The 57,671-nt window shown below is 61.0% G+C and carries 35 protein-coding genes, 1 tRNA gene and 4 pseudogenes (2 of these 40 only partly in view); 18 read left to right on the top strand and 22 right to left on the bottom strand.

Annotated features, from left to right (window positions below):
* The 7 genes from AB4O12_RS08990 to AB4O12_RS08960 form a co-directional block, all read left to right on the top strand.
* A protein-coding gene (locus tag AB4O12_RS08990; RefSeq protein WP_236169041.1) for a type I secretion system permease/ATPase crosses the window boundary here: on the top strand, positions 1-435 show its final stretch. 1,338 nt of this gene lie to the left of the window's left edge; the window shows 435 of its 1,773 coding nt (coding positions 1,339-1,773); its start codon lies off the left edge, out of view; its stop codon occupies positions 433-435.
* Positions 432-1,781, top strand: a complete 1,350-nt coding sequence (locus AB4O12_RS08985) for an HlyD family type I secretion periplasmic adaptor subunit (RefSeq protein ID WP_236169040.1) — start codon at positions 432-434, stop codon at positions 1,779-1,781. Before AB4O12_RS08990 ends, AB4O12_RS08985 begins: the two co-directional genes overlap by 4 nt.
* A 2-nt stretch (positions 1,782-1,783) precedes the next feature.
* A complete protein-coding gene (locus tag AB4O12_RS08980; RefSeq protein ID WP_460061480.1) occupies positions 1,784-3,154 on the top strand; it encodes a TolC family outer membrane protein in 1,371 nt (456 codons plus the stop codon).
* 872 nt (positions 3,155-4,026) lie between these two features.
* On the top strand, positions 4,027-6,972 hold the full coding sequence (gene eprS / locus AB4O12_RS08975; protein WP_460061477.1) for an autotransporter serine peptidase EprS: 2,946 nt from the start codon (positions 4,027-4,029) through the stop codon (positions 6,970-6,972).
* A gap of 245 nt (positions 6,973-7,217) precedes the next feature.
* The gene (locus tag AB4O12_RS08970) at positions 7,218-10,295 is read left to right on the top strand and encodes an autotransporter domain-containing protein (RefSeq protein WP_460061475.1); all 3,078 of its coding nucleotides are present in this window, start codon (positions 7,218-7,220) and stop codon (positions 10,293-10,295) included.
* A gap of 58 nt (positions 10,296-10,353) precedes the next feature.
* Positions 10,354-12,042: a polyurethane esterase gene (locus AB4O12_RS08965; RefSeq protein WP_460061473.1), complete on the top strand. Its 1,689-nt coding sequence runs from the start codon at positions 10,354-10,356 to the stop codon at positions 12,040-12,042.
* A gap of 303 nt (positions 12,043-12,345) precedes the next feature.
* Entirely contained in the window at positions 12,346-14,199 is a 1,854-nt protein-coding gene (locus AB4O12_RS08960; protein WP_460062433.1) for a polyurethane esterase, read from the top strand.
* Between the two features lie 207 nt (positions 14,200-14,406).
* Here AB4O12_RS08960 and AB4O12_RS08955 read toward each other — a convergent pair whose 3' ends face one another.
* Positions 14,407-14,631 (bottom strand): YgdI/YgdR family lipoprotein, encoded by a 225-nt coding sequence (locus tag AB4O12_RS08955; RefSeq protein ID WP_016774830.1) that lies wholly within the window; start codon positions 14,629-14,631, stop codon positions 14,407-14,409.
* 195 nt (positions 14,632-14,826) lie between these two features.
* Here AB4O12_RS08955 and AB4O12_RS08950 point away from each other — a divergent pair, with 195 nt between their 5' ends.
* The 4 genes from AB4O12_RS08950 to AB4O12_RS08935 all read left to right on the top strand — a co-directional run bounded on the left by AB4O12_RS08950 (position 14,827) and on the right by AB4O12_RS08935 (position 21,330).
* Positions 14,827-16,479, top strand: coding sequence for a VRR-NUC domain-containing protein (locus AB4O12_RS08950; protein WP_460061471.1), 1,653 nt, complete (start codon positions 14,827-14,829; stop codon positions 16,477-16,479).
* Complete coding sequence (locus AB4O12_RS08945) at positions 16,476-18,806, top strand: ATP-dependent DNA helicase (RefSeq protein ID WP_460061469.1); 2,331 nt, start codon at positions 16,476-16,478, stop codon at positions 18,804-18,806. Before AB4O12_RS08950 ends, AB4O12_RS08945 begins: the two co-directional genes overlap by 4 nt.
* Complete coding sequence (locus tag AB4O12_RS08940; RefSeq protein WP_310216145.1) at positions 18,799-20,718, top strand: hybrid sensor histidine kinase/response regulator; 1,920 nt, start codon at positions 18,799-18,801, stop codon at positions 20,716-20,718. Before AB4O12_RS08945 ends, AB4O12_RS08940 begins: the two co-directional genes overlap by 8 nt.
* A 78-nt stretch (positions 20,719-20,796) precedes the next feature.
* Entirely contained in the window at positions 20,797-21,330 is a 534-nt protein-coding gene (locus AB4O12_RS08935; RefSeq protein ID WP_016774826.1) for a hypothetical protein, read from the top strand.
* A 235-nt stretch (positions 21,331-21,565) separates the two neighbouring features.
* On the opposite strand, the gene AB4O12_RS08930 is transcribed toward AB4O12_RS08935, so the two are convergent.
* The 5 genes from AB4O12_RS08930 to AB4O12_RS08910 all read right to left on the bottom strand — a co-directional run bounded on the left by AB4O12_RS08930 (position 21,566) and on the right by AB4O12_RS08910 (position 26,348).
* The gene (locus tag AB4O12_RS08930; protein ID WP_039761510.1) at positions 21,566-21,859 is read right to left on the bottom strand and encodes a hypothetical protein; all 294 of its coding nucleotides are present in this window, start codon (positions 21,857-21,859) and stop codon (positions 21,566-21,568) included.
* Positions 21,860-22,043: 184 nt separating this feature from the next.
* Positions 22,044-23,387: a cation:proton antiporter gene (locus AB4O12_RS08925; protein ID WP_252886258.1), complete on the bottom strand. Its 1,344-nt coding sequence runs from the start codon at positions 23,385-23,387 to the stop codon at positions 22,044-22,046.
* Positions 23,388-23,429: 42 nt separating this feature from the next.
* Positions 23,430-24,041, bottom strand: coding sequence for a Yip1 family protein (locus tag AB4O12_RS08920; protein ID WP_056786193.1), 612 nt, complete (start codon positions 24,039-24,041; stop codon positions 23,430-23,432).
* A gap of 87 nt (positions 24,042-24,128) precedes the next feature.
* Complete coding sequence (locus tag AB4O12_RS08915) at positions 24,129-24,986, bottom strand: glucose 1-dehydrogenase (protein WP_016774822.1); 858 nt, start codon at positions 24,984-24,986, stop codon at positions 24,129-24,131.
* Between the two features lie 207 nt (positions 24,987-25,193).
* Complete coding sequence (locus tag AB4O12_RS08910; RefSeq protein ID WP_460061464.1) at positions 25,194-26,348, bottom strand: MalY/PatB family protein; 1,155 nt, start codon at positions 26,346-26,348, stop codon at positions 25,194-25,196.
* A gap of 316 nt (positions 26,349-26,664) precedes the next feature.
* Between AB4O12_RS08910 and fdnG the strand changes: the two genes are divergently transcribed.
* The 7 genes and pseudogenes from fdnG to AB4O12_RS08875 all read left to right on the top strand — a co-directional run bounded on the left by fdnG (position 26,665) and on the right by AB4O12_RS08875 (position 36,387).
* Positions 26,665-29,730 carry a formate dehydrogenase-N subunit alpha gene (fdnG, locus tag AB4O12_RS08905; RefSeq protein ID WP_400500430.1) on the top strand — a complete coding sequence of 1,022 codons (3,066 nt, stop codon included), beginning with the start codon at positions 26,665-26,667 and terminating at the stop codon, positions 29,728-29,730.
* Positions 29,731-30,666 (top strand): formate dehydrogenase subunit beta, encoded by a 936-nt coding sequence (gene fdxH / locus AB4O12_RS08900; RefSeq protein ID WP_016774818.1) that lies wholly within the window; start codon positions 29,731-29,733, stop codon positions 30,664-30,666.
* The gene (locus AB4O12_RS08895) at positions 30,663-31,328 is read left to right on the top strand and encodes a formate dehydrogenase subunit gamma (protein WP_041480299.1); all 666 of its coding nucleotides are present in this window, start codon (positions 30,663-30,665) and stop codon (positions 31,326-31,328) included. Before fdxH ends, AB4O12_RS08895 begins: the two co-directional genes overlap by 4 nt.
* 3 nt (positions 31,329-31,331) lie before the next feature.
* Positions 31,332-32,257 (top strand): annotated as a pseudogene (gene fdhE / locus AB4O12_RS08890) (formate dehydrogenase accessory protein FdhE).
* Between the two features lie 703 nt (positions 32,258-32,960).
* A complete protein-coding gene (gene selA / locus AB4O12_RS08885) occupies positions 32,961-34,373 on the top strand; it encodes an L-seryl-tRNA(Sec) selenium transferase (protein WP_460061461.1) in 1,413 nt (470 codons plus the stop codon).
* Positions 34,370-36,286: a selenocysteine-specific translation elongation factor gene (selB, locus tag AB4O12_RS08880; RefSeq protein WP_460062430.1), complete on the top strand. Its 1,917-nt coding sequence runs from the start codon at positions 34,370-34,372 to the stop codon at positions 36,284-36,286. The genes selA and selB overlap by 4 nt, the downstream gene beginning before the upstream one ends.
* 5 nt (positions 36,287-36,291) lie before the next feature.
* Positions 36,292-36,387 (top strand) — tRNA-Sec (locus tag AB4O12_RS08875).
* A gap of 384 nt (positions 36,388-36,771) precedes the next feature.
* Here AB4O12_RS08875 and AB4O12_RS08870 read toward each other — a convergent pair.
* From AB4O12_RS08870 to AB4O12_RS08795, 16 genes and pseudogenes are all read right to left on the bottom strand, one after another.
* The gene (locus AB4O12_RS08870; protein WP_460061458.1) at positions 36,772-38,865 is read right to left on the bottom strand and encodes a hypothetical protein; all 2,094 of its coding nucleotides are present in this window, start codon (positions 38,863-38,865) and stop codon (positions 36,772-36,774) included.
* Positions 38,866-39,385: 520 nt separating this feature from the next.
* Positions 39,386-39,676, bottom strand: coding sequence for a type II toxin-antitoxin system RelE/ParE family toxin (locus tag AB4O12_RS08865; RefSeq protein WP_016770737.1), 291 nt, complete (start codon positions 39,674-39,676; stop codon positions 39,386-39,388).
* Positions 39,669-39,913: pseudogene (locus tag AB4O12_RS08860) on the bottom strand (type II toxin-antitoxin system ParD family antitoxin). The gene AB4O12_RS08865 and the pseudogene AB4O12_RS08860 overlap by 8 nt, the downstream one beginning before the upstream one ends.
* Positions 39,914-40,253: 340 nt before the next feature.
* Positions 40,254-40,613, bottom strand: coding sequence for a DUF6124 family protein (locus tag AB4O12_RS08855; protein ID WP_150635198.1), 360 nt, complete (start codon positions 40,611-40,613; stop codon positions 40,254-40,256).
* Between the two features lie 563 nt (positions 40,614-41,176).
* Positions 41,177-43,450 carry a hypothetical protein gene (locus tag AB4O12_RS08850; protein WP_460061456.1) on the bottom strand — a complete coding sequence of 758 codons (2,274 nt, stop codon included), beginning with the start codon at positions 43,448-43,450 and terminating at the stop codon, positions 41,177-41,179.
* A gap of 382 nt (positions 43,451-43,832) precedes the next feature.
* Positions 43,833-44,193: pseudogene (locus tag AB4O12_RS08845) on the bottom strand (DUF6124 family protein).
* 379 nt (positions 44,194-44,572) lie between these two features.
* Entirely contained in the window at positions 44,573-45,082 is a 510-nt protein-coding gene (locus AB4O12_RS08840) for a hypothetical protein (RefSeq protein ID WP_016774812.1), read from the bottom strand.
* An 8-nt stretch (positions 45,083-45,090) separates the two neighbouring features.
* Entirely contained in the window at positions 45,091-45,606 is a 516-nt protein-coding gene (locus AB4O12_RS08835; protein ID WP_375122215.1) for a hypothetical protein, read from the bottom strand.
* Entirely contained in the window at positions 45,603-46,256 is a 654-nt protein-coding gene (locus tag AB4O12_RS08830; protein WP_056786867.1) for a hypothetical protein, read from the bottom strand. The genes AB4O12_RS08835 and AB4O12_RS08830 overlap by 4 nt, the downstream gene beginning before the upstream one ends.
* A 226-nt stretch (positions 46,257-46,482) precedes the next feature.
* The gene (locus tag AB4O12_RS08825) at positions 46,483-47,778 is read right to left on the bottom strand and encodes an OprD family porin (RefSeq protein WP_460061453.1); all 1,296 of its coding nucleotides are present in this window, start codon (positions 47,776-47,778) and stop codon (positions 46,483-46,485) included.
* 200 nt (positions 47,779-47,978) lie between these two features.
* Positions 47,979-49,681: pseudogene (locus tag AB4O12_RS08820) on the bottom strand (amidase).
* A 165-nt stretch (positions 49,682-49,846) separates the two neighbouring features.
* Entirely contained in the window at positions 49,847-51,352 is a 1,506-nt protein-coding gene (gene proP / locus AB4O12_RS08815; protein WP_460061450.1) for a glycine betaine/L-proline transporter ProP, read from the bottom strand.
* 382 nt (positions 51,353-51,734) lie between these two features.
* The gene (locus AB4O12_RS08810) at positions 51,735-53,033 is read right to left on the bottom strand and encodes a carbohydrate porin (RefSeq protein ID WP_460061448.1); all 1,299 of its coding nucleotides are present in this window, start codon (positions 53,031-53,033) and stop codon (positions 51,735-51,737) included.
* 97 nt (positions 53,034-53,130) lie between these two features.
* The gene (locus AB4O12_RS08805) at positions 53,131-55,536 is read right to left on the bottom strand and encodes a glucose/quinate/shikimate family membrane-bound PQQ-dependent dehydrogenase (protein ID WP_460061445.1); all 2,406 of its coding nucleotides are present in this window, start codon (positions 55,534-55,536) and stop codon (positions 53,131-53,133) included.
* A gap of 675 nt (positions 55,537-56,211) precedes the next feature.
* Positions 56,212-57,228 carry an NADP-dependent oxidoreductase gene (locus AB4O12_RS08800; RefSeq protein WP_460061443.1) on the bottom strand — a complete coding sequence of 339 codons (1,017 nt, stop codon included), beginning with the start codon at positions 57,226-57,228 and terminating at the stop codon, positions 56,212-56,214.
* A gap of 56 nt (positions 57,229-57,284) precedes the next feature.
* Positions 57,285-57,671, bottom strand: the end of a protein-coding gene (locus AB4O12_RS08795; RefSeq protein ID WP_056786160.1) for an SDR family NAD(P)-dependent oxidoreductase. 402 nt of this gene lie beyond the right edge of the window; the window shows 387 of its 789 coding nt (coding positions 403-789); its start codon lies off the right edge, out of view; it ends in the stop codon at positions 57,285-57,287.

Genomic DNA, 57,671 nt, shown 5'->3' with positions numbered 1-57,671 from the left:
CACGAGATGATCCTGCGCCTGCCGCAAGGTTACGACACGCAACTGGGCGAGGACGGCAGCGGCTTGTCCGGTGGCCAGAAACAGCGCGTGGCCCTGGCCCGCGCGCTATATGGCACGCCGAGTCTGGTGGTGCTCGATGAACCCAATTCCAACCTCGACACCGTCGGCGAAGCCGCTCTGGCCAGCGCCATTGCGCAACTCAAGGCGCAAGGCACCACGGTGATTCTGGTCACCCATCGTTCTTCGGTGCTGGCTCAGGCTGACAAGTTGTTGGTGCTCAACGATGGCCGCTTGCAGGCGTTCGGCCCGAGTCAGGACGTGCTCAAGGCACTTTCCGGCCAGCACGAACAGCAACGTGAAAAAGCCGCACAAACACCGGGCGGGCTCAGCATGAGCCGGCAGTATCAGCCCTCGACAAGGAATTCGGGTGTATGAGCAGCGCCAGCATGAACACTGAAAACGAAGCGAACATGGAACACGCCTACCTCACCGAGCGCCCGGAGCGCGATGCGAAATTCTTCGCGCGCATGGGCTGGATTCTGGCCATCGTCGGCGCTGGCAGTTTCTTCACCTGGGCGGCACTGGCGCCGCTGGATCAGGGCATTCCGGTGCAGGGCACGGTGGTGGTCTCGGGCAAGCGCAAGGCCGTGCAGTCGATGAGCAGCGGCGTGGTCAGCCGGATTCTGGTGCGCGAAGGCGAGATCGTGAAGCAGGGCCAGCCGTTGTTCCGCCTTGATCAGACGCAAGTGGCTGCCGACGTGCAATCGCTACAGGCGCAGTACCGCATGGCTTGGGCCAGCCTCGCGCGTTGGCAAGCCGAGCGCGACAACCTCAAGCAAGTCAGCTTTCCGGCCGAGCTGAGCAACGACCCGGACCCGCGCCTGGCGCTGGTGCTGGAAGGCCAGCGGCAACTGTTCAGCAGCCGCCGCGAAGCCTTCTCCCGGGAACAAGCGGCACTGCGCGCCAATATCGAAGGCGCCACCGCACAACTGGCCGGCATGCGCCGCGCCCGCAGCGACCTCAATGCCCAGGCCAGTTCCTTGCAGCAACAATTGAGCAACCTGCAACCGCTGGCCGACAACGGCTACATCCCGCGCAACCGCTTGATGGACTACCAGCGGCAACTGTCGCAAGTGCAGCAGCAACTGGCGGAAAACACCGGTGAAAGCGGGCGCGTGGAGCAGGGCATCCTTGAATCGCGCCTGAAGTTGCAGCAGCACGGCGAGGAATACCAGAAGGAAGTGCGCACGCAACTGGCCGATGCGCAGCTCAAAAGCGTGACGCTGTCCGAACAGCTGACCTCCGCCGGTTTCGACCTGCAACACAGCGAGATCCTCGCCACCGCCGATGGCGTGGCAGTCAACCTCGGCGTGCACACCGAAGGCGCCGTGGTGCGTCAGGGCGAAACCCTGCTGGAGATCGTTCCGCAAGGCACCACCCTGGAAGTGGAGGGGCACTTGCCGGTTAACCTGATCGACAAGGTCGGCACGCATTTGCCGGTGGACATTCTATTTACCGCGTTCAACCAGAGCAAAACCCCGCGCGTGCCCGGCGAAGTCAGCCTGATCTCCGCCGACCAGATGGTCGATGAGAAAACCGGCGTGCCGTATTACGTGTTGCGCAGCAGCGTCAGCGATCAGGCCATGGAAAAGCTCAACGGCCTGGTGATCAAGCCCGGTATGCCGGCGGAAATGTTCGTGCGCACCGGTGAGCGTTCACTCCTCAACTATTTGTTCAAACCGCTGCTCGATCGCGCCGGTTCTGCGTTGACCGAGGAATAAGGATGTTCGGCTGTATGAAAAAGCTTTGCATGCTGGGGGCCGCAATGACGCTGCTCGCGAGTCACTCGGCAGTCGCGGCCATGGGGCCGTTTGAGATCTACGAGCAGGCATTGCGCAACGATCCGGTGTTTCTCGGTGCAATCAAGGAGCGCGATGCTGGCCTGGAAAACCGCGCGATTGGCCGCGCCGGGTTGCTGCCACGGATCGGCTACACCTACAACAAGGGCCGCAACTCGTCCAAGGCTACGTCTCTGGATGATCGCGCGCGCAACCGCACCGATGAGCGCAACTACAACAGTTACGGCTCGGCGCTGACGGTGCAGCAACCGCTGCTTGATTACGAAGCTTACGCGGCGTATCGCAAAGGCGTGGCGCAGTCGTTGTTTGCCGACGAAGCCTTTCGCGGCAAGAGTCAGGAACTGTTGGTGCGAGTGCTGGATAACTACACCAAAGCCTTGTTCGCCCAGGACCAGATCGACATCGCCCAGGCGAAGAAAAAGGCCTACGAGCAACAGTTCCAGCAGAACGAACACATGTTCAAGCAGGGCGAGGGCACGCGCACCGATATTCTCGAAGCCGAGTCGCGCTATGAGCTGGCGACTGCCGAGGAAATCGAAGCGCGCAACGAGCAGGATGCCGCCTTGCGTGAGCTCGGGGCGCTGGTCGGCGTGCCGGCAGTGGACATCGGCGATCTGGCGCCGCTTGGTCAGCAATTTCAGACCTTCACCCTGCAACCGGCCAACTTCGACACCTGGCATGAACTGGCGATCAGCAACAACCCGAACCTCGCTTCGCAGCGTCAGGTCGTGGAAGTGGCGCGCTATGAAGTCGAGCGCAACCGCGCCGGGCATCTGCCGAAAGTCAGTGCTTATGCCTCGATGCGCGACAACGAGTCCGAAAGCGGTAATACCTATAACCAGCGCTACGAAACCAACACCATCGGCCTGGAAGTCAGCGTGCCGCTGTACGCCGGCGGCGGGGTGTCGGCCTCCACACGTCAGGCCAGCCGCACTATGGAACAGGCCGAATACGAACTGGATGGCAAAACCCGCGAAACCTTGATCGAACTGCGCCGACAGTTCAGCGCGTGCCTGTCCGGAGTGAGCAAATTGCGTGCTTATCAGAAGGCCTTGAAGTCGGCCGAGGCGCTGGTGGTTTCGACCCGACAAAGCATTCTGGGCGGCGAACGTACCAATCTCGATGCGTTGAACGCCGAGCAGCAACTGTTCACCACCCGCCGGGATTTGGCCCAGGCACGCTACGACTACCTGATGGCCTGGACCAAATTGCATTACTACGCCGGGACGCTGAATGAGCAGGATCTGGCGCGGGTGGACGAAGCATTTGTGGTCGCGCAACAGCCCTCACCCTAACCCTCTCCCAGGGGGAGAGGGGACCGATCCGGGGAGATTGGCGAGATACACCGACTTGAACGAGCTGTGCTGAATCCGTAATCGACTGGTTTTCCAGGTCGCTGAATAACTGAAGACAACACGGTCGGCTCCCTCTCCTTTTGGGAGAGGGCTGGGGAGAGGGGACCGATCCGGGGAGATTGGCGAGATGCACCGATTTGAACGAGCTGTGCTGAATCCGTAATCGACTGGTTTTCCAGGTCGCTGAATAACTGAAGACAACACGGTCGGCTCCCTCTCCCTTTGGGAGAGGGCTGGGGTGAGGGGAACGGGCGACACCGCAGGATCTGAGGCTTTGCACCGAGACGTTAATGAGCAGGATTTGGCGCGGGTGGACGAAGCATTTGTGGTCGCGCAACAGCCCTCACCCTAACCCTCTCCCAGAGGGAGAGGGGACCGATCCGGGGAGATTGGCGAGATGCACCGATTTGAACGAGCTGTGCTGAATCCGTAATCGACTGGTTTTCCAGGTCGCTGAATAACTGAAGACAACACGGTCGGCTCCCTCTCCCTTTGGGAGAGGGCTGGGGTGAGGGAAACGGGCGACACCGCAGGATCTGAGGCTTTGCACCGAGACGTTAATGAGCAGGATCTGGTGCGGGTGGACGAAGCATTTGTGGTCGCGCAACAGCCCTCACCCTGACCCTCCCAGAGGGAGAGGGGACTGACCGAGTGGCCTGCGATAGCTGCATCGACTTGAGCGACCGAGCAGGCCGCAGGTTTTGACATCAACACAAATCGGCTCCCTCTCCTCGGGGAGAGGGCTGGGGTGAGGGGAACGGGCGACATCGCTATCAGCCCTGAACAAAACAACAAAAACGAGAATGATGACCATGGACGTACGCATCAAACCGATTTCGCTCGGCACGCTATTGCTGGTGACCTCGGCAACGCAGGCCCAATACCTGGAACCCGGCCAGCCCGGCAATCCGGCCAGTTGGCGCAGCGCCGAGTTCTTGCGCGACTGGGGCCTGGAACGCATGCAGGCCGATCAGGCCTACGCAGCCGGCATCACCGGCAAGGGCGTGAAAATCGGCGCGCTCGATTCCGGTTTCGATGCCGCCCACCCCGAATTCTCCGCCGACCGTTATCACCCGGTAACCGCCAGCGGCAGCTACGTCGATGGCTCAGCGTTCAACGTCGACGGCACGCTCAACCCCAACAACGATTCCCACGGCACCCACGTGGTCGGCACCATGGGCGCCGCCCGTGATGGCAGCGGCATGCACGGGGTGGCGTACAACGCGCAAATCTACGTCGGCAACACCAACAAGAACGACAGTTTCCTCTTCGGCCCCAGCCCTGATCCGCGTTATTTCAAAGCGGTCTACGACAGCCTCGCCAATGCCGGGGTGCGGGCGATCAACAACAGTTGGGGCAGTCAGCCGCCGGATGTCAGTTACCGCACTCTCGCGGATCTGCACGCCGCCTACGCGCAACACTGGAACAATGGCACTTGGCTCGACGCCGCTGCCGATGTTTCGCGGCGCGGCGTGATCAATGTCTTCAGCGCCGGCAACAGCGGCTACCCGAATGCCAGCGTACGTTCGGCGCTGCCGTACTTTCAGCCGGATCTGGAAGGTCACTGGCTGGCGGTGTCCGGGCTCGATCAGAGCAATCAGCAGAAATACAACCAGTGCGGCATCGCCAAATACTGGTGCATCACCACACCGGGGGCGAAGATCGACAGCACCATTCCCGGTGGCGGTTATGCGATCAAGTCCGGTACCTCGATGGCGGCGCCGCACGCGACCGGCGCCCTGGCGCTGGTGATGGAACGTTATCCGTACATGAACAATCAGCAGGCGCTCGAGGTGCTGCTGACCACCGCCACCCAGCTCGATGGCTCGGTCACCGACGCACCGAACGAGCGCGTCGGTTGGGGCGTCGCCAATCTCAATCGGGCGATGCGCGGGCCGGGACAATTGCTCGGTGCGTTCGACGCGAATCTGGGGGCAGGGCAGCGCGATGTCTGGAGCAATGACATCTCCGACAAGGCGCTGCTCCAGCGCCAGCGCGAAGACCTCGCCGAGCACAGCGCCTGGCAGCAAACCCTGCAGGACAAAGGCTGGGAGAACGGTGTCCCGGCCGGCGCCAGTCAGCAGGACCAGACCGATTACGCCGTCGGCATGTTGCGTGATGCGGCAGCGGCAAACCGGGTGTATGAGGGCAGCCTGATCAAGTCCGGCGCCGGGCAATTGCTGCTCAGTGGCGCAAACACCTATCGCGGTCCGACTACCGTCAACGGCGGTCTGCTGACCGTCAACGGTTCGCTGACCTCAGCGGTCACCGTCAACGACAGCGGCACCCTCGGCGGCTCCGGACGCATCGGCGCGTTGACCGCCAACAGCGGCGGCCGGGTTGCACCGGGCAATTCCATCGGCACCTTGAACGTCGCTGGTGATGTGACACTCGCCCCGGGCTCGACTTACGCCGTCGAGCTATCGCCCACCAGCAGTGACCGCATCGTTGCCGGTGGCACGGCAACCGTCAGCGGCGCCAGTGTCAGCCTGGCGCTGGAAAACAGCCCGACCTTGCTCAGCAGCGCCGAAGCGCAAAGCCTGCTCGGTCGCCAGTACAACATCCTGCAAGCGGCCGGCGGCGTGCAGGGGCAGTTCGCTGCAGTAGTGCCGAACTACCTGTTCATCGGCGGCGCCCTTGACTACGCCGCAAGCGGCATCCAGCTGAATATCCAGCGCAATGCCACAAGCTTCGCCAGCGTCGGGCAAACGCCGAACCAGCGTTCGGTGGCCGCTGCAGTTGAAGGTCTGGGCGCCGGCAATTCGGTTTACGAAAGTGTGCTTCGTGCACCGACTCAGGCCTCGGCGCAGCAAGCCTTCCAGCAACTGAGCGGCGAGATTTATCCGGCGCTGGGGACGATGCTGATCAATGACAGCCGCCAGTTGCGTGATGCGGTCGGCGAGCGGCTGCACGATGAATCGGCGACCCGCAGCAACGGCTGGATCAAAGCACTCGGCGCCTGGGGCAGTACCGATTCGGGCCACGACACGGCGGGCTACAACACCTCGATCGGCGGCCTGCTGGCGGGGGTCGACGGCGCGCTGGACGAGCAGACCCGCATCGGTCTGGTCACCGGTTATAGCGACAGCTCGTTGAACATGGGCTCGGGCACGCATTCTTCGGCGAAAGTCGACAGCTATCACCTCGGCACTTACGCCGCACACGATCTCGGCGCCTGGCGCTTGAGCACTGGCGCGGCCTACAGCTGGCATCGCGGCGATGTGAAACGCGATCTGCAATACGACGAGGTCAGCGCCAAGCAGAAAGCCAAAGTTGACGCGACCACCACCCAAGTCTTCGGCGAAGCGGCGTATCGCTTGCAACTGCAAGCGCTGGCGCTGGAACCTTTCGCCAACCTGACCTACCTGCATCTGGACACCGAAGGCTTCACCGAAAAGGGCGATGCCGCTGCGCTGAAAAGCTCGGGCGATCAGCGCGATGTGGTGCTGAGCACTCTGGGCGTGCGGGCGAGCAAAACCTTCAACCTTTCCAGCCAGCAAGCGCTGGACGTCAGCGCGCGTCTCGGCTGGCAGCACAGCCTCAGCGATATCGAATCGGAGCAGCATTTGCGTTTTGCCAGCGGCGGCACGCCGTATTCCGTGGAGAGCTCAGCGCTGGTACGCGATGCCGCACTGGTCGGCGTGCAGGCCAGTCTGGCCTTGAGCAAGGACGTGCGGGTCAACCTCGATTACAACGGCCAACTGGCCAGCCGCGAGAAGCTGCATGGCGTTGGCCTGAGCCTGAACTGGCAGTTCTGATTGCATGTGTTTGAGTCACCGTGGCGAGGGGATTTATCCCCGCTCGACTGCGCAGCAGTCGCAAAACCTGATCGTTCCCACGTGCAGCAAGGGAATTGATCGTTCCCACGCTCTGCGTGGGAACGCCTTCAGGGACGCTCCGCGTTCCAATGGGACGCGGAGCGTCCCGGGCTGCATTCCCACGCGGAGCGTGGGAACGATCAAGGCAACCGGATTTTTCGCAACATCACTAAGGAAGGTCGTGGATGGATAACAATAATACCCCCGCGCAATCGGGTGGCCGCTTTGCCCTGAAAACCCTGACAGTCGCCATGCTCTGTGCCAGTGCGATGGCGCAGGCAGCGCCTTACGCGGAAAACGGCCGCAGCGGCGATCCGTCGAGCTGGCGCAGCAATGAATTCAAGGCTGACTGGGGCTTGGGCGCGATCGGCGCGGATTACGCCTACGCCGCCGGCTACACCGGCAAAGGCGTGAAGCTGGGCATCTTCGATCAGCCGGTCTACGCCGCACATCCGGAGTTCTCCGGCAGCAACAAAGTCGTCACCCTGGTCACCAGCGGCATTCGCGAATACACCGACCCTTACATCCCGGTAAAGGCCGGCGATGCGTTCCTCTATGACGGTTCACCCTCGGTCGGCTCCAACGGCAAGCTCGGCGCCCATGGCACGCACGTCGGCGGCATCGCGGCGGGCAGTCGCGACGGCGGGGTGATGCACGGTGTTGCATTCGGTGCGCAGATCATCAGCGCCGATAACGGCGACCCAGGCCCGGAAGACGGCATCGTGCGCGGCAACGACGGCGCGGTGTACAAGGCCGGTTGGGATGCGCTGATCGCCAGCGGGGCGCGGATCATCAACAACAGCTGGGGCATCGGCATCACCGACCGCTTCGACCTCGGCGGCCGCGATCCGGCGTATCCGCATTTCACCGTCAACGACGCGCAATTGCAGTTCAACGAAATCCGCACGCTGCTCGGCACCAAACCCGGCGGCGCTTACGACGGCGCCATTGCCGCCGCACGCAGCGGCATCGTCACCATTTTTGCCGCCGGCAACGATTACAACCTGAACAATCCCGATGCCATTGCCGGCCTGGGTTATTTCGTCCCGGACATCGCGCCGAACTGGATCACCGTCGCCGCGTTGCAGCAGAACCCGGACACCGCCAGCGCCAATCCGTACGTGATCAGCACGTTCTCCTCGCGCTGCGGCTATACGGCGAGTTACTGCGTCTCGGCGCCGGGCACCAAGATCTACAGCTCGATCATCGAAGGCACCAACGCCGGCAACCTGACCACCAGCTACGCCAATTACAACGGCACCTCGATGGCGGCGCCGCATGTCGCTGGTTCCATCGCCGTGCTGATGGAGCGCTTCCCGTATATGTCCGGCGACCAAGTCGCCAGCGTGTTGCGCACCACTGCGACCGACCTCGGCGCACCGGGCATCGACGCCTTGTACGGTTGGGGCATGATCAACCTGCGCAAGGCCATCGACGGCCCGGCGATGTTCGTGACCGAGCAGGATATTCCCGAGGAATTCCGCGTGCAGGGCGCTTACGGCTCCGGCCAGTTCGTGGCTGACTTGCCGGGCATCGGTGCGATCATCGATCAGGGCAAACCCACCGAACGCGTGTGCAGCGACATCACGTGCGGCCTCGACACCTGGCGCAACGACATCGGCGGCCACGGCGGTCTGACCAAGCAAGGCATCGGCACCCTGGTGCTGACCGGCAACAACTCTTACAGCGGTCCGACTCTGGTCAATCAGGGTCGACTGGCCATCAACGGTTCGCTGCAATCGGCGGTCACCGTCAACAATGGCGGCATCCTCGGCGGCAATGGCCGCATCGGCGCGCTGGCAGTGAACAGCGGCGGTACGGTGGCGCCGGGCAACTCCATCGGCACCTTGAACGTCGCCGGTGACGTGACCTTCGCGCCGGGTTCGACCTACGCCGTAGAGCTGTCGCCAACCAGCAGCGATCAGATCGTTGCGGGCGGCAAAGCCATCATCGACGGCGCCACGGTGAGCCTGTCGCTGGAAAACAGCCCGACCTTGCTCAGTACCGGCGAAGTGCAAAACCTGCTCGGCACTCGCTACAACATCCTGCAAGCGGCGGGCGGCATTGAAGGGCGCTTCGGTCAGGTCTTGCCGAATTACGCCTTCCTTGGCGGCACCCTGGATTACTCGGCGGGCGGCATTCAGCTGGCGGTGGGGCGCAATGAGGCATCGTTCGCCAGCGTCGGTCTGACGCCGAACCAGCGCGCCGTTGGTGCGGCTGCCGAACGTCTGGGGGCGGGCAATGCGCTGTTCGAAACCCTGTTGCTGTCGCCCAACGCGGCGTCGGCGCAGCAGGCCTTTCAACAGTTGTCCGGCGAGATTCACCCGGCCGTCGGCACGCTGCTGATCAACGACAGCCGCTACCTGCGCGAAGCCGTCGGCGAGCGCCTGCGTGAGCGTGATCTGTTCAATGCCAATGCGCCGACTGATGATCGCAGCAACGTCTGGGTCAAGGTCCTCGGCTCGTGGGGCGAGAGTGACGGCGGACACGACAATGCCGATTCCAATAGCTCCATCGGCGGGCTGCTGGCTGGTGTCGACGGTCTGATTGCTGAAGATACCCGTCTCGGTTTCGTCACCGGTTACAGCGACAGTTCGTTGAGCATGGGCAGCGGCACGCATTCGTCGGCGTCGGTCGACAGCTACCACTTGGGTGCGTATCTGGGCCATGAGATCGACGCGTTGCGCCTGACCGTCGGCGGCGCCTACAGCTGGCATCGCATCGATGTGAAACGCGATCTGCAGTTCGGCGACGTCAGCGGCAAACAGAAAACCAAACGTGACGCGACCACCGCGCAAGTGTTCACCGAGGCCGCATACGATCTGGGCCTGCAACCGATGAACCTGGAGCCGTTCGCCAATCTGTCCTACGTGCACCTCAACACCGACAGCTTCACCGAGAAGGGTGACGCTGCCGCGCTCAAGGGTGGTGAAGACAACCGCGACGTGGTGCTGTCGACCCTCGGCGTGCGCGCCAAGCGCAGTTTTGCCGTGTCGGACAAGCATCAGCTGGAACTGGGCGCCAGTCTCGGCTGGCAGCACAACCTGAGCAGCGTCGATGCCGACAGCCATCTGGCCTTCGCCAACGGCAACAGCGCGTTCACCGTGCAGAGCGTGTCGATGGATCGTGACGCCGCTGTGGTGGGCGTGCGCGCCGGGCTGGCGCTCAATCGCGACGTGCGGGTCAACCTCGACTACAACGGCCTGATCGGCTCGAACGAGAAAGATCACGGCGTCGGTCTGACTCTCGACTGGCAGTTCTGAGGCGTAACCGGCAGCGCTTCTCGGGCTGCCGGTTTTTCAAGAAAAGGGAGCGCTGCACATGGGATTGTTCGATTACAAAAATGCCGACGGCAAAGGGTTGTACAGCGACGCCATCGCACTGACGCTGTATGCCTACACGCCCACCGGCAAACCGTTGCCGGCCACCGCGTGGGCTCCGGTCGCCGCGACGGCGCTGGGCTATCAGGGCAAGGTCGGCGCGCAAGGCACGTTCTTCGGGGAACAGGATGGCTTCACCAGCGCCGAGGCCGAAGTGCTCGGCAAGTACGACGCCGCTGGCAAGTTGATCGGCCTTGGCATTGCCTTTCGCGGCACCGGCGGGCTGGGTTACAGCGACACTTTCGGTGATCTGAAAAACAATCTGCTCGCGGCGGTCGGGCCGTCGGATTACGCGAGCAACTACGCGAAAAACGCGTTCGACAATCTGCTCAACGCCGTCGCCGATTTCGCGATCGCCAACGGTGTCGATGCCAAGGATGTGCTGATCAGCGGCCACAGCCTCGGCGGGCTTGGGGTTAATAGCGTTGCTGAATTGAGCGCGGACAACTGGGGCGGCTTCTACAAGGATGCCAATTACATCGCCTTCGCCTCGCCGACCCAGAGCAGCTCCGGCCCCCAGGTGCTCAACATTGGTTTCGAAAACGATCCGGTATTCCGCGTGCTTGACGGCACCACATTCAGCACGGCGTCGATGGGCAAGCACGACAAGCCGCACGAATCGACCACCGACAACCTCGTCAACTTCACCGATAACTACGCTTCCACGGCGCAGAACCTGGTGCCGTTCAGCATCGCCAATCCGCTGAACTGGTCGGCGCACAGTTCGCTGGGCTACGCCGATGGCTTGAATCGGGTGATCGATTCGGCGTTCTACAACCTGACCGAGCGCGACTCGACAATCATCGTCGCCAATCTCGAAGAGGCATCGCGGAGCAAGACCTGGGTCGAGGATCTGGGCCGCAGCGGCGAGCCGCACAGCGGCAGCACCTTCATCATCGGCACGCAGAGCAGCGACTGGCTCAAGGGCGGGGCGGGTAACGACTTTCTGGAAGGACTGGGCGGCGACGACCGTTTTCGTGATGACGGCGGCTACAACGTCATTTTCGGCGGGCAGGGCCATAACACCTTCGAACTGCAAAAGCCGTTACAGAACTTCAGCTTCGCCAACGACGGCGACGGCACGCTGTACGTGCGCGACGCCTACGGCGGCGTCAGCCTGACCCGCGACATCGGCGCGCTGGTCAGTAAAGAGGCCGGTTCGTGGTGGGGCAGCAAGGAAATCACCTGGGGCGTCACCGCCAAGGGCCTGAGCAACGGCAGCGAACTGACCCAGTACAACCATTCGCTCAGCGGTGACGGCTACGGCAATGCCTTGCATGCCACGGCCGATGGCGACTGGCTGTTTGGCCTTGGTGGCGATGATCAACTGATCAGTGACAAGTCGCAGGTGACTTTCGTGGGTGGCGCCGGCAACGACGTGATGACGGCGGTGGGTGGCGGCAACACCTTCCTGTTCAGCGGCGCGTTCGGTTTCGATGCGATCAATGGTTACCAGGGCAGCGACAAACTGCTGTTCATGGGTGTCGCGGGCGCGGGACAGGGTTATGACTACAAGCAGCATGCCGCGCAGTCCGGCGCTGATACCGTGCTGAAGGTCGGCGATTTTGCCGTGACGCTGATTGGCGTCGGCGTGACTGACCTGACGGACTCCAGTTTCGTCTTCGCCTGATTCCGAAGGTGCAGGAGATCTCATTGTGGGAGCGAGCTTGCTCGCGAAAACGGTGGGTCAGGCGATTGTGATGTTGAATGTGCTGCCGCCTTCGCGAGCAGGCTCGCTCCCACAGGTACGGCGTACACATGAACGTTCCCACGCTCTGTGTGGGAATGCAGCCGGGGACGCTCTGCGTCCCACAAGATCGCAGCCTTCGGCAGCTCCTACAGAGGATGTGCAAGATGTAACGAATGCTCCAGAGCCCCGCGCTCTGGCTGTGAGCTATCTCTGACAATTCCAACAACAAGAGAGGCAATGGCAATGGGTGTATACGACTACAAGAACTTCGGCACAGCCGATTCCAAGGCGCTGTTCAGTGATGCCATGGCGATCACGCTGTATTCCTATCACAACCTCGATAACGGCTTCGCCGCCGGTTATCAGCACAACGGCTTCGGCCTTGGCCTGCCGGCGACGCTGGTCACCGCACTGATTGGCGGCACCGATTCGCAAGGGGTGATACCCGGTATCCCGTGGAATCCCGACTCGGAAAAACTCGCCCTCGATGCCGTGAAAAAGGCCGGCTGGACGCCCATCACCGCCGCGCAATTGGGCTACGACGGCAAGACCGATGCACGCGGGACGTTCTTCGGCGAGAAGGCCGGCTACACCAGCGCGCAAGTGGAAATCCTCGGCAAGTACGACGCTCAGGGTCACCTCACCGAACTGGGTATCGCCTTTCGCGGCACCAGCGGCCCGCGCGAAATCCTCATTGGTGATTCGATTGGCGACGTGATCAACGATCTGCTCGCAGCGTTCGGCCCGGCCGATTACGCAAAAAACTACGTCGGCGAAGCTTTCGGCAATCTGCTCAACGATGTCGTCGCATTCGCCCGGGCCAACGGCCTCAGCGGCAAGGACGTGCTGGTCAGCGGCCACAGCCTGGGCGGTCTGGCGGTGAACAGCATGGCTGACTTGAGCGCTGGCAAGTGGGGCGGGTTTTTCGCCGATTCCAACTACATCGCCTACGCCTCACCGACGCAAAGCAGCACCGACAAGGTGCTGAATATCGGCTACGAAAACGACCCGGTGTTTCGTGCCCTTGACGGTTCGACCTTCAGCAGTGCTTCGGTGGGCGTGCACGACGCGTCGCATGCCTCGACCACCGACAACATCGTCAGCTTCAACGACCACTACGCCTCGAACGCCTGGAACGTGCTGCCGTATTCGATCCTGAATATCCCGACCTGGATTTCGCACCTGCCCACTGGCTACGGCGACGGCATGACCCGCGTGCTGGAATCGAAGTTCTACGACCTGACCAGCCGCGACTCGACGATCATCGTCGCCAACCTCTCCGACCCGGCGCGGGCAAACACTTGGGTACAGGACCTCAACCGTAACGCCGAAACCCACAAGGGCAGCACCTTCATCATCGGCAGTGACGGCAATGACCTGATCCAGGGCGGCAGCGGCAACGACTATCTGGAGGGCGGCGCCGGCAACGACAGCTTCCGCGACAACGGCGGCTACAACGTCATTCTGGGTGGGCAGGGCAACAACACGCTCGACTTGCAGCAGACGGTGAAGAACTTTGATTTCGCCAATGACGGCGCCGGCAACCTGTACATCCGCGGTGCCAACGGCGGGATCAGCATTACCCGCGACATCGGCAGCATTGTCAGCAAAGAGCCGGGGTTTCTCTGGGGCGTGTTCAAGGACGACGTGTTGCACAGCGTCACGGCCACGGGGCTGAAAGTCGGCAGCAACCTCACCGCTTATGAGTCGAGCATGAAAGGCACGGCTGCCAATGACACGCTCAAGGCGCATGCGGGCGGTGACTGGCTGTTTGGCCTTGAGGGCAATGATCATTTGCTCGGCGGCGCGGGCAATGATGTGTTTGTCGGCGGCGCTGGCAATGACCTGCTGGAATCGGGCGGCGGGGCGGATACGTTTCTGTTCCACGGCGCGTTCGGCCAGGATCGGGTCGTTGGCTATACGGCCGATGACAAACTGGTGTTTCTCGGCGTACAGGGTGTGTTGCCGGGGGATGATTTCCGTGCCCACGCGTCGGCGGTCGGGCAGGATACCGTGCTGACATTTGGTGGGGATTCGGTGACGTTGGTGGGGGTGGCGCTGGGGAGTTTGAGCGACGACGGGGTGGTTATCGCCTGAGGTTGATGCGGGGCCTGTGCCGGCCCCTTCGCGAGCAGGCTCGCTCCCACAGGGGATTTGTGAACGACGCAGATCCAGTGTGTGATCGTTCCCACGCTCCGCGTGGGAATGCAGCCCGGGACGCTCTGCGTCCCACTCGAGAGCCGAACGCGGAGCGTCCGTGGAGGCATTCCTTTGCTGCGCATGGGAACGATCATTCAGGCCAAGTCAGTCTTCCTTGCGCACGGTCGCGACTTCATCGGCGCGAACCTTGACCTTGGCGCCGGAAATATCCTCGAACTCATAGAAACCGTCTTCGGTCTCGGTCTTTGGCATGTCCTCGGTCAGGTACTGGGTGCCGTTCTGCAGCGTCACCACGGTCTGGGTGGAACAGCCGCCCAACGCCAACAGGGCTGCGACTGCTACAGGAATACCCAGCATCTTGATTTTCATACCCACCTCTGACTCCTTGCTTGAATGTGATTGCGGGCATTGTCGGCCCTGTAACGCGGTTGGTGCCAGCAGCGGCGGAAAAGTTCGATGGCGGCACGAAAAAATGCCATTGATCTTTTTCCGTTTGCGCCGGGCGGCGCTGAGCTGTTATCTGTACGCATAACCAGTGTTCGCTTGCCGTGGCTTAGAATTCCCGTGACCTCCAACCCTCTCGACGATCCGTTCTATTACCTCAACAACTTCCGGCAAGTGCTTGATTGGCTTGGGCTTCGCTATGCCGATGTGATGAGCGCAAGCGAACACGGCTTCATCCGCGACTTCAATACGCTGCCGCAAGCCTCGCAGGGATTGCTGGTGCGCATGGTCATGCGCAAGGGCATTCACTTTCGCGCGAGCAAACTCAATTATCTGGAAATCGGCGACATCGCTGAGGCGGCGCAGCCGTTGCTTGATCGCGGCTGGCTCGATGAACACGCTGCGCTGACCCTGGCAGAGTTGTTTGATGTCCTGCTCAAGGCCGAGCTGCTGCAAGCGTTCGGCACCTTTATCGATCAACCGAAAGGGCGCAAGGACGAATGGCTGCCCGTGCTGGCCGAACAGTTCAGCGAGGCGCAAACCCTGCGCGCCTGGGCGCCGCAACTGGCCGACCGGCTGTTCAGCCTGACCCTGATGGATTTGTGCGATCGCCTGCGCCTGATGTTCTTCGGCAATCTTTATCAGGACTGGTCGGAGTTCGTGCTGGCCGACCTCGGCATCTTCACTTATGAAAAAGTCGAGTTCTGCGCCGACTCCCGAGGCTTGCGCAGTCGTGAAGACGTCGACGCCTGCCTGTTCCTGCATCAATGCCAGCTGCGTTTCGAGGCCGGCGAACCGCTGGAAGAGATCGTCGAACAGATCAACGCCGTGCAGTTCGACAACCCGTGGCTACGCCGTCGGCAAGCCAAGGCGTTGTTCCAGATCGGCCAGTATGCCGAGCGCATCGGCGACTTTGCGCTGGCCCTGAGTGTTTACCGCGACTGCGCCTATCCTGGTGCGCGACTGCGGATGATCCGTGTGCTTGAACGTTGCGGCGAATATGCATTGGCGCTGGAACTCGGCACGCTGGCCGAACAGGCGCCGCAAAGTGCCGCCGAGCAGCAGGGCTTACAACGCATCGTCCCGCGTCTGCGGCGCAAACTCGGTGGCCCGCCGCTCAAGCGTGCCAAGGCCAGAGAGGTCGAGCGCCTCGATTTGCATTTGCCGCGCAGCGATCCGACGCGGTCGGTGGAGTTTCACGTACAAGCGCACTTGCACGCCGATGACGGCCCGGTGCATTACGTCGAGAACAGCCTGATCAATTCACTGTTCGGCCTGTTGTGCTGGCCGGCGATCTTCGCGCCGTTGCCGGGTGCGTTCTTTCACCCGTTCCAGCGCGGCCCGGTGGATCTGCTCAGCGAAGACTTCCTCGAGCGCCGCGCCGAGCTGTTCCAGGCCTGTTTGGGCGAACTCGATAATGGCCGCTACGCCGAGACGATTCGCCAGCGCTTCGTCGACAAGTGGGGCATCCAGTCTCCGTTCGTGTTCTGGGGCGCGCTCAACGAAGACTTGCTGGAGCAGGCGCTGGCCTGTCTGCCCGCTGAGCATCTGAAACACTGGTTCAATCGCCTGCTGCTCGACATCAAGGCCAACCGCGCCGGCATGCCGGACCTGATCCAGTTCTGGCCGCAGCACAAGACCTACCGGATGATCGAAGTCAAAGGCCCCGGCGACCGCTTGCAGGACAATCAACTGCGCTGGCTGGAGTTCTGCCACGAGCACCAGATGCCGGTGGCGGTGTGTTACGTGCAATGGGCGGAGCAGAGCGCTTGAGTTACAGCGTTGCCGTGCGTGCACTGTGCGAGTTCACCGCCAAGACCGGTGATCTCGACCTGCGCTTCACCCCGTCACCGACCGCGCTCGAAGGCATCGTCGGCCATCGCACCGTGGCCTCGCGGCGCAGCGAGCAGTACCAGAGCGAAGTGGCGCTGCAAGGCGAATTCGGCGAGCTGAAGGTCAAGGGCAGGGCGGATGGCTACGACCCGGCGCAAAACTGCCTGGAAGAAGTCAAAACCTATCGCGGCGACCTCAGCAAGCAACCGGCCAATCACCGCCAGTTGCACTGGGCGCAGGCGAAAATCTACGGCTGGTTGATGTGCCAGAAACTGCAACTGCAGCAAATCAATCTGGCGCTGGTGTATTTCGACGTCGTCAGCGAAAAGGAAACCTGCCTGGTCGAATCCCACAGCGCCGAGTCACTCCAGACGTTTTTCACGCAGCAGTGCGGCTTGTTCCTGCAATGGGCCGAGCAGGAAATGGCCCATCGCGAAGCGCGCAATCTGGCCGCGCAGCAACTGGCGTTCCCGCATGCGGATTTTCGTCCCGGCCAACGGCATCTGGCCGAATCAGTGTTCAAAGCCGTCAGCACCGGCCGCTGTCTGATGGCCCAGGCGCCGACCGGGATTGGCAAAACCCTTGGCACGCTGTTCCCAATGCTCAAGGCCCTGGCGCCGCAGCAGCTGGACAAGGTGTTCTTTCTCACCGCCAAGACTCCCGGACGCAAGCTGGCGCTCGATGCCAGTCAGGTGTTGTTCAGGCAAGCGCCGGACTTGCCGCTGCGGGTGATGGAAATGGTTGCTCGCGACAAGGCCTGCGAACATCCGGACAAAGCCTGCCACGGTGAATCCTGTCCGTTGGCCCAGGGTTTTTATGATCGCCTGCCGGCTGCCCGCGAATCTGCCAGCCATATCAATCTGCTGGATCAGGCGGCGATGCGTGAAGTTGCCGCGCAGCACAGCGTATGCCCGTATTACCTGAGCCAGGAAATGGCCCGTTGGGCGGATGTGGTGGTTGCCGACTACAACTATTACTTCGACTTCAGCGCGCTGCTGTTCGGTCTGGTCCAGCTCAATCAGTGGAAAGTCGCGGTGCTGGCCGACGAGGCGCACAACCTGGTCGAACGCGGCCGGCAAATGTACAGCGCCAGTCTCGACCAGTTCACCCTCGCCAGCGTGCGCAAAACCGCGCCGGCAGCGCTGAAGAATTCCCTGCAACGGGTCAACCGCGAATGGAACGCGCTGCATGCGCCGCAACTGGCGGCGTATCAGGCGTACGACAAGGCGCCGGACAAGCTCCTGCACGCCATCTCGCTGTGTTGCGCGGCCATTGGTGATTACCTCAACGAGCATCCGCAAGGCCTCGACAGCAGCTTGCAGAATTTCTATTTCGATCTGCTGCAATTCGCCCGGGTCGCCGAGCTGTACGACGAGCATTACCTGTTCGATATCAGCAAACGCGATCTCGACCGCAAGCGTCCGCTGTCGCAACTGTGCCTGCGCAACGTGGTGCCGGCGGCGTTCATCGGCCCGCGCCTGACAGCGGCGCGCAGCAGCGTGCTGTTCTCGGCCACGCTGAGCCCGCGCAACTATTACGCCGACCTGCTCGGCACGCCCGCCGACACGGTGTGCATCGACGTCGAATCGCCGTTCAGCGCCGAGCAATTGCAGGTGCACATCGTCAGCCAGATCTCCACGCGTTTTAACCATCGCCAGGCCTCGCTGGAGCCTATCGTCGAACTGATCGCGCGCCAGTTCAGCGAGCGCCCGGGCAACTATCTGGCGTTCTTCAGCAGTTTCGATTACCTGCAACAGGTCGCGACCTTATTGGCCGAGCGCCATCCGCACATCACTCAATGGCTGCAATCGCGGGGCATGGCCGAGGGCGCGCGGCAGGCGTTTCTCGACCAGTTCAGCGCCGACAGCCAGGGCGTCGGGTTTGCGGTGCTGGGCGGGGCGTTTGGCGAGGGCATCGATTTGCCCGGCGCGCGGCTGATCGGCGCGTTCATCGCCACGCTGGGGCTGGCTCAGCTCAACCCGGTCAACGAGCAGATGAAGCGGCGCATGGCCGCCATTTTTGGCGCCGGCTACGACTACACCTATCTGTATCCGGGCATGCAAAAAGTCGTACAAGCCGCCGGGCGGGTGATTCGCACCCGTGAGGATCGCGGCACGGTCATGCTCATTGATGACCGCTTTGCCGAAAGCCGCATGCAGCAACTGCTGCCGCAGTGGTGGGCAATCAGAAGCGAGCCGGCACTTTCCAAATCAGTGGATTCACGCATACTTCAGCCCATGACAGTGGCTGGTGAGTGTGATGAGTGAAAACAACAGAACCGCAGCGATCGAAGACAGCCGTTTCCGGCTGCTGATCGACGCGGTTGTCGACTACGCGATCTACATGATCGACCCCGACGGTACCATCACCAGTTGGAACTCCGGCGCCAAACGCTTCAAGGGCTACGAAGAAGCGGAAATCATCGGCGAGCATTTCTCGCGCTTCTATACCCCGGAAGACCGCGCCAACGGCATGCCGCAACGGGCGCTGGACACTGCGATCCGTGAAGGTCGCTTCGAAGGCGAGGGCTGGCGCGTGCGCAAGGACGGCACGCACTTCTGGTCGCACGTGGTGATCGATCCGATCATCGACCCCAACGGCGAACTGCTGGGGTTCGCCAAGATCACCCGCGACCTCACCGACCGCAAAATGGCCGAGGAAACCCTCAAGCAAAGCGAACAGCAGTTCCGCCTGCTGGTGCAGGGCGTCACCGACTACGCGATCTACATGCTCAGCCCCGAAGGTTGCGTCAGCAACTGGAACCAGGGCGCGCAGCGCATCAAGGGTTACCTGCCGGAAGAAATCATCGGCCAGCATTTTTCGATTTTCTACACCCCCGAAGACCGCGAACTCGGCGAGCCGCAGCGCTCGCTGGAGATTGCCACCCGCGAAGGCCGGTTCGAGAGCCGCAGTTGGCGGATGCGCAAGGACGGCACGCGGTTTCTTGCCCACGTGGTCGTCGATGCGATTCGCGGCGACACCGGCACGCTGCTCGGCTTTGCCAAGATCACCCGTGATGTGACCGAGGCGCACGAGGCGCAGCAGGCCCTGGAAAAGACCCGCGAGGCGTTGTTCCAGGCGCAGAAGATGCAGGCGATCGGCCAACTCAGCGGCGGCATCGCCCATGACTTCAACAACCTGTTGACGGTGATTCTCGGCAATCTCGAGATCGTGCAGAAACGCATCGGCGACGCGCCGAAAATCGCCCGTCTGCTGGAGAACGCCACCCAAGGGGCCTTGCGCGGTGTCTCGCTGACCCAGCGCATGCTGGCCTTCGCCCGGCGTCAGGAACTCAAGACCGAATCGGTGGATATCCCGCAATTGGTGCAAGGCATCACCGGGCTGCTGCGCAGTTCGCTCGGACCGGGCATTCGTATCGAAACGCGCTTTCCCGAAGATCTGCAGCCAGTGCTGGCCGACAGCAATCAGCTGGAACTGGCGATCCTCAATCTCGCCACCAATGCCCGCGATGCCATGCCCGAGGGCGGCACGGTGGTCATTCAGGCGCAAGCCGAAGTGGTACTGGAACAAACTCATTCGACCCTGGCAGCGGGGCGTTACGTCTGCCTGAGTCTGATCGACAGCGGCGAAGGCATGGACGCCGCCACGCTGGCCTGCGCCCGCGATCCGTTCTTCACCACCAAAGGCCTGGGCAAAGGCACCGGGCTCGGTTTGTCGATGGTGCATGGCTTCATCGAGCAGTTGGGCGGGCGCTTTACTCTCAAAAGCGAGAAGGGCCACGGCACGGCGGCCGAACTGTGGATTCCGGTGGCGCTAGAGCAAACGGCCAGTCGCCCGGCGTACAGCAACGCCGCGCCCATTGCGGTCCCAAGGCTCAGCGTGCTGGTGGTCGATGACGATTCGCTGGTGCTGACCAGCACCAGCCTGCTGCTGGAAGACCTCGGCCACCGCGTCATCGGCGCGACCTCCGGCGCCCAGGCGCTGGCGCTGTTCGATCAGGGCGAAGTCATCGATCTGGTGATCACCGACATGGCCATGCCAAAAATGAGCGGCGCGCAACTGGCTCACGCCTTGCGTATGCTCAAGCCGGATCTGCCGATCATTCTCGCCACTGGATACGCCGAACGTTTGGAAGGCTTCGCCGCCGATCTGCCGCGCCTGCCGAAACCGTTCACCCAGTTGAATCTGGTCCAGATCATCGCCCAGTCGATGAAGTGACGCGCTGGTCGATCCGGCTGAACTAGTGCTTACGCGTGCCTTTCCAAAAGTCTTGTTCACTTTTGGAGGGCACGTCTCTTGTCTCGCATATTGACCCAGCCAAGCGCTGTTGAAGAAGCCTTGGCCGAACACGACGCCAAGATGTTTGGCTCACCCAAGGAGCGCCTGGATTTCTATCGCCGGGAAATCCAGTACGAAACCAGCATCCTCGCCAACCGCACCGACGCCTATCTGGCGGCGCAGTCGTTTCTGGTCATTGCTTTCGCCTCGTGCATGGCCAACCTCAATCCCGAGTGGGGCAAGATGTTCACCCTTGTCGTGCCGCCTTTTCTGGCGCTGCTCGGCGTGCTCAGCTCACTGAACGCCTGGCCGGGGATTCGCGCGGCTTACGACATCATTGATCACTGGCACTTCAAACAGAGCCAGTTGCTGCACAGCGAGCCGGTGATGGGCGCGGCGTATGACGAGTCTCCACTGTTCAGCGAAATGGAATCGAGCCACAAGGGCTATCGCAAGTCGCTGCTGTTCTCAGTGCGCACGCCTTGGATTTTTGCGACGTTCTGGGTGATGTTGGGGGTGTATGCGGTGTTTATTCAGGTGACCAATCCTTGAGGTGGATTGGTTGGGGGCAGGGGACAGGTGCTGGATTTTGTGGTGTTAGTGAGATCTTACCCCCTCACCCCAGCCCTCTCCCCCAAGGGGGCGAGGGGGAAAGGGAGCAGATCTTCATGCTTTTCAAAATCTACATTCGGCGCGGTATGCCAGGTCGGTGTAGCACGTGAGAACACCTCGGTCAGTCCCCTCTCCCCTCGGGGAGAGGGCTAGGGTGAGGGGCTTTTGACTTTTATCACGCAGTTTCCAGCTCACGCCGCGGTGTAACAGCATTCTGCACCGCTGCCGGAATCGGCGGAAAATCCTCATTCAGCACACACAGATGATCAATCGCATCTTCAAATTTCGCATCGGCTTTCTTGCGCAGTGCCCGGTATTGCTCAAAGCGTTCGAAGTCGGTCGGGGTCTGTTCCAGCAGCGCGTTGGCCGCTCGGTTCAGTTCGTGGGCTTCTTCGAACAGTTGACGATTGCGTTCCAGAGCCAGTGCTCTGCAAGCCTTGATTTGCGCAGGAGTCGAGCATTCGTTCATGACTGTGACCTTGTTTGTGTCGGGGTTCCGTTTGATAGGCTGTTCACCGCAGGGGAACCGAACCTGCCGGGTCGCGCTGGATGGTTGGCGCGGTTAAAGGTGTGACCCTTGGGTCGCGCCCGGCGATCCATTTTTTTGTAGAAAAATCTTCGATGATTTTCGGCAAAGCGCAGCGGTTGAAGAATCAGCTTTTTCGTTGCTTCAGACTTTCATAGCGCGCCAGCATCGGCTGTGTGCTGATGCCATGCAGCAGGATACTCAGGGCCACCACCGACAACGTGATGTCGGTACAGACCTTGGCCACGTCGGAATCGAGGCCATGGTTCAGGGCGAAGAACAGATAGAAAAGGCTGCCGATGCCACGAATGCCAAACCAGCCGATCAACAAACGCTGCGGTCCGCTGAGCAGATTGCCCCACGGCATCAGCGCCACGCTCAGTGGACGAATCAGACAGAACAGCACGGCGCCGATCCACAACGCCCGCCAGTCCCAATGCGCAATCAGCACGACGCCGAGCAGGGTCACCAGAAACACTTCCATCGCCCGCTCGACCAGACTGCCGAATGCGAGCATGTCGCCCATCATGATTCCCGCCGCGACCTGGCTGTCTTCCAACTGCTCCGTGTCGCCGTGCACGGCGTTCTGTGGTTCGACGTTCTGATGACCGACCACCGGCTGCACCAGATGCTCGGCAGGTGCCTGGGTGATGCCCGTGGATTTGACTTCCTCCTGACGCAGACCCAGGCCAGCAGCGAAGACCGCAAGAAAGCCGTAGCCGCCAATGGCGTCGGCCACCACGTAGGACAGTGCGATCAGCGCGAGGGTCAGGTAATCGTTCGGGCCGAGGGTGCTGTCCTCGTTGTGAATGCGTAGTAACAGAGCGATGCGGCCAATGCCGCGCCCCATCCAGTAACCGGTGAGCAAACCCGCCGGCACCGCCCACAACAGACTGCGAAGCACCCAGTGCTGCCATTCGCCAGCGCTGCCGTCACCGTGCAGCAACAGCAGACCGAGAATCACGAAAGGGAAAGCCACGCCATCATTGAGCCCGGCTTCACCGGAGAGGCCGAAGCGCACGCTGTCGACGTCCTGCGCATCATTGACCTGCACCAGTGCGGCGAGCACCGGGTCGGTCGGGGCCAGAATCGCGCCGATCAGCAACGACGGTCCCCACGGCAATTGCAGGCCCCAATGCAATAGCAGGCACACGCCGATAATCGTCAGAATCATTACCGGCCCGGCCAGACCAAAAGCGATACGCCAGGTCTTGTGGGCCAACGGCAACCGCAGCTTCAGACCGCAGACGAACAAGGAAAAGAGCACCGCGACTTCAGTCAGGTGCTCCATCCACAATGATGATTCTTCCAGCGGCAATTGCAGCAGGTCGAGGCCGCTGGGGCCGATGGCGATGCCGAGCAGCAGGCACACCGCCGAGGTGGTGACCGGCATCCAGCGCAACCAAGACGACGTCAGGGCCAGCGTCAGCAGCACGGCGCCGAGCACCGCGACCCATACGCCGAAACTCATGACCGCTCACTTCGGTGAATTCTCAAGGACAGGCGCACCGGGTCAGCTCACGGTCGTGCGCAGGTACTCGGGGATGAGCACGTTGAACCACAGCAGAATCATCGACACCAGCATGGTCACCAGCACCAGCAGGCCGACGCCCCACACGCACGCCGAATACAACAGGCCTTGCTCCTTGCGCTCATGCATGAAGGTCGGCAGGCCGACGAACAGCAAAAACGTCGAATAGATTGACGCCGCGCCGAGCACCAGAATCGCCAGCCAGCGGCTCGGGTACAGCCCGGCGATCCCGGCGAGGAAAAACGGCGTCACCGTGTAAGCGGCAAAACCGATGCATTGATTCAGCGTTGGCCGCGCGTCAAATGAACGCGACATCCATCTGATAAACCCGCCGATAACCGCCACACCGGCGACAATCGTCACGTACAGCAGCACGCTCAACTGCAGGGCGCTGGCCGTGCTCAGGCGCACGTTCTCACCCGCGGCGAGGCTCCAACCGACTTGAGTGGTGCCGATGAACAGGCACACGGCCGGAATCAACGCGAGCAGCAGCAAATGCGCGAGGTAGTGGCGGGGATGGGTTTCTTCTTCGCGGCGGATATCGGTCCAGGCGAAGTTGGGTTGGGTGAAGAGTCTGACGAGGGGGGCGGACATGACAACCTCCTGTTCCAGTTGGCCCGTAGGCGCTTAAAGGTATGGAGAGATGCCATGCCGCTCGGGTTCAGTTTTTCTGCTGCACGGTTACAGCATCGGTTTGCCGCCGGTCACGCCGTAGCGCTGGCCGGTGATATAGCTGGCTTCGTCGGAGGCCAGCAGCACGTAAATCGGTGCGACTTCCACCGGTTGGCCCGGACGGCCGAGCGGGGTGCTGCCGCCGAAGTTCTGTACTTCTTCGTCGGGCATGGTCGAGACGATCAGCGGCGTCCAGATCGGGCCAGGGGCGACGCTGTTGACGCGAATTTCCTTCGGCCCGAGCATCTGCGCCAGGCCACCGGTGAAATTGGCGATTGCGCCTTTGGTGGTGGCGTACGCCAGCAGAGTCGGCTTGGGCATGTCCGAGTTGACCGAGCTGGTGTTGATAATCGACGAACCGGGGCGCATGTGTTTGATCGCCGCCTGGCAGATCCTGAACATGGCAGTGATATTCACGTCGAAGGTCATCACCCATTCGTCATCGGGGATTTCTTCGAAGTTTTCGTGGGTCATCTGGAACGCGGCGTTGTTGACCAGAATGTCGATGCGGCCAAAGCGCTCGACGGTCTTGTCGACCAGCGCCTGGCACTGAGCCTTCTCGGCGATATCGCCCGGCAGCAGGATGCACTGACGCCCGGCCTGCTCGACCCAGCGTGCGGTTTCCTTGGCGTCTTCGTGTTCATTCAGGTAAGCCACGGCGACGTCGGCGCCTTCACGGGCGAAGGCAATCGCCACCGCGCGACCGATGCCGCTGTCGGCACCGGTGATCAGCGCGATCTTGCCGGCGAGGCGGCCGGAACCGACGTAACTTTGCTCGCCGCAGTCTGGATACGGTTCCATCTTGCGTTGCGAGCCGGGCACCGGTTGGGCTTGTTTCGGGAAGGGTGGTTTTGGATAGTCAGTCATCGCAGGGTCTCCTGATTTCAAGTCCAGTGTTCCGGGTTGACCCGGTGGCTTTGCCTTGAGTTCGATCGGATTTGCGCTGGATTGACAGACTGAATGGAACAACTGTGGGAGCTGGCTTGCCAGCGATTGCGGTGCCACAGACAACATCTATGTTGCATGTGAGCCCGTCATCGCTGGCAAGCCAGCTCCCACAAGGGCCAAGTGTTCTCAGGCGTTGCGGCTGGCCAGCGCCCGCTCCATCCGCGCAATCCCTTCTTCCAGCATCGCCCTCGGGCAACCGAAGTTCAAGCGCACGAACTGCTGATGCCGGTCGCCAAAATCGAGCCCGGCACTCAGGCCGACCTTGCCCTGTTCGAGGAAGAACCGCTGCGGATCCGGCAGGTCCAGCGCGGTGCAATCGAGCCACGCCAGATACGTGCCCTGCGGCACATTGATGGTCACGCCCGGCAACCGCGTGCGTACGGCGTTCACCAGCCAGTCGCGGTTGGCCTGCAGGTAGATTTTCAATTCCGCGAGCCAAGGCCCGGCTTCGCTGTAGGCGACGCGGGTGGCTTCCATGCCCAGCGGGTTGACGCTGTCGACCATGCCGCAGCGGGCGTGGTTGACGCGTTCACGCAGCGCGGCGTCCTGAATGATCATGAACGAGGTCTTCAGACCGGCGATGTTGTAGGCCTTGCTCGCCGACATCAGGGTGATCGTGCGTTTGGAAATTTCCGGACTCAGCGATGCGGTGGGAATGTGCACGCGGCCGTCGAAGCACAGTTCGGCGTGAATTTCGTCGGAGATGATCCACGCGTCCTGCGCTGCGCAGATGTCCGCGACTGCCTGCAATTCTTCGCGGGCGAAGACCTTGCCGATCGGGTTGTGCGGGTTGCTCAACAGCAGGGCGCCGCCGCCTTTCAGTGACTCGCGCAGTGCGTCCAATGGCGTGGCGTAAGTGCCATCGGCCTGGGCTTCGAATTGCAGCTCGACCTTGTTCAGGCCCCAATGCCCCGGCGCATGGCGCAGCGGCGGATAGTTCGGCACTTGCACGACGACATTCTGCTGCGCCTGGACCAACGCCTTGAGCGCCATGTTGAAGCCCGATTCCACGCCCGGCAGGAAAATCAGCTCCTGCGGTTTGACCTGCCATGCGTACTTGTTCCACAGGTCGGCGACGATGGCGTCGCGCAGGTTGTCCTGGGCGACGCTGTAACCGAGCAGCGGGTGCAGCAGGCGCTGTTGCAAGGCTTGAACGATGACCGGCGGCGCGGCGAAATCCATGTCAGCGACCCACATCGGCAACACATCGGCCGGGTAGCGGCTCCACTTGGTACTGCCAGTGTGGTGGCGGTCGAACAGCTGATCAAAATCGAAAGTCATGCGCGGTCTCGTCGAGGCGGGTTTGGTTCTGCCGGACATTCTATGCGCAACGCGACCTGTGGGAGCGAGCCTGCTCGCGAATACGTCGGGTCAGGCAGCATCGAGTTGGATGACCCAGCGCTTTCGCGAGCAGGCTCGCTCCCACAGGGGGGTGTGCACTGGCTGGAAATCCGGGCCAGACACCCGACGGTCGGTTTTCACACAATCGGCAAGGTCTTTGTCTACAGTGAAAAAGTCGGCGTCAAGGCGTCGCAACCGTGATTGTCCAGATAAAGCCCGGCGCAAGTACCGGGTTCCACCTGATCAGGAGTGCACGATGGATCTCAGCCGTCGTCAGTTCTTCAAGGTCGCCGGTATCGGCCTTGCAGGCTCAAGCCTGGGCGCGTTGGGCATGGCCCCGACGGCGGCCTTCGCCGAGCAGGTGCGTCACTTCAAGCTCGCCCACACCCGTGAAACCCGCAACACCTGCCCGTATTGCTCGGTCGGTTGCGGTTTGATCATGTACAGCCAGGGCGATGCCGGCAAGAACGTGGCGCAAAACATCATTCATATCGAAGGCGATTCCGACCACCCGGTCAATCGCGGCACGCTGTGCCCGAAAGGCGCGGGCCTGCTCGACTTCATTCACAGCCCCGGCCGCTTGCAGTACCCGCAAGTGCGCAAGCCCGGCAGCAATGAATGGACGCGCATCGGCTGGGACGAAGCCCTCGATCGCATCGCCGACCTGATGAAGGCCGACCGCGACGCCAACTTCATCGAGAAAAATGCCAACGGGCAAACGGTGAATCGCTGGCTGACCACCGGTTTTCTCGCGGCATCGGCGGCATCCAACGAAGCCGGCTACATCACTCAGAAGGTGATTCGCAGCCTCGGTCTGCTGGGGTTCGATAACCAGGCGCGTGTCTGACACGGCCCGACGGTGGCAAGTCTTGCCCCGACGTACGGCCGTGGTGCCATGACCAACACCTGGACCGATATCGCCAACGCGAATCTGATCCTGGTGATGGGTGGCAACGCAGCAGAAGCGCATCCGTGCGGCTTCAAATGGGTGACCGAGGCCAAGGCGCACAACGCCGCGCGGCTGATCGTGGTCGATCCGCGTTTTACCCGGACCGCTTCGGTGGCCGACTATTACGCGCCGATCCGTACCGGTACCGACATCGCCTTCATGGGCGGGTTGATCAATTACCTGCTGACCGAGGACAAGATCCAGCACGAATACGTGCGCAATTACACCGACGTGTCGTTCATCGTCAAAGCCGGTTATGGCTTCGAAGACGGCCTGTTCAGCGGCTATGACGCGGAAAAACGCAGCTACACCGACAAGTCCGGCTGGGGCTACGAATTCGCCGAGGACGGTTTCGTCCGCGTCGACCCGACCCTGCAAGACCCGCGCTGCGTCTATCAACTGATGAAGCAGCATTACAGCCGCTACAACATCGACCTGGCCAGCCAGATCTGCGGCATGCCCGTCGACGCGATGCAGAAAATCTGGGAAGAGATCGCCACCTGCTCGACACCGGGCAAGACCATGACGATTCTCTACGCGCTCGGCTGGACGCAGCACTCGATTGGCGCGCAGATCATTCGCAGCGCGGCGATGGTGCAATTGCTGCTGGGCAACGTCGGCATGCCCGGCGGTGGCGTCAATGCGCTGCGCGGGCACTCGAACATCCAGGGTCTGACCGATCTCGGCCTGCTGTCCAACGCCTTGCCCGGCTACCTCACGCTGCCCAGCGACAGCGAGCAGGATTACGGTCAGTTCATCTTCAAACGCACGCAGGTTCCGCTCAGACCGGGGCAGCTTTCGTACTGGCAGAACTACAGCAAATTCCACGTCAGCCTGATGAAATCCTGGTACGGCGCCAACGCCACCGCCGAGAACAACTGGCTGTTCGACCATTTGCCGAAGCTCGACATCCCCAACTACGACGTGCTGAAAATGTTCGATCTGATGAGCCAGGGCAAGGTCAACGGCTACTTCTGCCAAGGCTTCAATCCGATCGCTGCGTTACCGGACAAGAACCGCGTGATGGGTGCCTTGGCCAAACTCAAGTGGCTGGTGGTGATGGACCCGCTCGCCACGGAAACCTCGGAGTTCTGGCAGAACGTCGGGCCGTACAACGATGTGAAAACCGCCGAAATCCAGACCGAAGTCATTCGCCTGCCGACCACCTGTTTTGCCGAGGAAGACGGCTCGCTGGTCAACAGCAGCCGCTGGCTGCAATGGCACTGGAAAGGCGCCGACGGCCCCGGCGAAGCGCAGACCGACATTCGCATCATGAGCGAATTGTTCCTGCGCCTGCGCCAGCGTTATCAGAGCGAGGGCGGCAAGTTTCCTGATCCGCTGCTGAAACTGTCGTGGCCGTACAAGATCCCCGACGAGCCTTCGCCGGAAGAACTGGCGCGGGAGATCAACGGCACCGCCGTCAGCGATTTCACCGATGCCAGCGGCGTCACGGTCAAGGCCGGTACGCAACTGGCCGGCTTCGGTTTGCTCAAGGATGACGGCAGCACCGCGTCCGGTTGCTGGATTTTCGCCGGCAGCTGGACCGAGGCCGGCAACCAGATGGCCCGGCGCGATAACGCCGACCCATTCGGCATGCACCAGCATCAGGGCTGGGCGTGGGCGTGGCCGGCGAATCGGCGGATTCTCTACAACCGCGCCTCGGCGGACCCGGCGGGCAAACCGTGGGACCCGAAAAAACGACTGGTGTGGTGGAACGGCAAGGCCTGGACCGGCACCGATGTGCCGGACTACAAGGCCGACGTGCCGCCGGAAGCCGGGATGAATCCGTTCATCATGAACCCCGAAGGCGTGGCCCGGTTCTTCGCCGTCGACAAGATGAACGAAGGCCCATTCCCCGAACACTACGAGCCGTTCGAAACGCCGATCGGCATCAACCCGCTGCACCCGCAAAACAAGAAGGCCACCAGCAACCCGGCGGCGCGGATCTTCGATTCGGTCTGGGAAACCCTCGGCGAAGCCAAGGACTTCCCGTACGCCGGCACCAGTTACCGGCTTACCGAGCATTTCCATTTCTGGAGCAAGCACTGCAAGTTGAACGCGATTGCTCAGCCCGAGCAGTTCGTGGAAATCGGTGAGGTGCTGGCGAACGAGAAGGGCATCGCTGCCGGTGATCGCGTGCGTGTCAGCTGCAAGCGCGGGTTTATCGAAGCGGTGGCGGTGGTGACCAAACGGATCCGGCCGCTGCAGGTCAACGGCCAGGTCGTGCATCAGATCGGCATCCCGCTGCACTGGGGTTTCACCGGCCTGACGCGCCACGGTTACCTGACCAACACCCTGGTGCCGTTCCTCGGCGATGGCAACACTCAGACCCCGGAATCCAAGTCATTCCTGGTCAACGTGGAGAAACTGTAAATGGCCAGCCAAGACATCATTGCCCGCTCGGCCACCACCACCGTGCCGCCGTCGGTAAGGACTCAGCAGGGCGTTGCCAAGCTGATCGACACGACCAAGTGCATCGGTTGCAAGGCCTGCCAGGTCGCCTGCTCGGAATGGAACGAGCTGCGCGACGAGGTCGGCCACAACCACGGCACCTACGACAATCCGCAGGACCTGACGGCGGATTCGTGGACGCTGATGCGCTTCACCGAGCACGAAACCGACGCCGGCAACCTCGAATGGCTGATCCGCAAGGACGGCTGCATGCACTGCGCCGAGCCCGGTTGTCTGGCCGCGTGCCCAAGCCCCGGGGCGATCATTCAGCATGCCAACGGCATCGTCGATTTCGATCAGGACCACTGCATCGGTTGCGGCTATTGCATCACCGGTTGCCCGTTCAACATTCCGCGCATCTCGCAGAAGGATCACAAGGCCTACAAATGCACGCTGTGTTCCGATCGGGTGGCGGTGGGGCTGGAGCCGGCCTGCGTGAAAACCTGCCCGACCGGCGCGATCGTCTTCGGCACCAAGGAAGACATGAAAGAACACGCCGCCGAACGCATCGTCGACCTGAAAAGCCGTGGCTTTGAAAACGCCGGTTTGTACGACCCGGCAGGCGTTGGTGGCACCCACGTGATGTACGTGCTGCATCACGCCGACACGCCAAAAATCTATGCAGGTTTGCCGGACCATCCGGCGATCAGTCCGCTGGTGGGCTTGTGGAAAGGCATCAGCAAACCCCTCGGCTTGTTGGCGATGGGTGCGGCGGTGCTGGCCGGGTTCTTCCACTACGTGCGCATCGGGCCGAATCGCGTCGAGGAGGATGAGCATCCGACGCCACCCGACACCTCGGTGCACGTGGTCGACCCGGCGGTGCACACCTTCGATCCACGCGGGGAGGAGCGGCCATGAGCAACAAGACGATCCTGCGTTACAGCGCCAACCAGCGCACCAATCACTGGCTGGTGGCGATCCTGTTTTTCATGGCCGGGTTGTCCGGGCTGGCGTTGTTTCATCCGTCGCTGTTCTGGCTCAGTAATCTGTTCGGCGGCGGCACCTGGACGCGGATTCTGCACCCGTACATGGGCATCGCCATGTTTGTGCTGTTCCTCGGCCTGGTGTTCAGCTTCTGGCGCACCAATTTCTTCATCGCCAATGACCGCCAGTGGCTGCGGCGGATCAACCGGGTGATGGTCAACGATGAGGAAAGCGTGCCGCCGGTGGGCAAGTACAACGCCGGGCAAAAGTTGCTGTTCTGGACTTTACTGCTGTGCATGCTCGCGTTGCTGTTCACCGGGCTGGTGATCTGGCGCGCGTGGTTCAGCGCGTACTTCGGCATCACCACGATCCGCTGGGCCATGCTGCTGCATGCGCTGGCTGGATTCGTGCTGGTGCTGAGCATCATCGTGCACATCTACGCCGGCTTGTGGATCAAGGGTTCGGTCGACGCCATGTTGCATGGCTGGGTCAGCCGGCCGTGGGCGAGAAAACACCATGAACTGTGGTACCGCGAGGTGACCCGCGACGAACAGCCTCGGGACGTGCCCGAGCGACCGCTGACAAAAAAGGGCTGACTTTTGCCAAGCATTCTCGAACCTGGGAAATCGAGGCGGCGGCCAGTTCGCCGCCGTTTCTGTATCTGCCGCCACGTAACCTGTTTGTCCTGCGCGCTGAGCGCCTCGAGCGTCTGGCCGAGGGCAATGGGTTGGCGGATTATCTGCGGCTGATGGCCGGGTTGTGCCGGGCGCAGCAGCAGGTCTTCGACGATCCGCCGCTCACCGCGCCGTTTGATGCGCAGCGTTTCGAAGCCTGTCAGCAACACGGTCTGCCACCATTCGCGGCAGATACCTTGGTGCGCGAAGATGCCTGGCAGCCGTGGCTGGACGCCTTGCTGCAGCGCTGTGCGCCAGCGGATCAACCTGCAGTGATCGACGCGCTGGACACTCTGCGCGGGGCCAGTTCCGGCCAGTTGCGCGCGTGGGCGGTGGCGCTGGTCAGTGGGCAGTATTCGCTGGTGCCGGCGGCGCTGGTGCCGTTTCTCGGCGCCGCGCTGCAAACCGCCTGGAGCCACTGGCTGCTCAGTGTGCCAAATCTGCAACTCAAGCCTGGCGACAGCCTCAGCCAATGCCCGGCCTGTGGTTCGCCGGCCATGGCCGGGGTGATTCGCCATCGCGGCAAGCACAACGGTTTGCGCTATCTGGTGTGTTCGCTGTGCGCCTGCGAATGGCATGTGGTGCGGGTCAAGTGCGTGTATTGCGAGCAAAGCAAAGGCCTTGAGTATCTGAGCCAGGAAGACGACCGGCACAGCGCCGAACAGGCGCCGCTGCGCGCCGAAGTCTGCCCGAGTTGCAACAGCTACCTGAAATTGCTCTATCTGGAGAACGACGCCGAAGCCGAGGCGTTGTCGGCGGATCTCGGCAGTTTGCTGCTGGACATGCGTCTGGCCCAGGACGGCTATCAGCGTCTGGCGCCCAATCTGTTGCTGGCGCCGGGAGACGACTGACCAGAGCAAATTGTGGAAGGGGGTGTGCTCCCACAGGTTTATGTGCCGAATCACAAAGCCCGGTCCGCCCCGGGTTTCTCTGTGGGAGCGAGCCTGCTCGCGAAGGCGTCAGGTCAGCCACATCCACACCAACTGACACACCGCATTCGCGAGCAGGCTCGCTCCCCACAGGTTTTTGTGGTGACCAACAATGTTCATTCCACCCCGAATCCCTGTTGGAGCTGGCTTGCCAGCGATTCGGTCGGCACATCCACCGCCTTCTTTGACGGACCCACCGCAATCGCTGGCAAGCCAGCTCCCACAAGTCTATGTGCCGAATCACAAAGCCCGGTCAGCCCCGGATTTCCCTGTGGGAGCGAGCCTGCTCGCGAAGGCGTCAGGTCAGCCACATCCACATTGACTGACACACCGCTTTCGCGAGCAGGCTCGCTCCCACAGGTTTTGTGGTGACCAACAATGTTCATTCCGCCCCGAATCCCTGTGGGAGCTGGCTTGTGTGCCGAATCACAAAGCCCGGTCAGCCCCGAATTTCTCTGTGGGAGCGAGCCTGCTCGCGAAGGCGTCAGGTCAGCCACATCCACACCAACTGACACACCGCATTCGCGAGCAGGCTAGCTCCGGCAGTGCGTCTACACTTCTGAAACCCTTTTGGGAGCAAGCTTGCTCCCAAAAGGGCCTGTTTCGGTCAAATCAGGAGTGGCTGATGTCTTCCAGCGTTGCCCTGCGGTTGCCGTCCATTGATGGGTTGTTGCGTCATCCGGCGTGCGCGCCGTTGGCCGAGCGTTACGGCCGGGATTTGTTGCTGACTGGTCTGCGTCAGTTGCTCGATGAGCTGCGGCCCGGCGTGTTGAGCGGGCAATTGGCGGCCGTGGAAATCGGCCCCGAAGTGCTCGCCGGCCGCGTCGGCGAACGCTTGGCGCAACAGCAGCGCAGTCAGGTGCGCCGGGTGTTCAACCTGACCGGCACGGTGCTGCACACCAATCTCGGCCGCGCCCTGCTGCCCGAAGAAGCCATCGAAGCAGTGCAAACGGCTGCACGCTATCCGCTCAATCTCGAGTTCGATCTGGCGAGCGGCAAGCGCGGTGATCGGGACGATCTGATCGAAGGCCTGATCCGCGAACTGACCGGCGCCGAAGCCGTCACCGTGGTCAACAACAATGCCGCTGCCGTGCTGCTCACGCTCAACAGCCTCGGCGCGCGCAAGGAAGGCATCATCTCCCGTGGCGAGCTGATCGAAATCGGCGGCGCCTTCCGCATCCCCGACATCATGGCCCGGGCCGGCGTGCGCCTGCACGAAGTCGGCACCACCAACCGCACCCATGCCCGGGATTACCAAGCGGCAATCGGTCCGCGCAGCGGGTTGATCATGCGCGTGCATGCCAGCAACTACAGCATCGAAGGCTTCACCGCGCGGGTGGCGACTGCGGAACTGGCCGAGTTGGCACACGCTCATGGCTTGCCGTTGCTGGAAGATCTGGGCAGCGGCAGTCTGCTCGACCTGACGCGCTGGGGCCTGCCGGCGGAACCGACCGTGCGGCAGGCGCTGCTCGATGGCGCCGACATCGTCACCTTCAGCGGCGACAAATTGCTCGGCGGGCCGCAGGCCGGGTTGATCGTCGGGCGCAAAGAACTGATCGCGAAGATCAAGAAGAATCCACTGAAGCGCGCACTGCGGGTCGACAAATTGACCTTGGCCGCGCTGGAGGCGGTGCTCGGTCTGTACCGCGATCCGGATCGCCTCGCCGAGCGTCTGCCGAGCCTGCGCCTGCTGACCCGGCCCCAGGCCGACATTCATGCTCAGGCTCTGCGTTTGCAACCGTTGCTCGCCGAGGTGTTGGGCGAGGTCTGGCAGGTCAGCGCGGTCGAGGCGTTGGGCATGATCGGCAGCGGCAGCCAACCGGTGGCGCGCTTGCCGAGTGCAGCGCTGTGTTGCCGCCCGCAAGTGTCCAAGCGCTGGCGCGGGCGTTATCTGCTCAATCTCGAAGCAGCGTTGCGCGGTTTGCCGATCCCGGTGCTCGGGCGAATCGGCGACGATGCGCTGTGGCTCGATCTACGCCAGCTCGACGATGAGCCAGGGTGGCTGGCGCAGTTGCCGCAATTGCAGGTCGACCGGTGATCGTCGGCACGGCGGGGCACATCGACCACGGCAAGACTTCGCTGTTGCAGGCGCTGACCGGGCAAACCGGCGACCGCCGCCCGCAGGAGCGCGAACGCGGCATGACCATCGATCTCGGTTATCTCTACGCCGAACTCGCAGCGGGCTCCGGGCTGACCGGCTTCATCGACGTGCCCGGCCACGAAAAATTCACCCACAACATGCTCGCTGGTGCGCAGGGCATCGATCTGGTGTTGCTGGTGGTCGCGGCCGACGACGGCGTGATGCCACAGACGCGAGAGCATCTGGCGATCGTCGAACTGCTCGGCATCCCGCGCGCGCTGGTGGCGATCACCAAATGCGACCGGGCGGGAGCGGGCAGGGTGGAAGAGGTGCAGCGCCAGGTCCTGGACCTGCTCGCGCCCGGACCATTTGCTGATGCGCCGATTTTTACCGTGTCGAGTGTGAGCGGGCAGGGCGTCGATGGATTGCGCGCGGCGTTGTTGCAGTCACACAACGAGGTGCAGGCGCGTGGTTGCGAAGGCGGCTTTCGTCTGGCGATTGATCGGGCTTTCAGCGTCGCGGGTGCGGGGATCGTGGTCACGGGCACGGCGTTGTCGGGCACGGTTGCGGTGGGCGACAAACTTGTCTTGGGGCCTGCGGGCAAATCGGTGCGCATCCGTGGCCTGCACGCGCAAAACCAAGCCGCTGAACGAGCGTTCGCTGGTCAACGCGTGGCATTGAACCTCAGCGGCGATCGTCTGGAACTGGCGCAAATCCACCGTGGCCAATGGCTGCTTGCGGACTGGCTGCATGCCCCGACCCAGCGCATCGACATCGACTTTCAGCTGTTGCCCGGCGCGCGCATCTTCGAACACTTTCACCCGGTGCATCTGCACCTTGGCACCCAGGATGTCATCGCCCGCGTCGCTTTATTGCAAGGCCCGCGCCTGAGTCCCGGCGAGCGCATGTTCGCGCAACTGCTGATCAACGCGCCGGTGCACGCAGTGAAAGGCGATCGATTGATCCTGCGCGACGCCAGCGCCCAGCGCACCCTCGGCGGCGGTGTTGTGCTCGACCCGTTCGCCCCGGCGCGCCAACGCCGCAGCCCGGAACGCCTCGCGCAACTGCAAACCCTCGCGCTCAGCGTCAGCCTCGAACAGGGCTTGCCGGCACTGCTCAACCACAGCCCCGGCGGCCTCGACCCGCAACGCCTCGAACGCCAGTTCAACCGCCCGCGCGCGCAGTGGAAGCTGGCGGAAAATATCCGCCTGATCGACACCCGCCAAGGCCCGCTGCTGTTCAACGTGCAGCGCTGGGGCCAGTTGAAATTCACTTTGCTCGAGCAACTGGCGCGATTCCACGAACAGGAACCCGACCAGATGGGGCCGGACCGTGATCGCCTGCGCCGCTTCAGCGCGCTGGCACTGGAACGCTCGACGTTCATCAGCCTGCTCGACGAACTGCTCAACGCCGGCACCATTCTCGCCAGCGGCCCCTGGCTGCACCTGCCCGAACATCAGGTGCGCCTGAATGCCGACGACGAAATCCTCTGGCAGCAATTACAGCCGTTGTTCGAAGAGGCCGGTTTCGACCCACCGTGGGTGCGCGACGCGGCGAAAATTCTCGGCGAAGACGACGCCAGTGTCCGCCTGCTGCTGCGCAAACTCGCACGGCTGGGCCTGATGCACCAGGTGGTGCGCGACCTGTTTATCAGCGACATCGTCCTGCGGCAAATGGCGGCGCTACTGCTGAAACTCGCCGAAGAAAATCCAGCGATTGAGGTGACAACTTTCCGTGATGCGCTAGGCTTGGGACGCAAACGCTGTATTCAGTATCTGGAATATTTCGACCGACTCGGCCTGACCCGCCGGCTCGGCGAATCCCGCCAGATCCGCCCCGACAACGCGCTGGCTGACGCTTGCGCACCCTGAGTTCAGGAAGACAATCGCGCCCGGTGGCGCGGCCGGGCTTCAAACCCGGTTGGGGACGGCATCCGTTCCCGGGCAGGTTCGACTCCGGCTGTCTTCCGCCAGTCTCCCAAGCAAGATCGCAGCCTTCCGCAGCCCTACAAATCGATGTAGGAGCTGCCGAAGGCTGCGATCTTTTGATTCTGAATGCAGGAGAAACGTAGTCTGGCCCGTTTGGTTCGCCAGTTATTCAGAGGCAGCCGCGAACTTATGTGGGAGCGAGCCTGCTCGCGAAAACGGTATATCAGTCGACATCTCAGGGATTGACCCACCGCATTCGCGAGCAGGCTCGCTCCCCCATTTGGAAAGCATTCCCCTGTTGGAGTGAGCTTGCTCGCGAAAGGGCATTCCCGGCCAGCAGAAAAACCTCAATTACGCCCTGATAAGTCATGAGCGAAAGTATATAAAGCGTATTGCACATTCATGGCGATGAGACCAAGGCAACGATACTATCTCGGCAATGTCCTTAATCGAATGTTATCAATTTTGATTACTGCGCTGCTCTGACTTGAAATAGTGAGAGCGGAGTAAGCGCTGGTTCCTGGTAATCCCATATAGAACTTGATTTCGACATCCTTCCAAGCGCCTATTGTTGTAAACATTATGGGGGGAAGTGTTATGGGATATGATTGTTCTATGCCAAGACTAACTCTACAACCTGATGCTTTCGTAACCAAATAGTCAAAGCTCAAGCTGCAAGGTTCGCCGCTTTTTACATTGTCATACGTTTTTCGCATGACTAAATCCTGCTCTTCGTACACAAAGCGAGACATGGCGTAGAACTCTCCACCTTCATTTCCTATTACTCCCGCCGCACCGCCAAAGCTCCATCCATTCATGTCATGGTTAGTGAAGGTGGTTAGGTCGTCGAATGCCTTCTCTATCTTATAAATTTTCTTTGGAAAAGATATGTAGCTACTTCCAGTTTTATCAAACGAAACCTTCACCTCAATCTCAAGTGTCGAGTCTTCTTCCAACATCAGCAACTTGTCTAGTGGTACTGGATGGCGTATTCCGACCAATTCCTCAGCCGTCACCTCTTTCCCTTTATAAGCCTCTTCAACAATTCCCGTACTGCCATCACTCTTGATTTCGGTATACGTCAGCCAGATCCTTTGCCCCAAGGCAATGAATGGCCAAGCCGCCGTCCGCGTATGATCCGTCGGCAACAAATCCGCCGGATCCAGCACATCTCCCGTCACCCGATCAATCGCCGGCGTGGGCAATCCGGGGTGGCCGTCGGCAATGTCCTGCACGCTCAGTGTCAGCGGCAGGGAATCCCGTGTTTCAGATCCGGTTGTCTTGCTGTATTCCACAGTGACGTTCCTGCCGAAACTGTACGCAAGCACTTTGTTGTCCAGCGCAATCTCTTGCGTCCCCAGCGCTTTGACCACGTGAGGCGGCGAGGTATCGGAGCCATCGGCGGGAACGCCTGGAGCGGCGGTCCAGCGCACGACGAGTACATCATTGAGTTGAATGGAAGGATCGAAGACCAGCGCGGTCAGCGCATCTTTCGCCGCAAACGGATCCAGGCTGTTGCCTGGCGCTTGTTTGATTTTTGGCGATAGCAGATCCGGCGCCGCTTCGCCAATGATCTCGGCCTCAGCCGTTCCGGAATGACCAATGACGTTGCCCGCTGGCCGTTCCAGTTCAAACCGCACCTGCAAGCGTGCGCCGGAAGTCAGCTGATCGTTGGGTAGTTCCAGAATGCAGGGTTGCAGTACCCCGAACCTGTCGGTGATCACGCCCGGTTGAGTCGATTTCTCGGCCGCTTCGTTCAGTCGATAAAACGCCTTGACCGTGTCGCCCTTTTGAAAATGCGAGGTAGTGGGAGAAATGACGATCAATAGCGGCCGACCGTCGAGTTTTTCGAGGTCCACAAGCGCGGGATCGTCCATGTCATCGTCCGCAATTTCGCGCAAGAGTGGCTTGGGCAGAAATGTGCGCTCAAGATCAATGTTGGCAAAAATGAACTTCGACCAGCGGCTTTGGTGGGTCGGATTTTTCAGTTGATCAATCACGGTGTAGGAGAACGGACAGTTGGTGATACTGCCGATTTCTTTCAGCCTGTCGGAATCAATCAGCACCGAGAACGGCTTGCCGGCTTCTTCCGGCGTCACCCTGTGAGTGAAACGCTGGCGATTGATCTCGTATTCCACCGCATCGTAGGCTCGGCAATAAGGGTAATCGAACGTCAGGAGTACGCCTTTCTCAGCCTGATCCTTGTCAATCACTGCCGGATTTCCAAGCTCTTCGGGCAGGCTGATCAGCAGATCCGGATGATCACCGGTCCCAGGCACATCATTGCCGCCGGGCGACGTGTCGTTGTAGAGCGCCCACGCTTCGATGGATTTGTTTTCATTGCCGGCGATGCTTTTCAGCATGTATTGGATTTTGTTGATGACCCCGTCGCGAAACTCCCTCTGGAACACGGAGAAGGTCATTCTCTCGTTGACGACTTGCTGTGGAATGCCGCTCTGCACACCGTTGATGTAGAGCCGGATGTCGACATATTGACCAACGTCCACAGGTGGATCGACCACCACCTGCACACCAGCGGCATTGACTCCATCGCGTGTGAGTTCCCTGAATATCCGCAATGGCAAGCCATACGCGTGTATGGGGGTATGGCTGGCGGGTCGCTGATAACGCCCTCGGTCGCCAGGTATATTTTCACGGGATGCAGTGCCATGACGTCGTCGTCGGATTGAGCATTGTCCATCGCACACCTTCCTGATGAGACGGCCACGGAGGGCTGGCCGGGATGGAGATATCAGATACCGGGTGGGGGAAGTTGGCTACTGTCAGATCTGACAGTGGAGGGCGGATTTGCGACGGACGGTTGGTTTGTTTTCGACGATACGCTGCCCCTTGCCGGCGCACGACCAGAGGCGCGGCCGGGCTTCAAACCCGGTTGGGGACGGCATCCGTTCCCGGGCAGGTTCGACTCCGGCTGTCTTCCGCCAGTTTTCCAAAAGCAAAGATCGCAGCCTTCGGCAGCTCCATCGATTTGTAGGAGCTGCCGAAGGCTGCGATCTTTTGATTTTCGGTGATACGAGAAGGTTAGAGATTACGCTGCGCTTCCATCCGGTCATGCAAAATTCTGATTATCGCGATCCCATAGGCGGTGATTCGAAAATAAATCACGTGACTCTCCACGCTGCAGCGTCGGTAACCGGGGCGGATCGCGTCGCATGCGGGTGCTGTTTTGGGACGATCAGCCAACTGCTCGAAAGACGCAGTCAGGATGTCGATGTAGCGATTGGCCTGATCCAAACCCCATTGTTGAGCTGTATAGGTCCAGATAGCCTCAAGATCCGCTTCGGCGGCGGGGGTAAGTCGGTATTCAGCCATGCGCCCTCAACATTCTCTTTTGAAAGCATCAGCATCGAATGGCCGGGGGGCACCACTGGATTCTCCTTCTCGAAGGGCTGCGCGGACGGTTTCCAGTTCAGCGTTTCGCTCTTGCTCTCGACGGATCAAATCGCGGATATATTCGCTGTCGTTGGTGTAATGTCCCGCTTCTATTTGAGCTTTGATCCAATGGTCTTGCTGGTCAGTCACGGTTATGGTTTTTCGTACGGTAGCCATGGTCGGGCCTTTTGCGGATGGGGAGCTTTGCGCAAATTATCATACTAATGGTGCGCTAGCGAGTATGAGCCTAGCCGTTACAAGAACGAATCACAGCCTTCGGCAGCTCATGCGTATATCACTCGAACTGCCGCAGGCTGCATTTTCAGACCCGCAACCGAATCTGCTGCCCGAGCACATCCATCGGGTTAAATAATCCGTCCCTTTGTGATCGCGAGCAGGCTCGCTACCCCAAGTTCCTTCAGTGGTCGCAAAGTTTGCGTCCGACCAGGATCAATGTGGGAGCGAGCCTGCTCGCGAAGAGGCCCGCACGGGCATCGCATAACTCAGCCGGCCCGCATTACCCCGGCAACTCCAGATTATCCAGCACCCGATTCACCGCCAGTTCCCCGAGCATGATCAATTGCGCAATCCCCATCAGCGTCCGGCGCTGCGATGGCTTGACCAGTCCGGCGAATTCCTGGGCGATGGTTTTGGCCGAGGCGAGGGTTTCGCAGGCGTTGGCCAGCAGGTCTTCGTTTTTGGTGTCGGCGGTGACGGCGTACATGGCGCGGGGGCTGAAGGGTGGCGGGGTAGAGCCGGGTGGGCAGAGGTAGTGGTCGAGGGCGCGATCGGCGGCTTCGTGGAGTTTTTTTGAGTCGAGGGATTCGTAGGGGGAGGTGGGGTCGGTTTCGGGTGGGTTGGGTGTGGGTTTGATCATGGTGAAGCTCCGTGGTTGATTTAGCCGCCACGGCTCATCGCTAAACAAGTAAAGGTGGCGGCTGTACGCAGGTTAGCGATCCGGGTCACAGAAACCCCGGGTAGACCCGAAGGTCTCCCACGCACAGCCACCATGACATCAAGTGCAGATCGAAAAATGCAATCGAGGCTGGGCATTGGTGCGTCTGTAAGGTGCCGGATCGCTAAACCCGATCGCTGATTCGTCAGCGACCGCAACACAATAGAACCCGCCCCCAAGGCGCACAAGCCGGCGGATTCTGGCGTAGCTGTAGGCAATGGCGCAAGAATTTGTAGCCTTGAAGGCGTGTCTGGAGGTGTCTTTTAAACAGTTTCGTTTAAACGAAGAATTGCGCCGAACCTGATCGCCTCTTCGCGAGCAGGCTCGCTCCCCCATTTGGAAAGCATTCCCCTGTTGGAGTGAGCTTGCTCGCGAAAGGGCATTCCCGGCCAGCAGAAAAACCTCGATCACGTCCCGCTAATTCATGAGAGAAAGTATTTAAGGCGCATTTCACATTCATGGATGATATGACCAAAGTAACGGTTTTATTTTGAGAATGCTCTTAGTCGAATGTTATCTATTTTAATTACAGTGCTGCTTTGAATTGAGATGTTGATAATGGGGTGAGCGCTGGTTACTGGTAATACCATATAAAACTCGAGCTCGGCATTCTTCCAAGTGCCAATACTTGCTAATTCTAGGCGGGGAAGTGCTATTGGATTTGTTAGCCCTACGTAAAGATTAATCTTGCACTGCGTTGCCCTTGTAACCAAGTAGTCAAGGCTTAAGATGCAAAGTTCGCCGTGCTTTATATTGTCATATGTTTTGATCAGGCTTAAATCCTGCTCTTCGTTCACAAAGCGAGACTGGGCGTAGAACTCTCCACCTTCATTGCCTATTAATCCCGCTGTCCCGTTAAAGCTCCATCCATTCATGTTGTTGTTTGTGAATGTTGTCAAGTCATCGAATGCTTTCTCTATCTTGTAAGTTTTCTTCGGAAAGACTATGTAGCCACTTTCCGTTTTATCAAACGAAACCTTGACCTCAATCTCAAGCGTTGAGTCTTCTTCCAACATCAGCAACTTGTCCAGTGGCACTGGATGGCGTATTCCACCCAAGTCTTCCGCCGTCACTTCTTTCCCTTCATAAGCCTCTTCAACAAACCCCGTACTGCCATCACTTTTGATTTCGGTATACGTCAGCCAAACTCTTTGCCCAACGGCAATCAACGGCCAAGCTGTCGTCCGCGTATGATCCGTCGGCAACAAATCCGCCGGATCCAGCACGTCTCCCGTCACCCGATCAATCGCCGGAGTGGGCAATCCGGGATGGCCGTCGGCAATGTCCTGCACGCTCAGTGTCAGTGGCAGGGAATCCCGGGTGTCAGATCCGGTTGTCTTGCTGTAATCCACAGTGACGTTCCTGCCGAAACTGTAAGCAAGCACCTTGTTGTCCAGCGCAATCTCTTGCGTCCCCAGCGCTTTGACCACGTGAGGCGGCGAGGTATCGGAGCCATCGGCGGGAACGCCTGGAGCGGCGGTCCAGCGCACGACGAGTACATCATTGAGTTGAATGGAAGGATCGAAGACCAGCGCGGTCAGCGCATCTTTCGCCGCAAACGGATCCAGGCTGTTGCCTGGCGCTTGTTTGATTTTTGGCGATAGCAGATCCGGCGCCGCTTCGCCAATGATCTCGGCCTCAGCCGTTCCGGAATGACCAATGACGTTGCCCGCTGGCCGTTCCAGTTCAAACCGCACCTGCAAGCGTGCGCCGGAAGTCAGCTGATCGTTGGGTAGTTCCAGAATGCAGGGTTGCAGTACCCCGAACCTGTCGGTGATCACGCCCGGTTGAGTCGATTTCTCGGCCGCTTCGTTCAGTCGATAAAACGCCTTGACCGTGTCGCCCTTTTGAAAATGCGAGGTAGTGGGAGAAATGACGATCAATAGCGGCCGACCGTCGAGTTTTTCGAGGTCCACAAGCGCGGGATCGTCCATGTCATCGTCCGCAATTTCGCGCAAGAGTGGCTTGGGCAGAAATGTGCGCTCAAGATCAATGTTGGCAAAAATGAACTTCGACCAGCGGCTTTGGTGGGTCGGATTTTTCAGTTGATCAATCACGGTGTAGGAGAACGGGCAGTTAGTGATACTGCCGATTTCTTTCAGCCTGTCGGAATCAATCAGCACCGAGAACGGCTTGCCGGCTTCTTCCGGCGTCACCCTGTGAGTGAAACGCTGGCGATTGATCTCGTATTCCACCGCATCGTAGGCTCGGCAATAAGGGTAATCGAACGTCAGGAGTACGCCTTTCTCAGCCTGATCCTTGTCAATCACTGCCGGATTTCCAAGCTCTTCGGGCAGGCTGATCAGCAGATCCGGATGATCACCGGTCCCAGGCACATCATTGCCGCCGGGCGACGTGTCGTTGTAGAGCGCCCACGCTTCGATGGATTTGTTTTCATTGCCGGCGATGCTTTTCAGCATGTATTGGATTTTGTTGATGACCCCGTCGCGAAACTCCCTCTGGAACACGGAGAAGGTCATTCTCTCGTTGACGACTTGCTGTGGAATGCCGCTCTGCACACCGTTGATGTAGAGCCGGATGTCGACATATTGACCAACGTCCACAGGTGGATCGACCACTACCTGCACACCAGCGGCATTGACTCCATCGCGTGTGAGTTCCCTGAATATCCGCAATGGCAAGCCATACGCGTGTATGGGGGGTATGGCTGGCGGGTCGCTGATCACGCCCTCGATCGCCAGGTATATTTTCACGGGATGCAGTGTCATGACGTCGTTGTCGGATTGAGCATTGTCCATCGCACACCTTCCTGATGAGACGGCCACGGAGGGCTGGCCGGGATGGAGATATCAGATACCGGGTGGGGGAAGTTGGCTACTGTCAGATCTGACAGGTGAAGGTGGGTTTGCGACGGGCGGTAGGTCTGCGTTTGGAGATGCGCAGGCCGATGCCCACGCACAATCAGAGGCGCGGCCGGGCTTCAAACCCGGTTGGAGACGGCATCCGTTCCCGGGCAGGTTCGACTCCGGCTGTCTTCCGCCAGTTTCCCAAAGCAAAAGATCGCATGCTCTGCGTGGGAATGCAGCCGGGGACGCTCCGCGTCCCTTCCTAAGCCCCGAACGCGGGGCGTTCGTTGAGGCATTCCTATGCTGCGCGCGGGAACGATCGTCGCAGGAGGCGCTACTGTGGCAACTCCAGATTATCCAGCACCCGATTCACTGCCAATTCCCCGAGCATGATCAACTGCGCGATGCCCATCAGCGTCCGGCGCTGCGATGGCTTGACCAGTCCGGCGAATTCCTGGGCGATGGTTTTGGCGGAGGCGAGGGTTTCGCAGGCATTGGCCAGCAAGTCTTCGTTTTTGGTGTCGGCGGTGACGGCGTACATGGCGCGGGGGCTGAAGGGTGGTGGGGTTGAGCCGGGAGGGCAGAGGTAGTGGTCGAGGGCGCGGTCGGCGGCTTCGTGGAGTTTTTTTTGAGTCGAGGGATTCATAGGGGGAGGTGGGGTCGGATTCGGGTGGGTTGGGTGTTGGTTTGATCATGGTAAAGCTCCTTGAGAAATGGAGCCGTCAGCCTTCGCTGCTAAACGAAGAGGGTGGCGGCTTTACGCGGGTTAGCAGACCAGGCTCAAGGATCCCGGCGCACCGAAGTGCCCCACGCAAGCCGCCATAAAAAGATAGGCGGAGCCAGCGTGCCTTGAAAATTTGCCGGGCTGCTAAACCCGATCACTGAACAGTCAGCGACCGCACCACAATAGAACCCGCCCCCAAGGCGCACAAGCCGGCGGATTCTGGCTTGGCTGTAGGCAATGGCGCAAGGATTTGTAGCCTTGAGACCGTATCCGCAGGTGTCTTTTAAACAGCTTCGTTTAAATCAAAGAATTGCGCCGCAGTCCACCGCACCAGCCCCCATCACCCAACCTTATGGTTGATACGGAATCACCTTGTCCCGGTCCATTTCCACCAACAACTGGTCGAGCATCTGCCGTTTGTTCTCGACCCCGGGAATCGGCACATACCACGTCATCACGCTCCAGCCTTCGCGGGAGTAGTTGTAGGTTTTGAGCAGTTGGCCATCCTTGAAGACCGAGCCGCGCAGGTTGTCCTGGTAGTGGTAGGGCATCGGGAAGGTGAACAGGGTGAAGACGTTGACCAGCGCCAGCCAGTTGACCTTGCCGTCGCTGGGTTCGGTGATCAACAGGCTGTAGCCGTTGCGGGTGTAACCGCCGTCGAGCATCGAGAACGCGCCGGTCTTTTTCAGGACGCTGACGGTTTCGCGCTGATGCTGCTCGTCGATGCGCGTATACGCCGGCCCCATGCCGAGCGTGACCGGCACGTAGGCCTGATCGGCATGGTAATCGAGCGGTTGCAAGGTGTTGGCGCAGCCGCCCAGCATCAGTGAGGCACAGAGCAGGCCGGCGACTTTTATCATCGCGCGGTTCATTGCGTGACTGCCGGGATCAGCCGGTCTTGCTGCACATCCTGCGCGAAGGCGCGGGCGATGCGGCCGAGGTTCTGTTCGCGCATCTCGCCGCCCTGATCCAGTAGCCACGTATATTTTTGAGTGATGTTGCGATAGGTGTATTGCTTCAGTCGCTTGTCACCCTGGAACACGGTGAATTCGGTTTGCGTGTCGAATTCGTTCGACAGCGGCAGCAAGAACAACGTCGCGGTGCTCAGCAGAATCACCGGAAACGGCGGCAGGTGACGTTCCACATTAAGTTTGACCTGCACGTTGTACTCGTCAGCTTTACCGCTGCCGGTTTCGATGGTGCGGAACACACCGGTCTGACGCAGGTGGTTGCGCAGGCTGGAGCCGTTTTCCGGGTCATCGACCATAACGTGAATCGGCTGCAGATAATCCTGACCGTCCGTAAGCGTGCGCTCGGGCAAGGTGTTGGTCGCCGCGCAACCGGTCAACAGAGCGGCGGCAGTGAGGGCGATGATTTTTTTCATGGTTTGGCGTCCACGGCAATACCCGGAATGGGGCCGGTGAAGATGTAGGGCTGAGCACTGTTCAGGTCGAGTTTCAGCGGTTGCAGCGTTGGCAATCCTGGCGCCAGACGTTGCGCAATCAGCGCATCGCGGGCGTTCTGATCACTCCAGCGGAACGCGCAGAAACCGGCGGTCAGGCAGAACGAACGGAACTCGCCGATGTAATAGGCCTTGCCGGGTTCCAGGCGCATCGGCAGGTTGAATTTCTCCCGCGCCTCTCTCGAGGTGAAAACAGTGCCTAGCCCAGGTTGATAACGTGCGGAAAAGAACTGGAAATCATAGAACTCGTAATCGCCCGGCTTCAGGGGAAGCACGAATACGCTCGCTGCGCCGACACCGTCCTGAACATCCTGCGGCGTGGAGTAAGCGCCGGCCATTTTCCAGACGCCGGCCGCACCGTATTCGGAACCGCGTTTGCGGAAAAAGATTCGCTGGTTGTCAGCGGCTGATTGCTTGAGTGATTGCGGCCCGATTGAGCCAACGAGATAACTGACTGGCTCGCTTGCCTTGGGTTGCAAGGGTTCGCTGACCCAGGAAGCGCTTTCGGTAATGCAGCCGCTGAGCGTCGCGGCGAGCACGACGGCCGCTCCGAGTTTGAATAGCTGAAACATGTACATCCCTGAATCTGCTTGCGTTGATTGACTACAAACAGGAAGGTCAATCAATGCCTTCCTGGCTTGGCTTTTTATGCGGGGGCGCAGAATAAACGAGGTGATGGCACTTGGCTAGCTACTGTAGGCGCTGCGGTACGCTGAAATCATTTGATTTTGATCTCAAGGAGCAAACTCATGGTTTGTGGCCGACGCAGGAACCTGTGGGCGGGTTGATCGTGTTACCTCAAAAACCCAGCGGGTACTGAACGACCACGTAAATCCGGTCAATATCATCGCCAGCCTGTGCTTCGTTGGCGCGGTGGGTGACGTGGGATAGTTGCACCGACAGATCCTTCGCGGTGCCGGACTGCACTACATACTTCAGGTCGATATCGCGTTCCCAGTGTTTGCCGCCGCTGCCTTGTTGCGGTTGATAGTCGCCGCTGTCGGCGTCGAACGGGTTGTAGGCGCCGCCCCTCGGCGCGTGCGTTCCGTCGATGTGGCTGCCGCTGACGTAGCGGGTCATGAAGTTCAGGCCGGGGATGCCGAAAGCGCCGAGGTCGAGGTCGTAGCGGGCTTGCCAGGAGCGTTCGTTGGCGCCGTTGAAGTCGGCGTATTTGATCGAGTTGGCGAGGTAGATCGAGTCGCCGCCGACGAAATCGAACGGCGTGTCGCCATTGATCCGCTGCCAGCCGAGCATCACCGCATGCGGGCCGAAGCTGTATTTGCCGGAGAGGCTAAGGGCGGTGTTATCGATCTCGCCGGCCACTGCGCGGCCGGTGTCGCGGGTGTGGTAGAGGTTGGCGTCGAGCAGCACGCCGGACTGTTTGAAGTGCAGGTTGCCGTAGTACTGGTGCCAGGTGTCGCTCAGTTCTGAGGCGTAGAGTGCGCCGCCGACCGGGCTGCTGCCGAACAGGTCGGCGCCGACGAAACTGATGCCGCCTGCTTCGGTGTTAGCGCCGTAACCGTAGAAGTCGCCTTGGCCGGAAGAGCTGTCCTGATTCTTGAACGCGGTGAAGTGCCCGGCGACCAGATTGACGTTGTCGAACTCGGCGCTGTTGAGCAAAAAGCCTGTGGCGTATTCCGGTTGCAGGCGTTTGTCGGAAGTGTCGAAGACCGGGGTTTCCACGGTCATTTCGCCGAAGGCCAAAGTGGTGCGCGAGACCTTGAGCTTGAACGCACCGCCAGCGCTGGAATAGTCGTGTTCACTGCGACCATCGCTGTCGACCGGTAGCAGACCAGTACCGGAGTGGCCCTTGCCGCCGTCGAGTTTCAGGCCGGCGAAAGCGTGGGCGTCGATGCCGAAACCGACTGTGCCCTCGGTGAAACCGGATGAGAAGTTGCCGATAAAGCCCTGTGCCCATTCCTGTTTGTAGTTTTTTCCGGAGGGCGTGGGCGAGCGGTAGTCGTTGCTGAGGTAGAAGTTGCGCAGCAGGACATCGCTTTTGGCGTCGTCGAAAAAGCCGCTGGCATGGGCGGTGCCGGTCAGACCGCAGAGCATGGCAAGCAGGGTGAGGCGGGAGGGCGCGCGGTTGATCATGGTCAGGGCCGGTGGTGATTCGAATGGCGCTGATGATCGAAGATTGGGAACAAAGAGGATTGGGTTGATGTGCTGAGTTGGCAGCTTTAACCACAAAACCTGTGGGAGTCGGGGGTAGTCAATTAGAACTGTGGCGGCCGTCAGGCCGCCATCGCTGGCAAGCCAGCTCCCACAGGGTTTGTGGGAGCTGACACAGTGCATTAAGCCAGCGGCGGTGTGCGCGGTGGGATCTGGCGTTTGCTGCCGGTGGATTCGAAAGCGGCGGCGAAGCGCAGCAGGTTCGAGTCGTCGTACGCGCGACCGGCGAAGGTCAGGCCGACCGGCATACCGATGTCGGCCATCACGCCCATGGGCACGGTGACGGTCGGGACGCCGAGGTGGCGGATCGCGAGGTTGCCGTTGGCCACCCAGACGCCGTTGCTCCAGGCGATGTCGGCCGAAGCAGGATTGACATCCGCATCGGCCGGGCCGACGTCAGCGACGGTCGGGAACAGCACGGCGTCGAGGCCGAGGTTGTCCATCCAGTCTTCGAGGTCGATGCGTCGGGTTCGCTCCAGAGCGCGCAAGCCATCGGGCACGGTAGGGATTTCATTCCACGGCGTGATGCCGCGCTCGGCCATGCGCACGTATTCGTCCATGCCGGCGGCCAGATCACCTTCCCGGTTGGGCAGGGTGCCGGGGTCGTGCGGGAAGATCTTCGGCCCGTCGACGTCAACCAGACGATTAAGCTTCGGGTCGCCGTTTGCTTGCAGGAAGTCGTCGAACGCCCACGCGGTCAGATCCCACAGTTCATGATGTAGAAACTCTTTCGACACCAGCCCACGGGTGAACACGGTTGGCGCGCCGGGCGGTCGCCTTCGCAGTTGGAGACCAGCGGAAAGTCGGTTTCGACGACTTCGGCGCCAGCGGCCTCGAGGGCTTGGCGCGCCTGCTTCCACAAATCAATCACGGACGCGCGGGTGTTGATGCGCTGGCCGGTCGGGCCGCCTATGCCGGGGGCTTCGCTGGTGCCGGCGTCGGGGTCGGCGTTGATGTACATGCGCGGGATGGCGAAGCGTTTGCCGGCCAGGGCCTTGGCATCGGCGGCCAGTTCGCTGTAGGCAGCCGGGCGTACTTCGCTGACGCGCGGGATCGGCACCCACGGTTGCAGGCGCCAGAGGTCGCCACGGGTGTCCGGGTCTTCGGCGACGACCACGTCGAGCACTTCGAGCAGGTCGGCCATGGTCCGCGCGAACGGCACGACGACGTCCATGGTCGGGGTCAACGGCCAGTTGCCGCGCACCGAAATCACCCCGCGCGACGGGGTGTAGGCGCACAGGCCGTTGTTCGACGCAGGGCCGCGTCCGCTCGACCAGGTTTCCTCGGCCAGACCGAACGCAGCAAAACTCGCAGCGGTGGCGGTGCCGGCACCGTTGGACGAGCCGGAGGCGAACGGGGCGGTGAGGTAAGCGGCGTTGTACGGGCTTTCGGCGCGGCCATAGACGCCGCGTTGCATGCCGCCATTGGCCATCGGCGGCATGTTGGTCTTGCCCGGGCAGATCGCCCCGGCAGCGCGCAGGCGTTCGATGGTGAAGGCGTCGCGATGGGCGACCAGATCGGCAAATGCCGGGCTGCCGGAAGCGGCGGTCAGGCCCTTGACCAGATAACTGTCTTTGGCGGTGTAGGGGATGCCATCGAGCGGGCCGAGGGTTTCACCGTTGGCGCGGCGGGCGTCGGAGGCGCGGGCTTCGTTCAGCGCTTCAGGGTTGCGCACGACGACGGCGTTGAGTGCCGTCGAAGTGTCGGCGCCATCGTAGGCATCAATGCGTGCCAGATAGGCCTGCACCAGCTCCACGGCAGTGGTCTGGCCGGATTCGAGGGCGGCGCGCAGTTGGGCGATGGAGACTTCGGTGACTTCGATCATTGGGTCACCTGTTGAGCGTGGTTGTTTGGGGCAGGGGTATTCATAGCGGTTCTCGTTGCACGGCTTTAAGCGACAAGGTCAAGACTGGCGCCTATTTAACACCAAGCCGCGCTTCGAGTAATCGGCGGGGTGACGGCCCCGCCGATTTTTTCTGCGTCCAGCGGATCATTCATTGATGCGCGGATGCTGCTGGACCAGCACTTTGCGCTTGGCCTCCAACTCGGCGATCTCGGCATCGATGTCTTCGATTTTCTGCTCGATGTTGTCGTGGTGTTCCTGCAACAGTTCCTTGGCCTCTTCGAGGTCGGAAGCCGCCGGGGCCGCGCCGCGCAGGGTTTTGTTGGCGGTTTCCTTCATGGTCACGCCAGTGACCAGACCGACCACGGCGATGACCATCAGGTAATACGCAGGCATGTACAGATCGTTGGTGCTTTCCACCAGCCAGGCCACGGCAGTCGGGGTCAAACCGGCGATCAGCACCGAAACGTTGAAGGCACTGGCCAGCGCGCTGTAGCGGATGTGGGTGGGGAACATCGCCGGCAGGGTCGAGGCCATCACACCGATAAAGAAATTGAGCAGCACCGCGAGGATCAGCAGGCCGGAGAAGATCAGCGCGATGCTGCCGCTGTTGATCAGCATGAACGCCGGAATGGCGAAGATGAACAGGCCAATGCTGCCGACGACAATGAAGGGCTTGCGGCCGATCTTGTCGCTGATGAAACCGATCAGCGGCTGCACGAAGAGCATGCCGACCATGATCGCGATGATGATCAGTACACCGTGGTTTTCGCTGTAGTGCAGGTTGTGCGTCAGGTAACTCGGCATGTAGGTGAGCAGCATGTAATAGGTGACGTTGGTCGCCGCCACTACGCCGATGCAGGTCATCAGGCTGCGCCAGTGTTTGGTCGCGACTTCCTTGAACGACACTTTCGGGCCACCGGCGAGGCCTTCGCGGTCGCCTTGTTCGAGTTTTTCCACGTGCTGCTGGAACGCCGGGGTTTCTTCCAGGGCGTGGCGCAGATACAGGCCGATCATGCCCAGCGGCAGGGCGAGGAAGAACGGAATCCGCCAGCCCCATTCTTCGAAGCGCTGTTCACCGAGGATGGTCGAAATCAGCACCACCACGCCGGCGCCGAAAACGAAACCGGCGATCGAGCCGAAGTCCAGCCAGCTGCCGAGGAAGCCGCGTTTGCGGTCCGGCGCGTATTCAGCAACGAAGATCGAGGCGCCGGTGTATTCGCCACCGACCGAGAAACCCTGCGCCATTTTCGCCAGCAACAGCAGGATCGGCGCCCAGATGCCGATCGAGGCATAGGACGGAATCAGGCCGATGGCGAAGGTGCTCAGGGACATGATGACGATGGTCGCGGCGAGGACTTTCTGTCGTCCGTATTTGTCGCCGAGCGCACCGAAGAACAAACCGCCAAGCGGACGGATGAGGAAGGGCACGGAGAAGGTCGCCAGCGCGGCGATCATTTGCACGCCGGGATCGGCGCCGGGGAAGAAGACCTTGCCGAGCACATAGGCGACAAAGCCGTAGACGCCAAAGTCGAACCATTCCATGGCGTTGCCCAGTGCGGCGGCGGTAATCGCCTTGCGCATCTTGGCGTCGTCGACAATGGTGATGTCTTTCAAACCGATCGGTTTGACGGTGTTCTTGCGTGATTTCATTGCGCTGTTCCCGCTCGCTGATCCAGATTACCGCTGCGATGCCATCTCCATGATGGCGCCGGCTCTTCTGGCTCAGATACATGCGGACACGAAATAATTCACCGATGGGCTGGAATTAATTTCGACAGGTGGGGCTGGTGGTCGGTGCTCTGAAGGGCTTGGTTGGAGCATTCAAGATAGCGGTTGTCTGAACCAATGCCATCGCGAGCAGGCTCACTCCTACAGTTTCGCGCGGCGAATCACAATTCCCTGATCCAACACAAATCCCCTGTGGGAGCGAGCCTGCTCGCGAAGGCGGCGACACATTCAACATCGCAGTCGCCTGACCCGGCGCTTTCGCGAGCAGGCTCGCTCCCACAGTGGTTTTGTGTTTCGCAGGGACTTATAGCGCAGCCTTCACCTGCAAACCCACCACCAACGCATTGTCGATGTCCTGCCCGGAAAACGCGCCCGGTTCGATGATGTATTGCAGGTTCGGGCGCAGCGTCAGCCATGGGGTGGCCTGGTAGCCGTAGCCCAACTCGATCAACTGCTCGGCGCTATCGAGGTTCGGAAACGCAGCACCATTGGCCAGCGCGGCATCCTGTTGCAAATCGCGGCTGCGCGGGTTCGGCACGGCGCGGCCATAGCCCAGGGCCACGGTGTCTCGCGGGCGGCCTTCGAACGGTTTGTACAAAACCACGCCGGTGCCGTACCACTTGCTGAACGGCGAGGCCGCTTCGCTGGCCGCCGAGTATTGACCGAAGGCATGCAGGCTGCGGCCCTCGGAAGTCGACGAGCGCCAAACCGCCTGATCGATCAGCAGATAATGCCCACCGCGACCGGAGACTTCATCGTCGCTGCCAATGCGTTTGACGTCAGAGCTGTCGTAGTAATAGCCGAGCTTGTATTCACCCGGTAGCTCGCCGGCGTGCTTGTACACCAACTCGATCGGCACGACGGTGCCGGTGGTGTGCTTCGGCCCCAGATGCCAGGCGCGGCTGGAATTGCCGTTGCTCTCGGGGTCGACGTTGAACGCCGCCACACGCAGTTGCCAGGACGGCGACAGGTCGTATTTGACCCGCACGCCCAGACGCGCGTTGGGGTAGTTGGTCCAGCCGCTGCCGCCGGACATGTTCAGCGGGTGACCGCAGAAACCGGCGTTCATGAAGTTGCACAGAATGCCGCTGTCGAGGCCGCCGAGGTCGTTACCCATGGCCATGTAACCGAGCTTCACATTCAGCGCCGGGGTGAACAGGCTGCGCTCGTAACTCAGTTCAGTCAGGCGCGTGTACAGGCCGCCGTAGTTTTCCTGAATCGGCAAGCGGTTGCCGACCAGATCTTCCGACGCGCTGTTGCCGCGCCGGTCGTTGATGGTCAGTTGCACTTTGCCGGCGTTGTCGACGCCGTAGAGTTTGCTCAGATCAAACTGCACGCCGAGCTTGATGTTCTGCGAGGAGCGCGCCGAACGGTGCAGGCCGCCGTCGGCGTTGTAAGCGGTTTCGCCGCTGTAATCGCCAGTGAACTTGATGCCGTCTTCATCGAGTTGATGACGCAAGCCGCCCCAGTCACCGGTCAGGGTGCTGCGGGTCAGCAGATCGGAGTCGCTGGCGGCCAGCGCGGGTAGGGCAGTGGTGCAGCTCAGACCCAGCAACAGGCCAGTGGAAAGCTTGGTACGAGAAAAGCGAACAGCCGATGACATGTGAATCCTTCCTGCTGAAATCTTTAACGCAATAAAACGGCGACGCGGTGCTTTGGGGCACCGCGCGCTTGGGGGAGGTTGGTTGTGCGGCAGCGAGTTACGGCAGGGCGTAAGCCATCACGTAATCGCCACGATCGGTCGACTGGCGTGCGCCGCCAGCGGTGACGACGATGTACTGCTTGCCGGTCTTCGGCGAAACGTACGTCATCGGGCCGCCCTGACTGCCGACCGGCAGACGGGCTTTCCAGACTTCTTCGCCGTTGCCGCTGTTGAAGGCGCGCAGGTAGAAGTCCTGGGTGCCGGCAATGAAGATCAGGCCTCCCTGGGTCGACAGGGTGCCGCCGAGGGTGGGGAGACCGATCTTGATCGGCAGGTGCATGCGGATGCCCAGGGGACCGGTGTCTTCAACGGTGCCGACCGGAACCTGCCACGCGACTTTCTGGGTCTTCATGTCGATCGCGGTCAAGGTGCCGAACGGCGGCGCCCGGCACGGAATGCCGGCCACCGACAGGAAGCGGTTCTTGTTCACCGCGTACGGCGTGCCTTTGAGCGGAACAGCGCCCATGCCGGTGTTCAGCGCTTCGCCACCGCCAGCGGCCTGGCCTTTGTTCTGCGACGGGATCATCTGGATCCACAGACCCAGGCGCATGTCGTTGACGAAGATGAAACCGTGCACCGGGTCAGTGGAGATGCTGCCCCAGTTCATGCCACCCAGCGAACCCGGGAAGCTCAGCGATTTGTCGGTACCCGGCGCGGTGTACAGGCCGTCGTAGCGCATGCTCTTGAAGTCGATGCGGCAGAGCAACTGGTCGTACGGCGTGGCGCCCCACATGTCCGATTCGGTCAGGTGCTGCGCGCCGATCTGCGGCATGCCCACGGATTTCGGCTGAGTCGGCGAGTACGGCTCGTTAGGGATGTTCGCGGCTTTCACCGGTACTTCCTTGACTTCGGTCAGCGGCTTGCCCGTGGCGCGGTCGAGCACATAGATCTGCCCGGCCTTGGTGCCGATGACCAGCGCCGGAACGCTTTGGCCGTCCTTGTCGAAGTCGATCAGGCTCGGCTGCATCGGCAGGTCGAAGTCCCACAGATCGTTGTGCACGGTCTGGAACACCCAGCGTTCTTCACCGGTGCTGGCGTCCAGCGCGAGGATCGAGGCGCCGTACTTGTGGTCCAGTTCGCTGCGCTCGACACCATAGATGTCGGTGGACGAGCTGCCCATCGGCAGGAACACCGTGTTGGTCGCCGCGTCGTAGGACATCGGTGCCCAGCTGTTCGGTGTGCTGCGCACGTAGGTTTTGCCGTCGGCCGGTGCGTTGCGGTCCTGCGGGTTGCCCGGGTCGAACGCCCAGCGCATGGCGCCGGTGATCACGTCAAAACCACGAATCACACCGCCCGGCATGTCGCTCTGCACGTTGTCGGCAACACGACCGCCAACCACTACGGTGGTGCCAGCCATCAATGGCGCGGACGACAACTGATAGTAGCTGTCCGGAACATCACCCAGACCGGCCTTCAGATCGACTTGGCCGTTGTTGCCGAAACCCTGGCAGAACTCGCCAGTGTCAGCATCGACCGCGACCAGGCGAGCATCGATGGTATTGGTCAGCAGACGACGCTGGCAGTTGGCAGCCGGCGCCGGTTTGGCTTCGATGATCGAAGAGTTGCTCGGCTGAGCGATGGTCGCGGTGGCGTCGAAATAGGCCATGCCACGGCAGCGCTGCCAGACTTTCGATTGCGCGTTGATCGCGTTCTTCCACAGCTCTTTGCCGGTGTCGGCATCGAGGGCGATCAGGTTGTTGTGTGGGGTGCAGATGAATACTTTGTTGCCGACCTGCAGCGGGGTGAGCTGGTCTTCGGCGCCGTTGCCATCGCTCTCGGCGACGTCCCCGGTGTGGTAGGTCCACGCGACTTTCAACTTGTCGACGTTGTTGCGGTTGATCTGGTCGAGCGCGGCGAAGCGGCTGCCACCTTCGGTGTTGCCGTAGTGCGCCCAGTCTTTCTGCGCCTTGGCCGGCTCGACCGGAGTCAGGCCCGGGCCAGTACCAGTGGCGGCAACGGTTGGGTGGGCGACGAACATGTTGCCCGCCGCAACGGCCACACCGACCGCCAGCACAGCGGCCACGGCATACGCGCCACGACCGGCCACGCGGCCATTGGCGCGCGCCAGCAGCGGGTAGACCAGCGCGACGACCATGCCGATGGCGCTGAACATGAACAGCCGCGAGAACACCGGCCAGAACACCAGCCCGGCGTCAGCCACGGCCCAGATCGCGGTGGCCACGAGAAACGCGGCGAACAGCCAGGCGCCTGCGGTTTTCTTCAGTGCGATCAGCACGCCGGAAACGGTCATCGCCAGACCGCCGACCAGGAAGTACCAGGAACCGCCCAGGCTGACCAGCTTCACACCGCCGGCCGCGAGCGCCAGACCGAGCAGGGCGATGATCACGCCAAGGCCGACCAGAATGAACGTTGAAACGCCTGAGACGCGTTGACTGTGGTTCACATTGAAAGTCCCGTTTGAATGAAGCGCGGGATTATAGCGGTAACTAACCATTCAGTTAACCGCAGTTTTGCCATGAAACCGTGCACTTCTGTGAATCAAGCGTGGTGCAGGTTGAGCAAAACGCAAGTTGAGAGGGGTTTCTCGAGGTTTCAGCAGGAGGGGCGGATTGAGCGTGGTATTGCAATGCACATGCTTGGATACCGCGCTGGATTCACCCCTCATCGGAACGCCGCCCGCCCAGCCCTCTCCCCGAGGAGAGGGAGCCGATTTGTGGGCTTTTTGAGACCTGTGTTCGCCTCGGTATCTCAGGTCGGTGTAACTCGCGCATTCAACTCGGTCAGTCCTCTCTCCCTCTGGGAGAGGGAGCCGATTCGTGGGCTTTTTGAGACCTGTGTTCGCCTCGGTATCTCAGGTCGGTGTAACTCGCGCATTCAACTCGGTCAGTCCTCTCTCCCTCTGGGAGAGGGGAGCCGATTCGTGGGCTTTTTGAGACCTGTGTTCGCCTCGGTATCTCAGGTCGGTGTAACTCGCGCATTCAACTCGGTCAGTCCTCTCTCCCTCTGGGAGAGGGAGCCGATTCGTGGGCTTTTTGAGACCTGTGTTCGCCTCGGTATTTCAGGTCGGTGTAACTCGCGCATTCAGCTCGGTCAGTTCCCTCTCCCCTCTGGGAGAGGGCTAGGGTGAGGGGCTTTTGAGGTTGGCCGCGATGGCAACCTTGCCCTTTGCCCGGCCTTTTTCTACGTAGTGCAAGGCGTCAGCTATCTGATCGAACGGAAAAGTACGATCGATCACCGGTTTGATCACCCCGGCCTCAATCAACGCAGTGATTTTCTGCAACTGGATGCCGTCGGCACGCATGAACAGAAACGAATAACCCACCCCGTGTTTGCGTGCTTTACGGCGAATACCACTGCTGAGCAGGCGCATCAGCACCCCGAGCAGCCACGACAAACCCTGCTCCTGAGCGAACTGCGCAGTCGGCGGCCCTGACAGGGAAATCAGTTGCCCGCCCGGTTTCAACACCCTCAACGATTTTTCCAGCACATCGCCGCCGAGGCTGTTGAGCACCACGTCGTAGTCGCGCAGCTCAATGGCGAAATCCTGCTGTTTGTAATCAATCACCACATCGGCGCCCAGCGCTTTGACCCACGCAACATTCGCCGTGCTGGTCGTAGTCGCAACAAAAGCGCCGAGGTGTTTGGCCAGTTGGATGGCAACCGTGCCAACGCCACCGGAGCCGGCGTGAATCAGTACCTTCTGGCCTTTTTGCACGTTGGCGACTTCGACCAGTGCCTGCCACGCCGTCAACGCCACCAGCGGCATGCAAGCCGCCTCGGTCATGGCGAGATTGGCGGGTTTTAACGCGACCGCTGTTTCATCGACAGCGATGCGTTCGGCAAACGTGCCAATCCTGTTATCAGGCGCACGCGCATAAACCTCATCGCCCGGCTTGAAACGCTTGACCGCCGCACCGGTGCTGAGCACCACACCGGCGACATCGTTGCCCAATATCAAAGGCATTTGATAGGGCAGGATCATCTTGAATTCGCCGCTGCGAATCTTCAGATCCAGCGGGTTGACGCTACTCGCGCGCACTTGGATCAGCACGTCGTGAGCGCCAACCAGCGGTTCGGGCAGGTCGCCAATCCGGCCGTTCTGCTTGCCGTAGCGCTCGATGAAAAATGCCTTCATTGCGGATGCTCTTGTCGGTAGAAACCCGCCGGCATAGGCGGCGGGTTTGAATGAGGTCAGGCCTGAGTCAGATAACGTTGCGCAACAGCCGACTGGCGGATCTGCCCCAACAGGCCCTGCCGCGCGGTTTGCAGGGCATCCCAGCGCTCGCCCTCGTGCAGCGGCGGGATGGTCACGACTTCGCGACGGTCGAAGCCGACCAGCGCGGCATCGACCATGTCGCCGACTTCCATGATGTCGGTGAGGGTGTTGATGTCGATACCGGCGCGGTCCCAGATTTCCGTGCGGGTGGCGGCGGGCAGGACCGCTTGCACATACACGCCTTGTGGCGACAGTTCCAGGCTCAGGCCTTGAGAGAGGAACAGCACGAACGCCTTGGTCGCGCCATACACCGACATGCCGAACTCCGGCGCCAGGCCCACCACCGAGCCGATGTTGATGAT

This window comes from Pseudomonas sp. S2_A05 (assembly GCF_054668485.1).
The sequence above is the reverse complement of the archived record's forward strand: the minus strand, read 5'-3'. Positions and strand labels throughout refer to the sequence as shown.

Excerpts from the sequence above, each read along its gene's own strand:
- AB4O12_RS08985 (WP_236169040.1), top strand. The coding sequence starts at position 432 with ATGAGCAGCGCCAGCATGAACACTGAAAACGAAGCGAACATGGAACAC.
- AB4O12_RS08980 (WP_460061480.1), top strand. The coding sequence starts at position 1,784 with ATGTTCGGCTGTATGAAAAAGCTTTGCATGCTGGGGGCCGCAATGACG.
- eprS (WP_460061477.1), top strand. The coding sequence starts at position 4,027 with ATGGACGTACGCATCAAACCGATTTCGCTCGGCACGCTATTGCTGGTG.
- AB4O12_RS08970 (WP_460061475.1), top strand. The coding sequence starts at position 7,218 with ATGGATAACAATAATACCCCCGCGCAATCGGGTGGCCGCTTTGCCCTG.
- AB4O12_RS08965 (WP_460061473.1), top strand. The coding sequence starts at position 10,354 with ATGGGATTGTTCGATTACAAAAATGCCGACGGCAAAGGGTTGTACAGC.
- AB4O12_RS08960 (WP_460062433.1), top strand. The coding sequence starts at position 12,346 with ATGGGTGTATACGACTACAAGAACTTCGGCACAGCCGATTCCAAGGCG.
- AB4O12_RS08955 (WP_016774830.1), bottom strand. The coding sequence starts at position 14,631 with ATGAAAATCAAGATGCTGGGTATTCCTGTAGCAGTCGCAGCCCTGTTG.
- AB4O12_RS08940 (WP_310216145.1), top strand. The coding sequence starts at position 18,799 with ATGAGTGAAAACAACAGAACCGCAGCGATCGAAGACAGCCGTTTCCGG.
- AB4O12_RS08930 (WP_039761510.1), bottom strand. The coding sequence starts at position 21,859 with ATGAACGAATGCTCGACTCCTGCGCAAATCAAGGCTTGCAGAGCACTG.
- AB4O12_RS08925 (WP_252886258.1), bottom strand. The coding sequence starts at position 23,387 with ATGAGTTTCGGCGTATGGGTCGCGGTGCTCGGCGCCGTGCTGCTGACG.
- AB4O12_RS08920 (WP_056786193.1), bottom strand. The coding sequence starts at position 24,041 with ATGTCCGCCCCCCTCGTCAGACTCTTCACCCAACCCAACTTCGCCTGG.
- AB4O12_RS08915 (WP_016774822.1), bottom strand. The coding sequence starts at position 24,986 with ATGACTGACTATCCAAAACCACCCTTCCCGAAACAAGCCCAACCGGTG.
- AB4O12_RS08910 (WP_460061464.1), bottom strand. The coding sequence starts at position 26,348 with ATGACTTTCGATTTTGATCAGCTGTTCGACCGCCACCACACTGGCAGT.
- fdxH (WP_016774818.1), top strand. The coding sequence starts at position 29,731 with ATGGCCAGCCAAGACATCATTGCCCGCTCGGCCACCACCACCGTGCCG.
- AB4O12_RS08895 (WP_041480299.1), top strand. The coding sequence starts at position 30,663 with ATGAGCAACAAGACGATCCTGCGTTACAGCGCCAACCAGCGCACCAAT.
- selA (WP_460061461.1), top strand. The coding sequence starts at position 32,961 with ATGTCTTCCAGCGTTGCCCTGCGGTTGCCGTCCATTGATGGGTTGTTG.
- AB4O12_RS08865 (WP_016770737.1), bottom strand. The coding sequence starts at position 39,676 with ATGGCTGAATACCGACTTACCCCCGCCGCCGAAGCGGATCTTGAGGCT.
- AB4O12_RS08855 (WP_150635198.1), bottom strand. The coding sequence starts at position 40,613 with ATGATCAAACCCACACCCAACCCACCCGAAACCGACCCCACCTCCCCC.
- AB4O12_RS08850 (WP_460061456.1), bottom strand. The coding sequence starts at position 43,450 with ATGGACAATGCTCAATCCGACAACGACGTCATGACACTGCATCCCGTG.
- AB4O12_RS08840 (WP_016774812.1), bottom strand. The coding sequence starts at position 45,082 with ATGATAAAAGTCGCCGGCCTGCTCTGTGCCTCACTGATGCTGGGCGGC.
- AB4O12_RS08835 (WP_375122215.1), bottom strand. The coding sequence starts at position 45,606 with ATGAAAAAAATCATCGCCCTCACTGCCGCCGCTCTGTTGACCGGTTGC.
- AB4O12_RS08830 (WP_056786867.1), bottom strand. The coding sequence starts at position 46,256 with ATGTTTCAGCTATTCAAACTCGGAGCGGCCGTCGTGCTCGCCGCGACG.
- AB4O12_RS08825 (WP_460061453.1), bottom strand. The coding sequence starts at position 47,778 with ATGATCAACCGCGCGCCCTCCCGCCTCACCCTGCTTGCCATGCTCTGC.
- proP (WP_460061450.1), bottom strand. The coding sequence starts at position 51,352 with ATGAAATCACGCAAGAACACCGTCAAACCGATCGGTTTGAAAGACATC.
- AB4O12_RS08810 (WP_460061448.1), bottom strand. The coding sequence starts at position 53,033 with ATGTCATCGGCTGTTCGCTTTTCTCGTACCAAGCTTTCCACTGGCCTG.
- AB4O12_RS08800 (WP_460061443.1), bottom strand. The coding sequence starts at position 57,228 with ATGAAGGCATTTTTCATCGAGCGCTACGGCAAGCAGAACGGCCGGATT.